Below are 57,671 nucleotides of genomic sequence, written 5' to 3'. Positions count from 1 at the left end.
TACCAGGCCGCGCCCAAGGTCTGCGACTTCAACCAGAACCGTCACCCGGTGGATATCCGAGAAACGCACGGGCACACCCAGCTCCGGGCTGCTCGCACCCCAGCGGCCAGGCCCGATCAACAGCACCCGGTCGTTGGGTTCGAGATGTCGGTTCCAGTCTCCGATCAGGCGGGCCACCGACTGCTTCTGCGATTGAGTGAGCGGTGCATAGGCCTCTGCATTCACCCAGATAACCCGGTTGAACGTCCAGTCCATGGTACCGCCCATAAAATGACCCCGGGTTTGAAACAGGACCTGTTTGTCGGGCACCGAACGCGGCCAGTCGACCGGTCGGTTGGCGCCCAGGGTACCCAGCGGGCGACACTGCACCAGGTTGATGTGGGGGGCGCCCTGATCGTCCAGTCTGAGCGTGAACTCGGTATCCACCGGCTGACCGTAGGCCTGTTCAAGCCGGTGCAGACAGCGTTGCAGGTGAGTGGTAAACCGGGTCTGGTTTAACAATGCCTGAAAGGTCAGACGCCAGACGGGGCTGTTCAGGCCCAGTTCCCGGGCGCGTTTACTGGCTTCACGGTCATCCTCGGCCAGGTGATCAAACGGCAGGTCGGTGGTCTCTGCTGCAAGTCGCTGTAACGGCACGGTAGTCAGGCCAGCGCCGGTGATATCCAGTACATCCACCTGATGTTGTGAATGCTGGTAGCGTTCTTCCCGGCTACGGTAGGGTTGTTTGGTGGGCTGATCCAGGGCGATCATGGCGGCGTGGTCACCGCTGATGCGATCTACCGCCCGGGTACCCAATCCCATCACCAGGCGAACCATGCCGGCGCCCGGGTCCATGCTGTCATCCCAGACGTAGGCGTTGCGCGACACCGCGACACCGGCGGCATCGGGCAAGTAGTAGTGATCGTGATAACAGCCGTTGACGCGCTGAATCAGCAAGGCCATCGACTCTTCCTGGTCGAGCAGGCCCCGTTGCTCCCGGTAATGCAGAGCTTCATCACTGAAGGCTGACGCATAGACGGTAAGAATGGCCTGTTCGAGCGCCGCCAGCCGGTCGTCCGGGCTGCCCTGGTTAACCAGAAACACGCTCTCGTATTTGCCGGCAAAGGCGTTGCCGAACCCGTCTTCCAGCACGCTGCTGGAGCGAACCATGATCGGGTATTGGCCGTAATAGTCGAGCAGCCGTTCCAGCTCCTGACGAATCTCGGCCGGAAAGTTGCCCTGCACAATGCCTGTACGCAAGGCGGGTGCATCCCGGCAGACCCCAGCAGAGGTGCGCTGTTGCATGATGTGCGGCCAGCAGTTGTTGTGCACCAGAAACGAATAAAACACATCGGCGCCCAGGTACCAGGAGTCGTGAGGGTCGAGGCTGTTGGCGGTCAGTTCGGGTTCTTCCCGGGCCAGTATCGCCCGGGCGAGCACCATGCCCACGGCCTTGCCACCAATGAAACCGCTGCCAATCAACCGCTGACGAATGCGGACCAGATCGGCCAGAGAGAGGTACGCTCGCGCCAGCGATAGCATGCGGGGCTGACGCGCGATCAGTACGGTCAGAATGCGTTCTTTGAGGGTGTCGTCCTCCCCGGCGTCGGCCACGAGGCGCTCGGCCTGAACAAAGAGCGTGTCCCAGTAGTCCAGCGCGAGGCGTTGACTGTCTGCGTTATGGTGTTGCGCTATCTCGGCCTGAAGCGCCGTGGCTGAGGCGCTGTCCCGTACGGGTTCGAAGCGGTCGTCTGCGTGCCAGAGGTGGGGTAGAAACAGGGTCGGGCGGTGGCGGTGCCAGACTTTCACCGGCTGCAGTTGGCGGGACGATTCGTGATGGTGGATATCGACCAGTACCTGGGTTGTCTCGCGGATGCGGGCTACGGTTGCGCGAGAGTGGCGCCGGGCATTCAGGGCGAAATAGGCAACGGTGTCCAGTTCATAGAGGTAAGGACACACCACCTGAAAAAAGTGACCCACCATGGTGTCGGTGGCCCAGGCGTCCAGCAGTTCCGAGAGGCTGTCGAACACATAAAACGCTCCGGGGCCATAATCGGTAATCAACTGCCAGACGCGTTGGGTAAACGACTCGAAGCCGCCTTCCGCCTCGACAGACACCACCCGGACACCGGGGCCGGCCTCAAGCAGCGGCGCTTGTTGCCCAAAACGCACGTAGATGATGTCACGCTGTTGCGTTACGGCGGCTTCGGCAAAAAGCGTGACCAAACGCCGGTAATCATCGAGGTCGCTGACCCGCCAGACGACGTTGTCGCCAATGCGCAGGTCATCGAGCAGACGGTCGAGTTGGCTTAGGCCGGTGGAAACCCTGGAGTGATCCGTCATTCAATCGCCTTATTCCTGAGCATAGAGTTCAAGTCCATCGTACGGTTGCGCTTTCAACGCCGCCAGGCGACTGGCCAGATCGCCACTGTGAATTTCCAGCTTGTGCCCGTCCGGGTCCAGAAAATAGAGCGAATCGCCTTCGCTTTTGTTGTCTTTCCAGGTAGTGGCGTTGTGCTGGCAAATGGCGTCTGCGCACGTTTCAAAGGCCACCGGGTCAACCGAGAAGGCCAGGTGCGTATAGTCAGCGCTTGGGCCGGGCTGGGTTTGGGCGTCGAGCGACAGGCAGATCCAGTCTTTACCCGCTTCAAGGTAAGCGCCTCTGGCCCACTTCGCGACCGGTTGTAACCCCACGACCGTCACGTAAAAATCGAACGACCGTTCAAGGTCGCTGACGGCCAGAGTTACGTGGTTGATACCGGTGATCATGCGAGGCTCCTGTGGCTAAACGGAAGAACGTTCAGGATAACTGAAAAATGAATCGAAGGTGTCTCAGAGGCTTCTCTATAATTATCTGCCACAAGGCCATTATCGTTCGGGAGAATACGAAACCTCTCAGGTTGCATTTAAATGGCGGGTCTTAGGGCGTTTATCCGACGGTCTGCTTGCCCGTTCTGGAATGGGGTTGCTATTGTCTTAAAGCGAGCCGAAGACGTTCTCGATAATTAACTCAGAGTAAATCAGCCCATGACACATCCAAACCAACCTCTGTTCTGGCGAGATTCACGCATGCCCCACGTGGAATTGCGCAAGGTCGATGATGGCCGCGAGGTGTGTTATGCGCCGCACAGTCATACTCAGTGGTCACTGGGTGCCATCACGGCGGGTGAGAGCACGTTTCATTACCGCGATGATCGTTACCACATTAGCGCCGGGAACCTGGTGCTGATGAATCCGGAGTGGGTGCATGCCTGCAATCCCATCGAAGACAAACCCTGGGCTTACCTTATGCTGTATGTGGATGCCGACTGGCTGACGCAGTTGCGATACGCAGCCGGGTTGCTCGAAACGCCGCGCTGGCAAGACATTCGCACTCCGGTTATTGCGGACGCCGTCTGGTATGAAGGCTATTGTCGAATGGCCAATTGCTTGCTGAATCCGGAGCGTGCCCTGCTGGATAAACAGACGGAAGTGGTTGAGTACCTATCGGCGTTGATGCATGAGTTGGCCGGTCAACCGGCCCTGCCTCTACCAACGGCACCAGCCCCCCTTCGGGAACTGGCCGCCTACCTGGACGATCACGCGGTGGAAGAGATTTCACTCGATGATCTGTGCGGTCGCTCGGGTTACAGCCCTGGCCACTTAATCCGTGCCTTCAAACAGCACCTAGGGTTAACGCCCCATGCCTATCTGATCAATCGCCGGATTCAACTGGGTCAGCACGAATTGAAAGGTGGAACCCCCATCGCCGAAGCCGCACTGAACGCCGGCTTTAACGATCAGCCGCATTTCCAACGCACTTTCAAGCGACTGGTCGCTGCTACCCCGAACCAGTATCGCCAGATTTCACTCAACCAGCAGGTAGATGCAGCTGGCGGCAAGTAATATCGCCAACGTTCGGTTGATGCCAATCAGTACTGCAGGGCGATGAACGCAACGGCGCAGAAAGGCACCGGCGTAAACCCAGCTCCCCAGCGATAACCAGCAAATCGGCAAATAAAGCAGGGCGAAGAGGAGAATCTGGTGCAGTTCGTCACCGCTGGTATAAGCCCCGATACCTGAGGCCGAGGCCAGCCAGGCCTTGGGGTTTAACCACTGCATCAACGCCCCCGTCATAAAGCCAGGCGCTTGGTTGTTAGCGCTCTCCGGCAGCCGCCCATCGTCCCGGAACAGTCGCAAACTCAGGTAGAGCAGGAAGGCGATACCCGCCCATCGCAACGCTTCCTGTAACCCGGGAACGATCGCCAGCATCGAATAGAGCCCCAGCCCCACGGCGATAAACAGCGCAATAAACCCCAGGGTGGCACCGGTGACGAACACCAGCCCCCGCCTGAGCGGGTAGCGGGTGCCGCTGGTCAGACACACCAGATTGACCGGTCCTGGTGAAATGGACGCGGCCAGAGCAAACGCCGACATTGGCAGAATCATGGAAAGGCTCATTGCTAGTCTCCTGGTTGGCAATGGCCGCAGTCTGCTATGGCGGTGAGTCAGGGTATTGCACAAAATTGAGGTGAGTCATTCCTGGGAAGAACTACCCATTTCTTAATGAGGAAAGGATGTTTGATTCTACTTACTCGTCAAATACCAACGACCGGTGAGCGGCAATGCCTGCCATGGTTCCCGAAGCTATGGCGAAGGTGCCGTTTTGCATCGGGTTCGATAGATTGCCCGTCACGTATAAGCCCTTTAATGAACTTTCCTTCATACCGTCCACTTTAACGACAGTGTTTGTCTGATTGGACACACATTCCCGTTGTAGACGGTAAAGGGTTGCTTCGTTCGGTTTTGGTTTCGTCAGTGTTTAAACCCAAACGGCACCTCGTACTCCTTTTTCAGCCGGGGCCAGCCGACTGGGCCTTTTATCTCCAGATATTTATTGATCAGAAACCGGGTTGCTACTCTTTCGCAGAGCAGACCGAGACCCTGGCCCGGGATGAGACGCTTGAGCGATACAGCTGAAGCTACCGCCTAAAGGCCACGGGTGGCCAGGTGCGAACGTTGTTGGCTGGCCCCGCTGTGGTTACAAAACTTAACGACGGCTGTCTTATCGGGAAGCCAGGTCTTCAAATATGGGGCTAAGTGTCTCGCTGCTGCTAACACCGGATATAACCCGGACGCGCCGTCCGCGGCTGTCGAACAAGACCAGCGTCACGTGCTCAACCCCTTGCCGACGGGCAAATGCCAGGCCTTCAACCGTGTCTATGTTGGCAACACGCCATTGAACATCGTCGTTGAAAGGGCGCAGAGCGGATTTGGAATTTCGTTGCAGCTGCTGACACAACCGACAGCCTGTATCCATGACCTGAACAATCGTCGGTGTGCCGTTGCCGATCACACTCAGGTCTCGCTCCTGGGCGGCCAGTTGCGAATAGAAAAACAGAGCCGCTCCCAGGGCTGCTAATACGACCAGACTGATGCTCCAGCGTTTCAGGCTGCGCAAACGTCGGGCTGGGCTGGTTTTTTTGGGCGCTGTGTTTTTTGAACTTTTTGAGGGTTTGCCGGAGTTTGACATACTGGGCTTGGGTACCTGAGTGTTGAAACTGTATTTTTCACTGCAGGTTAGCAAAGAATGAGACGCTTTGTTGGATTTGGGTTTAGCGTCACGCCGCGACACCTTAATGCGTGGTGGCTCTGTATAAAAAGTCAGGAAGGTCTGCGGACAACCTGCTAGAGTCGGGCAGGCATATTGCCAATACGAAGGAGTCATTCATGAACACCAAAAGAATTCCTCGCTGGATTACCGTCGTGACAATGGTCACCACGCTAGTGGTCGGCAGTTTGGGCTCGCATCTGGCCGTAGCCGATATTGTGGGGACCGAAACCCTGTTGCAGGAGCAAAATGGCAGGCTTACCCGGGATGACCTGCATTCTCTGATTGCTCGTGGGGATGTGCAGCAAAAGTTGATCGACTATGGCATCTCTGCCGATGAGGCCTCAGACCGCGTTGCCGCACTGACCGATACCGAGCTGCAACATTTGTCTCAGCACATTGATGACGAGCCAGCGGGTGGCAGCGTCACCCTGATCCTGCTGGTTATCATTCTGATCATTCTATTGCGCTGAACCGTGTTGCCGAGGCTAGTGGGCTGGTCGCTATTGGTAGCGGCCGGCTTCTTAACCGGTTGTGCCAGCGGGCCCCTACAGTATGAGCAGTTAAGCACCGATTCGGCCACAACGGGCTTGTCTGATCAGGTTCTGTTGGAGGATGTACCGTTTTTTCCCCAGCAAACCTATCAGTGCGGGCCGGCCACTCTGGCGATGCTGATGAGCAACCAGGGCAAGGCGGTGCAGCCTGAAGCGTTGGTCGATCAGGTATTTATTGAATCCCGTCAGGGCAGTTTGCAGGCGGAAATGCTGGCGGCTACCCGTCGCCAGGGCCTGCTTCCCTATGTGCACGACACCCGTTTTAGCACCTTGCTTGAGCAGGTCGATGCTGGCCATCCGGTGCTTGTTTTTCAAAATCTCGGCTTTGGCTTTTACCCGGTCTGGCACTATGCCGTTGTTGTTGGCTACGACCTGACCGAACAGGAAATGCTACTGCATTCGGGTACCTCAGCCGGGCTAGGTCGTACCTTTAGGCGGTTTGAACTGGAATGGCGCGGTGGTGATTATTGGGCGATGACCATGCACCGGCCAGGCGAGTTCCCTTCGAATCCGGAGCCTTCCGCCTACCTGGAAGCAACGGCCGGGCTTGAGCAAGCCGAACAGTATGAAGCGGCCGCATGGGCTTACCAGGCAGCCACGGAGCGCTGGCCAAAGCAACTGATCGCCTGGATGGGGCTGGGTAATGCCCGATACCGCCAGCAGAACTTTGAAGCGGCCGAGCACGCCTATGAAGCGGCTCTGAGCCTGAACCCCGACAGCGCTGCAGCGCACCACAACCTGGCCTGGGCGCTGATGCGTCAGCATAATTATGCCGCCGCCGCTGAACCCGCCAGAACGGCCAATCAACTGGCTGACGAGCAGGGCGACCGCTACCGAAGTGCCTGGCAGGCCTGGCAGGCAAACGATCGATAAACGGGCAACGCTTCAAGAGCCAACGGTGACCCCTGGGTTACATGTTGGCGAATTCCCACCTTCATAACCACGCCAAGCCATGTATCAGCGCAACGCCCGCGCAAATCAAGGACGACCAGATAATGAAGGACGTTCTGAGGCTGGGCACAAATCCCATCGCCAGTAACGGTAACAGCCCGCGAAGCGTATACACGCCGGTAATGAAGAGGCCGATCAATGTCATAAAAGGCAGCGGGCGGATGTACTCTCCCAACGCGAGGCAATAGGCTGCGGCGATCATCAAAGCAACAGCAATGCCCGATGTCATCACCGCAGGCCACGGATGTTTGTGCTCTGCCATCGTCGCCATTGCTTCACCGGCACCGAAAAAGCGATACCAGTTTGGCCCCCCGACAATGATGGCAATGTGAGTCAGACTCGCCGCACTGTTCAGTAGGGCTGCAAACAACCAGAGTGTCATGAGCGGCCTCCTAACTGGTTCAACACCATCTCGTTGAGTAATCGATCCATACTGACCCATTCTTCCTGGCTGACCAGATCGCCCAATACCTGACACCCGACAAAATGGGCATAAGCCAGTTTGGCAAGCACACTGGCCTGATCAGTTGAGCCGGTTTGCTCGCTGATCAATCGCGTCAGGTAATCGAGGCGGCGTTGATCGACCAGAGCCACAGCCTCAGCCACTGCGGGTTCTTCTCGCCCCCAGGAACGCAAGGCCATCTCCGGTTTCAGGTCTGACTGATGAATAATGGCGTTGAGTGCATCGCTGCGTGCGCCAGGGTCAGCGATATCTGCCAGTGATGTGATGATGTCTTCGGTGTCTTGTTTTAACCAGAAGGCCAGCAGTTCATCAATAAAGGCCTGTCGGTTCGCAAAGTAGTGATAAAACGAACCTTTAGTCACCTTTAGGTGCGCGCATAGCCGGTCAATCTTGATCTCATCCGGGCCATGAACGGCGAGCAGCTTTAAACCCCTGGCGAGCCAGTCTTCACGGCTGATTTTCATACAGCCGCCGGTGCTGGCTGTGCGGGTTCAGGCGACCCATAAACCACCAGTAAGCCCAGCAGAATGAATAGCCAGGCACCGGATACCGGTAACAGAAAGGCCACGATCCCCCCGGCGGCGGTCAGCCCCCATCCCAGCGTTTTTGGCAAGGCCTCAGTGGTAACGCGCAACCAGGCCTGCATCAACCCGCCAAGCAACATCCAGAAAAACCCGGTCACCAGGAACCAGAGAATAGCGCTGCGTGAAAAGTCGATTAGCCCGGCTGTTTCGATGCTGTTCCAGCCGCCATCGGCGACAATGCCGGCCAAAATGGACCATCCCATCAACACGCCAATGGTATTGTGTAGAACGCCTATCGCGATCAGTAGCCAGCCACTGTGCTTATAGAGTTTCATTTGCTGCTCCTCAGATTTATAAAACATACAATACCGTATGGTATGTAAAAAAGACACGAAGTTTTAGAGACCAACCAATCAGGAAACTTTGGGTGTACGGTGGCGGGTGATTGACCACATGGCCCTTTGACAGGCTTAGGATGAAAGCAGTGGCCGACGGCCTTGCCCGTCGGGCCTGGTATGGACTTTACAGTGCACTGGTATTGCGTATCAGCACAGCGGCCCTGAATCGTTGCTTGCCATAGCGGGTCATGGCATCCATTGCCTCAAGGGGGACCGGCATGAACTGGTTGTCGGTGGCCGACTGGTCTTCGTCTTCATCAATTTCAGGGTCGTTTAGGTAAGCATAGTGGTCGTCTTCGCCGACCCACCAGACCCAATGGGGAGCCTTGTTGCGATTGAGTCGCCAGGTGCTGATTAACACCAGTATTTGCCACCCGGCCTTGCGCAGATCACTGACCTGACTGGCCATCAGCACGCGCGGGTGCAAGCCGATGCCGCGGGCCCGGGCTTCTTCCATGAACTGCTCGTGAACCTCAATCATCACCTGACGCTTGTCTGCCACGCGCACGCTGTCGATGAACGGGGGGTCAAGGTGGCTTGCCCAGACTTCGGCCTCGAATCCACGCCGGTGTGCCGACAGTGCCAGACCCAGGGGTGACGTGCCGCCAAGACCGGTGGTCATGTACACGGTGGTGGCTTCGCGCCAGAGTTGAATCTCCTGCGCCCGGGTCATCGGCTGGGCCGGGTCCAGGTGGTTTAATGCCATCATCATGGCAGCTGGCCCGCAGGTAAAGGGCGTCGACTGGGCATAGTAAGGGCGTACCGGGTGTTGAGGCAGCTGGCTGTGCAGCCTTTTTTCCAACACAAACGCATCACCACCGTCGACGTAATAGCCACTGCGCCGGTGCAGTATTTTATAGCCCTGGGCCTGGTAAAGGGCGAGGGCGGCCGCGTTGCCATCGCGCACTTCCAGTCGCACGAAGCGACATTGGGTCTCGATGGCTTCGGTTTCCAGTGCCTGTAACAGTTGCTTGCCAAGGCCCATCCCTCGCGCTTCGGGCGATACGGCCAGCGAATATATTCGTGCCAGTACGGTACCCCTGCGATGCAACAGAAGGCCGTAGCCCAGCAGGGCGCCGGTATCGTTTTCTGCGATCAACAATCGATCCTGGGGTTGACGCAGGAAGCGCTGAAAGCTGCGACGACTGATCTGGTCGTAGTCGAAACATTGATTTTCGAGTGTAACGAGGGCACCGAGGTCGGCTGGACGGGCAAGCCGAATTAGCATAGAAGTGGTTCCTGGCGGGTGGATGAACGAACCGCTATAGACTAGGGTAAAAAAGCGGCCAGCAGAGGGTGGATTTCCATTAATTTACGGCTCAGAGTGCTTGCGTTTCTGGCAAGCTGGCGCACACTTTCATCGCCTGCGGGACCGGTGTGATCGTCACCCGTTTTCCCCGGCAAGACAGGATTGATAAAGGACTTTAGTGGGCCATTCGGAAAGCTCTGTCACTGTTCATGGTGCCCGCTAGCCCAGAGCTTCGTTGTCAAACCTTGCAATAGCGGTGCTACTTTTGCGGTTTTCCGTCGCGTTCTGATGAACTCGCTGGCGCCGTTCCTTAATAACAGAATTTCATGCATGGACCCCTTGTGACTACGTTAAAACTGGTAATTGACCGCGATTCTGACTGGAAAGCTTACTACCCTTCAGACGAGGTTACTTCTGCGCAGCGATATATCGACGAGTCGCTGCTGACACCGCACCGTATTATCAACCTGTGCCGAAATTATCAGTATCAGAGCCGGGGCTACTATGTCTCGCTGTTGGCTGAGGCGCGTGGTCACAAGGTGATTCCCTCGGTGAAAACGCTGACCGATCTGGCCCAGCCGGCGGTATATGGGGTTCTGGATCACAGCATTCAAAAACCGCTGAATACCCTGGCCGGTGCCGAGACGCGCTGGCGATGGAACATCTATTTTGGACAGTGTGAGTTTCCCGGTTTGGCAGAGGCGTCAAGACAGCTGTTCGAGCGATTCCCGGTGCCGATCCTGCAGGTCACGGTTCAGAAGAAAACCAACTGGCAACTGGCGTCCATCAAAGCGCTGGGTTTGCATTCGCTGACCGAGCCGGAAGAAGGGGTGTTTGCAGAAAGCCTGGAGCGGTTTTCCAAGAAAGTCTGGCGTGCCCCCCGTGCTCAGCGTCGCTACCGTTACGACCTGGCGATTCTGATCAACGATAAAGAAACGACACCGCCGAGTGATAAGGGTGCACTGAAAAAGTTTGAGCGCGCCGCGCATCGCCATGGCATGGATGTCGACTTTATTCAGCCGTCCGATTACTACCGCCTGGCGGAGTACGATGCTCTGTTTATTCGCGAGACGACAAACGTGAACCATCACACCTACCGGTTTTCGCGTAAAGCGGCCCACGAAGGCATGGTGGTGATGGACGACCCGGACAGCATTTTACGCTGCACCAATAAAATATACCTGGCTGACCTGATACGTACCCGGCATCTGCCGGCACCCAACAGCCGGGCCATTACCTCGACACAACACAGTGTACTGGCGGATCTGGAGGCCTCGCTCGGCTTCCCCATGGTGATCAAAATTCCGGATGGCTCGTTTTCCAAGGGCGTGGTCAAGGTGACGGATCAGGCGAGTTTGAAAAAGACGGCCGATGAGTTGCTGAAGCAAAGTGCCATCATTCTCGCTCAGGCTTATGTACCGACCGACTACGACTGGCGCATTGGCGTGCTGAATGGCCGGGCTATTTACGCTTGTCGTTATTTCATGGCCAAAGGGCACTGGCAGATCTACAACCACTCTGCCAAACCCAGCCAACAAAGCGGTGGCTTTGAAACCGTACCGACGCATGAAGCGCCGCGTGTTGTGTTGAAAGCCGCGCTGGATGTGGCCAGTGCATTTGGTGACGGCCTGTATGGCGTGGATTTAAAGCAACGCGGTGAAGACGTTTACATCATCGAGGTGAACGACAACCCCTCAATCGACAGCGGTGTTGAAGACGCCTGGTCTGGCGACGGGCTTTACGACACCATCATGAGCGAGTTTCGTCAGCGCCTTGATCGCCGGTGACCGAGGTTTCGCCCAAGCCTAAATAGCGAACCAGCACAGTTTGCAATTGCTGGTAGCGAAATGGCTTGGTAATGAAATCCGACATGCCAGCTTCCAGGCAGGTCTGGTGACTTTCGGTGGTGGCATTGGCAGTCAGCGCAACAATGGGCGTCGAGTCGCCCCGGGCGATGAGTTGGCGGGTGGCGTCTAGCCCGTCTAGCCCCGGCATTTGAACGTCCATCAGAATCAGGTCGAAACGCTCCCGGGCACAACGCTCCAGAACCTGGTGGCCATCATCGACCAGCGTGACGGTGACGCCTGCTTTTTCCAGCATACGCCGGGCGATGGTCTGGTTGACCGGGTTGTCTTCTGCAACAAGCACTGAACCGGATAGCAATTCGCGTGGTTGTCCGACAGAAGGGTGCAAACCCGAACGGACAGTAGGTGGGTCGATTCTGGGTAAGGTCAACATCAGTCTGAATTCACTGCCGCGCCCAAACTGGCTGTCGAGCTCGACACGACCGCCGAGCAATTGCGCCAGTTGTTGGCTGATCGCCAGCCCCAGCCCGGTACCCCCATAGCGGCGACTGGTTGAGGTATCGGCCTGATGAAAGGGCTGGAACAACAGCAATTGTTTTGACCGCGAAATGCCTATGCCTGTATCCCTTACCCGCAGGCAAACGCTGTACTCACCTTCCCGTTCGGTCAGATCCATGCTGACCTCCACCAACCCGCGTCCGGTGAACTTGATGGCGTTGCCGACCAGGTTCAGTAGAATCTGGCGGATCTTGGCATCGTCGGCATTAACCCAGACCGATGCCTGCGGGGGTGGGACGAAGGTCAGTCCAATGTTCTTGGCTCGCGCCTGGGCATAAAACACCCGGGTGGATGACTCGATCAATTCGACCAGGTCGAATGGTTGGTTATCCGGGTGCTGATGGCCAGAATCAAGCCGGCTGTAATCCAACACATCGTTAATTTGTGACAGTAACGCTTCGGATGATTGCTCCAGCGTACCGATCAGAGATTGGCGCTCTTCCTTACCGGGGGATTCGGCCAGCAATTGGATCGTGCCGATGATGCCGTTGAGCGGGGTGCGAATCTCATGGCTCATATTAGCCAGAAAATGCGCTTGAACCCGGTTGGCTTTTTCTGCCGCCAGGCGCAGGTTCCTGTTGCGGGTGAAGGCCCACAGCAACACCACCAGTAACCCGGCGCCAAGGGTGCCCAGAGTCAGTAGCACGGTGCGAATTTGCTGGTAAGCCTGTTGCACACGCTCACCGCGTGCATCGGCCTGGGACACAGCGTTTTCAGTCAGCCGGGATATGCGGTAGCGGAACGAGTCGATCCAGGTTTGGAGTACCGGCAAAAAGCGGAGGGCATATGCCGGCGACATCTCATAGATCAGGGCCTCGTCGGAGCGCAGCCGGTTGAGAATACTGGAGACCTGGTTGTGAACCTGAGTGTCATAGGTGCGGGTAAAATCACCCGTTTCGCCCTGCGTCAGCAGCGCTGCGCGACTCCAGAGAATTTCAGCGGAGACGGAGGCTTCTTCCTGATGTTGTTCGGATGGGCTTTCCAGGTAAAGCGTCAGGGCGCCTCGCAAGCGCTCCATTTCCAACTGCAACTGAGTAATGTGCCAGACACGGTCATCGCGTAATTCTTCACGGTAGACATTGATCTCGCCGGAAACACGCACAATCAGCACGCCCAGCCAAATCAGCATAACCACAAACGACACCACCCAGGCGGTGATGAAACCAGCGCGACTCAGCATGGTTCAGTCCAGTACGTCCAACGACTGCAGCTGCCAGACCGACCAGGACCGGACATTTCGCGTCAGTAAATCGGGATGTTCATCCCAGGGGAAGATGATCCAGAACGGGCCCTTGTCCTTGATCCGCATCAGTTCGCCATTCAAGTGTACGGCCAGAAAAGCCTGTGCTGCCAATACCTGATTAACCGGTAAGTTGATGGAATAATTATTCAATCCCCGGGCATTGATCCAACCTCCCTCAATACCCGCCTCAGAGAGCACCGAAGACAGTGGCGCTCCACGAAAGGTCAGTTCGCCATCGGTCCAGGGTGTTTCGGTAACCACTTCCTGGTCCGATAGCGCGAGAATGTCTTGCTGACTGAAGCGGTATTCCCCGTCTGGCCCGGTGATCAACAGAGGCTCAGCCCAGGCTGGTGCTGTTAGAGCAACCAGCATTGCCACCATCCTTAAAGCCTGGCGAATCGATTTCAGCACGGCGCGGTAGCTGGCGACCCGGGAAGCGGCATTTTCACAAAGACAAGGCTCTGATGACATGGAAGCTACTTAATTATGCGAGAGGTAGGATCAGAGCATAGAAAACCGGGACCAGCGTGTCGATAGGTAAAGTGTGTATGCGGCGCCTTTCTGGCTCTAACAGCCAGCTAAAGAGCATGATCTGTTAGGTAAACGGCCGATTGTACCCGTGACAGCACAGGTCGTATGTCAGATCATGGTGCGATAACCATCAAAATACGGCCCTCCTAACGGAGCTACTGACATTGTGGGGAATCTGATGAGCTACACCACGCTGGAGAAAACTTTCCATCGCCTGGCCCAACTGGGCCACGCCGAAGCCATGCTGAGTTGGGACCAGCATGTGATGATGCCACCCAAGGGCAACTCGGCACGCAGCAAGGCGATGGCCGAGCTGACAGTCCTGCGTACCGAAATCCTGCAGGATGAGCGCTTGGCCGATCGTTTTGGCGAAGCCGAGCAAGAAGGCGGGCTGAGTGACTGGCAGCAGGCCAATTTGCGCGAAATGAAACGCACCTGGCAACAAACCCGCGCCATACCCAAAGCACTGGTTGAGGCGCAGTCTCTGGCCAGCAGCGAATGCGAACACGCCTGGCGTACGCTGCGGCCCAACAACGACTGGGCCGGGTTTGAACCCCTGTTACAGAAAGTCTTCGACTTGGCCGGCGAAGCGGCAGCCGCCTACCAGGAGGCCCTGGGCGCGGATCGCGGTTATGCCAATGCCTACGACGCCCTGATGGACCAGTTTGACCCCGGTACCCGCATGAGTCGCATCGACCCGGTGTTCGACCGGCTGAAAGCCGAATTGCCGGACACCCTGAATCGCATTCTGGAGCGCCAGTCACAGCGGCCCGCACCGCAAAAACCGGAACAAGCCACCGCCATTTCACAACAGGATGGGTTGGCGCGCGCGTTAATGTCGACCCTGGGTTTCGATTTCGAGGCCGGCCGCCTCGACCAGACCGTCCACCCCTTCAGCGGCGGCGTACCGGCTGATAGCCGCATTACCACACGCTACGACGAAGCCAACGTCATCGAAGGGCTGATGGGGGTGATTCACGAAACCGGTCATTCACGCTACGAAACCGGCCTCCCCGTCGAGTGGACCAGTCAGCCGGTTGGCCAAGCCATGGGCATGGGCGTGCATGAAAGCCAGAGTCTGTTCTTCGAGATGCAACTGGGCCGCTCGCGAACTTTTATTGAAGCCATTGCGCCACTGGTTCAACAGCATCTGGGCCATGACCCGGCGTTCACCGCAGACAACCTGCATGCGCTGTACACCCGCGTTGAGCCGGGCCTTATCCGCGTGAATGCCGATGAAGTGACTTACCCGTCGCACGTTATTCTGCGCTACGAACTGGAGCGGGACATCATTCTTGGCAAGGCCAGCGTAAAAGACATCCCCGAGCGCTGGAACCAGGCCATGACCGACCTGCTCGGTCTGGACACCCGGGGCGACTACCGCAACGGCCCGATGCAGGACATCCACTGGCCCATGGGCGCCATCGGCTACTTCCCGTCCTACACCCTGGGTGCTCTGAATGCCGCTCAGTTACACGCCGCACTGCTGCGAGACGTTCCCGATGCCGCAGAACGAGTAGCCCGTCTCGACCTGGCGCCTATTTTCGACTGGCTGTCGCGTAACATCTGGCAGCAAGGCCGCTACCTGAGCTATGACGAGCTGATGACTCAGGCCACCGGCGAAGTGCTGAACCCGGATTACTTCCTGGATCATCTGCAAGAGCGGTATTTGGCGGCTTAACGTTGGGCTGTTTCTGAGACATGAGTTCGTGCTGGATACCGGGTATATCTATCTGGGGTCGGCGTGAATCCATCCGTGGAGCCTAGGCCGCATAATATGGATCCCTTCCATGGGATCCACCCTCCGGGCTCGCTGCGCTCATGCTAAAACGCTCCTGGCGTTTTAGTCCATGTTGCGGACTACCCCAGATAGGTATACCCGGCACCCAGCACTTAGTTGGGTGTCGCTGCTTCCTGCCATAAAACCAAGAAATACAACTTGCGCTAGGCGTGAATTGTTAGATTAGGTTGGGAAGGGATGTGTTTTAGACTTAGCATCGGCGACAAACCAAGTGCAGGCGGCCGGGTAGACCGTTGCGGGGTAGTCCGCAGCAGGGATGCTGCGGCCTAGGCTCCATGGATGGATGTACGCCGACCCCGCAACGGTCTACCCGGTGGCCTGCACGAGCCTTGGCCACCGAACAACAAGTAACCACTGTTTTGGCCATGGAAGCCACTGAATCAGTTAGCCATCCAACATCTGCAAAATACGCGCTTTGAGCATCTCGATAGCAACGCGGTTTTTGCCACCGCGGGGCACGATGATGTCGGCGAATTGCTTGGTCGGTTCGATGAATTCGAGAAACATCGGTCGCACGGTGCGTTTGTATTGTTCGATGATTGACTCGACCGTGCGGCCACGCTCGGCGATGTCGCGTTGCAGGCGGCGTAGCAGGCAAATATCGAGGGGAGTATCCATGAACACCTTGGCATCCAGACGTTTGCGGATGGCTTTGTCGTGCAGCAGCAGAATGCCTTCAATGATGACAATGCGGGCAGGCTTGAGTGGGAATGTCTCGTCGGAGCGGTTGTGCACGGTGTAATCGTAGATCGGAATTTCGACGTTCTGGCCAGCATGCAAGGCATCTATATGCTGAATCAGCAGATCATGGTCGAAGGCATTGGGGTGGTCGTAATTGATGGCGGTGCGTTCTTCGATGGTCAGGCTACCCTGTTCCCGGTAGTAGCTGTCTTCCTTGATGATTGCCAGCGCTTCATTGCCCAGTTCCTGTTTCAATTCCTGATAGATCGTGCCAGCGAGCAGGCTTTTTCCGGAGGCGGAGGCACCGGCGATGCCGATAAAAATGGGAGAGACAGACATGAAAGGCTTCCAGCTGATGACGGTAGATTGGCTGGGACAGTAGTGTAGCAAGCCATCCCGGCGTTGTCTTTGACCAAATGTTCAGGAAAAGCCAGTGTCTGCGGGTTTTGTAACTAAATTACAGAGCCCGTGATTCTCGACCGTACAGGGTCTACAATGGCGATCCCATTTTAACCGACACCCCTTAAGGAACTGCCATGTCTGTGATCAAAATGTCTGACCTCGATCTGGCCGGCAAGCGCGTACTCATCCGCCAGGACCTGAACGTGCCACTGGACGACCAGGGCCAGGTCACCTCGGATAACCGCATTACAGCCTCGCTGCCGACCATCAAGCTGGCGCTGGAACAGGGTGCCAAAGTGATGATCATGTCGCACCTGGGCCGACCCGAAGAAGGTCAGTTTGATGAAAAAGCATCGCTGGCGCCGGTCGCCGCCTATATGGGCAAATTGCTGGGTCAGGATATCCCGGTGATTCGCGACTGGGTAGAGGGTGTCGACACCGAAGCCTCGGTGGTCATGCTGGAAAACGTGCGCTTCAACAAAGGCGAGAAGAAAAACGACGACGAACTGTCGAAAAAAATGGCCGCCCTGTGTGACGTCTATGTGATGGACGCCTTTGGTACCGCACACCGCGCCCAGGCATCGACCCACGGCGTCGCCAAATACGCGCCGGTTGCCTGCGCCGGCCCCTTGCTCTCCGGTGAACTGGAAGCACTGGCCAAAGCCATGGATAACCCGGCCCGGCCGATGGTGGCCATTGTCGGCGGCGCCAAAGTATCCACCAAACTGACCGTATTGGAGAGCCTGTCGAAAGTCTGCGATCAGCTCATCGTCGGCGGTGGTATTTCCAACACCTTTGTTGCAGCACGCGGCTACAATGTGGGTAACTCCCTGCACGAGAAAGACTTGATTCCGCAGGCGAAAAAACTGATGGACGAACTCGACATCCCCGAGCCGATCGACGTGCGAGTCGGCAAAGAGTTCAGCCCGAAAGCCGAAGCCGTGGTCAAGCCGGTCGATCAGGTACAGGACGACGAAGAAATCATGGACCTGGGTCCGGAAACCGCCAAACGCTTTGCCGAGGTGATCAAAAACGCCAAAACCATTTTGTGGAATGGCCCCTGCGGTGTGTTTGAATTCGACAACTTCGCTCACGGCACGCGTGATATCGCCGAAGCCATAGCCGACTCTGGTGCGTTCTCGGTGCTGGGCGGCGGCGACGTGATCGCAGCGGTGCAGAAGTTTGGTATGGAAGACCGTTTCTCCTACATTTCTACGGGTGGCGGTGCGTTTCTTGAATTTGTGGAAGGTAAGGTGTTGCCTGCTGTTGAAATTCTTGAGCAGCGCGCCAAAGGTTGAAGAAAGATGGTACTCCGGTTTAGGTGAGGTTTAACCAAAACACTGAGTGGTGGCTGCCGGGTGAGTCTATCCGGGGAAGTTCGCAGCATGGATGCTGCGATCTAGGCCCCATGGACGGGTTCACGCCGACCCCGGATAGACTTACCCGGTGGCTACCACGGATTCGTGGCGCAAGCGGAGAGCAACCCAGGATGTCACGAGCCGAAGGCACAACAACAAGCGGTAGCCGCAGGAAGGTGGTGCCGTTCATCGTCAGCAGAGGATACGACTCATGTCTCAAAAAGTACTCGACGTAGTAAAACCCGGTGTTGTCACCGGTGACGACGTTCAGAAAATTTTTGCCATCGCCAAGGCCGAGAAGTTCGCATTGCCTGCGGTGAACTGCATCAATACCGATACGGTCAACGCCGTGCTGGAAACCGCAGCCAAAGTGAAGTCCCCCGTTATCATTCAGTTTTCCAATGGCGGCGCTGGTTTCTTTGCCGGTAAAGGCCTGAAACTGGATGGTCAGCAGACTCAGGTACTTGGCGGTATCGCCGGGGCCAAATACGTTCACGCCGTCGCGGAAACCTATGGTGTTCCGGTAATCCTGCACACCGACCACGCCGCCCGTAAGCTTCTGCCCTGGATCGACGGCATGCTCGACGAAGGTGAAAAATTCTACGCCGAAACCGGTAAGCCGTTGTTTTCGTCGCACATGATTGACCTGTCGGAAGACAGCCTCGAAGAAAACATCGCCACCTGTTCCGAGTACCTGACGCGCATGGCCAAACTGGACATGACACTGGAGATTGAACTGGGTGTCACCGGCGGTGAAGAAGACGGCGTCGATAACAGCCACCTGGATGCCTCCAACCTCTACACCAAACCCGAAGACGTCGCCTACGCCTACGAGAAACTGAACGCCATCAGCCCTCGGTTCACCATCGCCGCCTCATTTGGCAACGTGCATGGCGTCTACAAGCCCGGCAACGTCAAACTGACCCCGACCATTCTGCGCGACTCCCAGTCTCACTGCTCAGAGACGTTTGGTCTGGAAAAGAACGCTCTGGACTTTGTATTCCACGGCGGTTCGGGTTCAAGCGAAGCCGAGATCGAAGAATCGATCAGTTACGGTGTGATCAAAATGAACATCGACACCGATACCCAGTGGGCAAACTGGAATGGCATTCGTGAATACTACCAGGCCCACGAAGGCTACCTGCAAAGCCAGATCGGCAACCCCGAAGGCGAAGACAGCCCGAATAAAAAATATTATGACCCGCGTGTCTGGTTGCGCAAAGCTCAGGAGAGCCTGATCGCTCGACTGGAGAAAACCTTTGCCGACCTGAATGCCGTCGATCGGAACTGAGCTTTCCGCCCCGGTCGAACGGGGCGGGCATGGCCGCTCGTGACGATTCAGTCGTTTAGCGCGGCCGTCTGCTGGTGCAGCTCACGGTATTTCTTGAGCTTCGACTGATAGTAGAGCGCGCGTGAAGCGTCTGGCTGATGCGTCTGCACAATAGGCGGGGCCGGGCAGAACGACCGGATATTCTCCGGGCTATCGCCCTCGACGGCCAATCGTGCCAGCCGGGCTGCACCGAGGCCCGGCCCCACTTCTCCTCCTTCTCGAAAGTGCAGCGTCCGTTGCAGGACATCCGCGATCAGCTGTCGCCACAACGCCGAGCGCGCCCCGCCCCCGATCAGCGAAATGTCATTCAACGGCGTTCCGGCCGAGATCAGAGCCCGTTCGCCATCGGCCATGCTGAAAGCGACCCCTTCCAGAATGGCCCGGGTCATGTCCACGCGCCGCGTACGAGTGTTCAGACCAAAGAACTGAGCGCTGAGCAACGGGTTGTTGTGCGGCGTGCGTTCGCCACTGAGATAAGGCAGAAACAGCACACTGGTCTCGATTTCCGCACTGGCTTCCACTTCCTCAAGCAGCTTTGGGACCGTGGTATTACTGATGTTGGCGAACCAGTCGAGACAACTGGCCGCGCTGAGCATGACCGACATCTGATGCCAGCGCTCGGGCAGACAATGGCAAAATGCGTGGACGGTGAGCTCGGGCGCAGCATTGTGTTGCTCGCTGACCACAAAATAAACGCCCGACGTTCCCAGCGAAATAAAGCCCTGGCCGGGTTCGGTAACGCCGACACCCACCGCGCCGGCGGCATTGTCACCGGCACCGCCAGCCACCGTCACCGGGTTCAGGCCCAGATATAGGGCGGCCACGTCCGTTAGTCGGCCACTCGACTGACTGCCTTCGATCAACGCGGGCATTTGCTCCCTACTGAGACCACTGATGGCCAGTAACTGATCGTCCCAGTCGCGCTTGGCCGGATCGAGCCAGAGCGTGCCCGCCGCGTCGGACATCTCCGATACGCATTGGCCGGTTAACAGCAGACGAAGATAATCTTTGGGCAGCAACACCTTGTGGATACGGGCAAAGGCCTCGGGTTCATGGTGTCTGACCCACAACACCTTCGGCGCGGTAAAGCCGGGCATGGCCACATTGCCACTGCGCGCGCGGAAATCGGGTATCGCCGCTTCAAGCTCAGTGCACTCGGCACCGCTGCGACCGTCGTTCCACAGAATGCAGGGCCGGATCACCTGATGGTCGGCATCGATCAGAACAGCCCCATGCATGTGGCCCGACAAGCCAATGCCTTTTATCTGTTTCAAATCCTGCCGGCCCGCGAGTGTTGCCAGTGCAGCCTGAATGGCTTGCCACCATTGCCGTGGGTCTTGCTCGCTCCACAGCGGGTGAGGTGACTCTGTGGTGAGGCTGGCGCTGGCGGTATCTACCACATGACCGGTCTGGTCAATCAGAACCGCTTTTAATCCGGACGTACCGAGGTCGAGTCCCAGATACATTGGGTGCTCCTGAAATTAATTCATTAGTCGAAATATAATGACGGTGAGCCTGGATTGCGTCAATTGTTCATTGCACCCTCAGCACCCGGATCCACAAGCGGCAAGACCCATCAAGCCACTATGCCCGTGTGTGAATCATAACCAGCTGGCTTCCAGTCTCAGGCTCTGGCCTTCCAGATTAGTCTCCATCCAGTCTTCCAGATGGCGCGCTTCGGTTTCCACCTGACCCCGGTCGATGCCCAGAATAACCAGAGCGGCCTCACCGCGATCAACCTCCGTCCAGGGCGCCAGCGTCAGCGCCACATTGACCTGGTCGCGGCAGTAGCGTTTGAGCGGGCCGAACGCCCGCGCCAGGTCGGCGGTGTTGTTTACATCGGGGACATAGCGTTCTATTTCGATCAGTCGGATGTGCAAGGTCATGGGGTAAATCCTCCTGGTTAACGGATTATGAGCCGATGCTCAGTCCGGCGGGTTGTGTCGTTAAGCGTTGAAAAGGTTGTACACAGCGCGCTACAGGTCACTGCGTGTCGGCCGCTATAAAACTGCGACAAGGTGTTGATCCCTGCTGTGAATGTTCTAATCTGACCTGATTGCTTACGCATATCCCAGCCCACGTACTGAACGTATTCCGTAAAGGATTGTCCATGTTTGAAAACCTGAAGGCCATTGGCGTTACCGACACTGATCGAATTGAAAAATACACCCTACGAACCGAAGGCCGGTTCGATATTTTGAAGATTTACTACAAGCGTGACAAAGGTGAAATGTTTGCGCGCAGTGAAAAATTCAAGTATCCGAGGCAGGTGAAGCGGGTAAAGGTCGATAGTGGCACTCAAAAATACACCGACACGACCGAGATCGCACCGACTTTGCGCTACGTAGTGGAAGAGCTTGATGTGATTGCCAAGCGGGAAGTCAAAGAAGTCGATTTGAAGAAAAAGATTCTGAACGATCTGCATCATCTGGAAAAAGTGGTGCAAAGCAAGATCGAGGAAATCGAAGCCGATCTGAAGAGACTCTAACTGGTTGTTGAAAAAGGCTTCCTGCCTTTTTCAACACACGAAAAGCAAACAATGTGATTTTTAATTTTCTCATTGAATCAACAACTTACCAGTCATAGACCCACGGGCACGGCGTGTTTTGAACCTGGTAGGTTGTTGCTATTCAGTGAATCTCAGCAGCCTACAGTGGTTACAATCGGCTAAGTGCCACAACTGTGATGATACAGCTCAGTGTGTGGCTACACCTCAAAGCGTTTGACCAGCCGGTTCAGGTCATCTGCCAGGCTGGCCAGTTCCCGGCTCGAGCTTCGGGTCTGGTCGGCACCGGTCGCCGTGTTAGCGGCAAGATCGCGCAGATTCACCAGGTTCTTGTCGACCTCCTTGGCAACCTGAGCCTGTTGCTCTGCAGCACTGGCTGAGGATGTATTGCGATCATTGATGGTGTTGACCAGATCTGCGATGGCCGCGAGGGCCTCACCCGCTTCGTGACCGATGTTCAGCGTCTTGCGGGCGTCCTCATCGCTGGTGCGCAGGGTACCGGCAGCCTCTTCCGAGCTGGTTTCCACCGCCTGAATGATGGATTCAATCTCCCGGGTTGAGTCGGCGGTGCGGCTGGCCAGAGCTCTGACTTCGTCGGCGACAACCGCGAAACCTCTGCCCGCTTCTCCGGCCCGGGCCGCTTCAATAGCGGCGTTGAGGGCCAGTAAGTTGGTTTGCTCGGCAATGGCACGAATGACATCAAGCACTGAGGCTACGTCGGCCACTTTCTGCGACAGCGTGGTCATATTGCTGCTCGCGCCCTGAATACGACCGGCCAAATGTTCAATGGCCTGCACCGCTGATTGCACTTTTTCACGGCCAAACTGAGTTCGCTCATTGGCTTGCTGGGACTCACTGGCCGTTCCGGCGGCATTACTGGCCACCTCTTCAATGGCAGCAGTCAGCTCGTTAACGGCGGTAGCGGCCTGTTCCAGTTGATCGTTCTGTTGTTGCAACTCTTGCAGTGATTGCTCGGTAACCGCGTCGAGTGTGGTGGACGCATGACCGAGCCGGTCAGCCGATTCGGCGATCTGGCCCAGGGTATCGCGCAGGCTGTGCTGCATGGTTCGTAGTGCTTGCAGCAACAATGAGATTTCATCCTTGCCGTCGATAGTGATATTGGTGGTCAGCGTGCCGGCGGCGATGTCATTGGCGACGTGAATGGCCTGTTGCAAGGGCCGCGCGATGCTTCTCACCAGCGACCAGGCGATCAGCGCCAGCAGCAGGGCAACCGCACTGATGGCGCCAATGGTTACTGTGCGTGATGTCTGGTAGGCGAGATCCGCCTCCTGTTCCGCCGCAGCGATGCGCTGCTGCTGATAGTCGATTAGCTGCTGTAGATGGCCAAAGGCCTGTTCGGCAAGGGGCAGCATGGTCTCGGTACGCAGACGCAGTGCGTCAGCACCACGCCAGTTCGACGCCAGCTGTATGCCGTCGTTCAGAGTCTGCAAAAACTGGGTTTCCGCATCAACAAAGGCATTGAAAATCTGCTGGTTTTCATCGGCGGTAATGTTCTGCTGGTAGGCTTCCTTGGCTGTGTTCAATGCCGCGACTGACTGGTCGATGGTCTGCTGCAAGGTTTCCCGCTCTGATGCAGAGCTGGAAAAGATCATGGCCGTAGCGGGCACCTGAATATCGCTGAAGTATTTGAACAGCGTGTTGGCTGCGATCAGGTTGGGCAACCGATCCTGGGCGATGATCGACACCTGAGCATTGCTGGCGTCCAGTCGGTTCAGGCTGAGCGACCCTAATACGATGAACGCGAGTACGATGCCGACAAAGGTGGCCGTCAGCCGCTGGCGAATGGTAAAGCGTTTAAACACAGGTCGATACCTCGGCGTGTTAAGGGTGTTGTTTTGGCCCGGAAGGTCTGCCTATTGCATAAGAGAGCTTTCTAAACGTAAGTGTAGTATCGGCGGCTTGGGTCGGCCATTGAGTTTTTATTGTCGCGTGGTGGTAGACTGCCGCCGCTTAAGCGGTCGCTGAGATCGCTGTTAAACGTACCCGCCCCCTGAGGAAGCGCCCTGGTGTTGTCTCTATTGTTGTTTTCGTTACAGATTACCGGCCCCATCGCACTGGTTGTCGTGCTGGGTGCGGCCTTCAAACGCTGGGAATGGATTAACGATGCTTTTGTGCAAAGTGGCTCCAAGCTGGTGTTTAATGTAGCCCTGCCCAGTTTGTTGTTCCTGAATATCGTCGGTTCCCGTCCGGAGGCCATACCAGGGGGCGGCATTATCCTGCTGGCGGCCTTGTTCACACTGGGCTGGTTTGTGGTGTTGTCGTTGATTGCCCCCTGGCTGGTGGCGCACAAAGACGAGCGCGGCGTATTTGTGCAAGGCAGCTTTCGCGGCAATATGGGCATCATCGGTCTGGCTTTTGTGCTGAATGCTTTTGGCCAGGAGGCCGCTGTGCTGGCGTCTGTTTACCTGGCGTTTATTACATTGCTGTACAACGTGCTGTCGGTGATTACCCTAAGTCGGTGGTCACCGCGTCAGGTGGCTGGTCACCCGCTGGTCTCTGCGGTTAAAGACATTGCTCGTAATCCGCTGATCATTGCCATTGCGCTGGCCGGTGCCATTGTTGTGCTGGGCATACCGGTTCCGGACTGGGTGCTCGATACCGGTGACTATTTTGCCCGCATGACGTTGCCGCTGGCATTGATCTGCGTCGGCGCCAGTTTGAGCTGGGCTGGTTTTATAGAGGCCGGGCGAGTCACCACACTCACCTCTGTATTCAAGCTGGCGTTGATACCGCTCAGTGGTGTGCTGATCGCCTATGGTCTGGGCTACCGGGATATAGAGCTGGGCGTGTTCTACCTGATGGCCAGCACGCCCACTGCTGCGGCGAGCTATGTGATGGTGCGTGCGATGGGCGGGAACGCCAATCTGGCGGCCTCCATTATTGCCACAACGACGGTGATCAGCCTGGTGACGACCAGCCTGGGGCTGGTCGTATTGCGTGCACTGGGTTGGGTTTAATCGACCTGGTTTTGTACTCGGTCAAGTGAGGTTTGTAATCGGTCGATAACCTCGGCCGGTGTATCCTTGTTCATGGCCAGATACATATCGACGGTGCGAATGATCCAGGCTGGCTCGATATTCGGAAAACCGGCCTCTTCTGCCAGGTTATAGGCGTTAACGTCCGAGGCAATCCATACATCGATCTGGTCTTGTGCCAGGCGTTGGGCATTCAGGCTGTCGTTGGGAAGAGTAGACACCTCTATGCCCTGGTCTTGCAGGAACAGGGTGGTGGCTGAATTGGCGTATCCGCCGACCCGCAATGAGCGCAGATCATCAATGTCGTTGACCTCGATAGTACTGCCCTCGTATCGAAAGATGGTCCAATTGTATTGGGCGATGGGCCCTACCCACTGAAAAATGTCCTCGCGTTGCGCCGTTCTGGCGGTAGAGAAAATCCCGTAGTAAGGGCGCTCCAGAGTTCGCCCGTAACCGACACCCCAGTTGCGCAGGCGCATGCGATACTCATAGCCGGCGTCGGCAAGCAGTGCCTTGACGACCTCAGTAGAGGTGCCACCGATGTCGTCGCGCCTGTGCTCGTAATCGCGACCACTTAGGCTGTAGTTATAGTTGCCATAATTTTCGGTATAGATGTACAACTGAGTATCATCGTTTTCGGCAAAGGCTGGCAGGTTTATCAGGCAGGTCAGTAACAATACGAGTAGGGCTTTAAGCGAGGTAACGCTGACGTTCATTGCAGTGACTCTCAGGTGATTCCGGGTAGAGTGCCGGACGTTTTGGGGTCAGGCTATCCATGGGGTGGTGATCATGAGCGGTTCCCTGGCTCAGGCCGTGCAATAAAAAGTAACATCCGTACAGCACAACAACGCCTGCCCAGGCATTGCCGGGGGTTTTGTGCTTATAAAAGAGACTGACGATGCTGGTTAAAACATCGGAATAGAGATGAAAAGTCAGGCAAATCAGAACGGACTCGCCTGTGTTACTGAAGAACCCGGCAAAGTGCCGGGTTCATTCATTCTCATTAGTGACCGAGAATTTGACTCAGGAACAACTTGGTCCGGTCGTTCTGCGGATTGTTGAAGAACTCGTGTGGTTCGTTTTCTTCAACAATCTGGCCAGCGTCCATGAAAATGACCCGGTCGGCTACCTGTTTGGCAAAACCCATTTCGTGGGTGACGCACAGCATGGTCATGCCTTCTTCGGCCAGCTCGATCATGACGTCCAGCACTTCCTTGATCATCTCCGGGTCGAGCGCCGAGGTCGGTTCATCAAACAACATCACTTTCGGGTTCATGCACAATGAGCGGGCAATGGCCACACGCTGTTGCTGACCACCAGAGAGCTGACCCGGGTACTTGTTGGCCTGTTCGGCAATCTTAACCCGCTCCAGAAACTTCATGGCCGTTGCTTCGGCTTCCCGTTTGGGTTGCTTGAGCACAAACATCGGTGCCAGTGTCAGGTTATCGAGCACAGTCAGGTGTGGAAACAGATTGAAGTGCTGGAAAACCATGCACACATCTTTGCGGATAACCTCGATGTTTTTGACGTTATCGCCCAGCTCGATGCCATTAACGGTGATGTCACCTTCCTGATGTTCTTCCAGGCGGTTCAGGCAACGAATCAGCGTCGATTTGCCCGAGCCCGAAGGGCCGCAAATGACGATGCGCTCGCCCTGTTTAACATCCAGATTAATATCAGTCAGTACGTGAAAATCACCGTACCACTTGTTCATCTTGTTGACCTGAATAACGGATTCACGGTCGGCCAGTTGGCGTTGTTCAGTCATGTGCTGGACTCCTAGTGTGAGGTGCTCTTCTTCAGGTCATTGTCGAGATACGCACTGTAACGCGACATAAAGAAGCAGAAGCAAAAGTAAATAAGAGCAATGAAGAGATAGGCTTCAATAAACTGTTGGCGCCACATTGGGTCGTTTACCGCTGCGCGGGTTGCGGCCAGCAAGTCAAACAGACCAATGATCACGACCAGTGACGTATCTTTAAACAAAGAGATAAAGGTACTCATGGTCGGCGGGATAACCAGCCGCAAGGCTTGTGGCAAAATTATCTTGAAGGTCTTTTGCCAGTAATTCAGTCCAAGTGAATCGGCTGCTTCATACTGCCCTTTGGGAATCGCTTGCATGCCACCCCGAAAGACTTCGGCCAAATACGCTGCCTGGAAGAAGATGATGCCAATCTGTGCCCGCAACAGAACATCGATGCTCACCCCTTCCGGGAGAAACAGCGGAAACATGACCGACGCCATAAACAGCACCGAGATCAGCGGCACACCCCGAAAGACCTCAATGATGACAATACAGACCACCTTGATCAGAGGCATTTCGGATCGACGCCCCAGTGCCAGCAATAAGGCCAGTGGCGCAGCAAAGGCAATACCGACAACGGCCAGTACCAGCGTTAGCGTCAAACCACCCCATTGAGCTGTGCGCACGGGTGGCAGACCCAATACGCCGCCTCTCAGGACAAAATAAACAGCAATGAAACCGACAATCCAGGCAACGGCCAGCCAGGGTGACCAGAAGCGGCGGTTCATGCTTAACAACATGCCGGAGGTCAGCATGACCATGGCCAGCAGCGGACGCCAGTGTTGGTCGGCCGGAAAGGTGCCAAACAACAGGAAGCGCCACATATCATGAACGTAGGCCCAGCATGCACCGGTAGCCGCTTCGCACGCTTCTTTGGCAGCCCCGAAACTGGCGTTTACAACGGCCCAGGACACCAGGACTTCAAGGACACTCCAGATAATGTAAACACACAGCAGAGTGATGACCGTGTTGAGCGGTGTCGAAAAGAGATTCTCTTTCATCCAGCGCAAGCTTCGGTTCAACACCGGTCCACTGATGGGACGAGCTCTATTAGTAGTCTCAGTCATATCAACGCTCCACCAGCGACATGCGCTTGTTGTACCAGTTCATAAAGAAAGAAACGAGCAAGCTGATGCTGAGATAAACCGTCATGAAAATAGCCACGCCTTCAACCGCCTGCCCCGTCTGGTTCATGGTGGTGTTGGACACGGAAACCAGGTCCGGATAACCAATCGCCACGGCCAGCGAACTGTTTTTGGTCAGGTTGAGATATTGGTTGGTCAGGGGTGGAATGATGACTCGCAGCGCTTGCGGCAAAACGATAAGCCGCATGATCCAGGTGGACCGCAGACCGAGCGATGTTGCCGCTTCGGTTTGACCGTAAGGTACAGATTGAATACCGCTTCTGACCACTTCGGCGATGTAGGTCGTTGTGTACAGTGTCAGACCCAACAACAGTGCGGTAAATTCCGGGCTCATGCGTGCGCCGCCCTGGAAGTTGAAGCCCTGAATGGCAGGAACGTTCAATTCCATCGGTGCGCCAAAGACGAGCCAGACCAGGAAAGGAACGACGACAATAATGCCAAGGCCAACACTCAGATGCGGAAAAATATGACCCGTTGCTTCAAGTCGCTTCAGGCTCCATTTGCGCAAAGCAATGGCGCCAATGATACCGACGATAAATCCCGCTCCAACCCAGCTCCAGGCAGGGTGATCAGCCATGACCGGAATGTACAAACCCCGATTGGACAAAAATACCCCTTCAATGGGGTTCAGTGCAGAGCGAATATTGGGTAAGCCGCGGTTGATAAGCGCGTACCAGAAGATCAGCTGCAGCAGCACTGGAATGTTGCGAAAGGTCTCGATGTAGGTAACACCCATAAACCGCAACAGCCAGTTTTTCGAAACAGTGGCAATGCCGATAATGGTGCCCAGTATTGTGGCGAGTACGATGCCGATGCTGGCCACTTTAAGGGTGTTGGTAATGCCAACGAGCAATGCTTGGCCATAAGAGCTTGCAGGCGAGTAGGCGATAATGCTTTCACTGATACCAAAAGCGGCCTCGCGTTCCAGAAAGCCAAAGCCGGTAGCAATGTCCTGAGCTTCGAGGTTGGCCATGGTGTTACTCACCAGGTACCAGCCGAGCAGAAAGACACCACCAAATACCAGAATCTGATAGACGACAGAACGAAACGTTTTGTCATAAATAAGGGTCAGAATCGGGCTAACGTCGCTTTTTTTTGAGTGTTTGGGGCTCATACCCGACGTCTCCAAAGGGAATGCAAATCAGAATAATGCAATGAGCGAATAATAAGCGGCCCTGGTAGACAGGGCCGCGGCGTTAACAGGAAGTCAGCAATCTTGCATTGCCGGGCTTCTGATTAACGTACTGGCTGTGCGTACATCAGGCCACCGTCAGTCCACAGCGCGTTAATGCCACGCTCAAGACCCAGCAGTTCGGTTACGTTAGTCTGGTAAGACTCGCCGTAGTTACCGACCTGGTCGATGATGTTGTAAGCCCAGTCTTCTTCCAGACCCAGTGCTTCGCCCAGACCCGGTGTAGCACCGAGGAGACGCTGGATGCCAGGGTTGGTGCTGGTATCGCGCATTTCGTCAACGTTTGAAGACGTTACACCGTATTCTTCAGCTTCGATCATGGCGTTCAGTGTCCAGCGGACAATGTCCATGAATTCGTCATCGCCGTGGCGAACAGCTGGGCCCAGCGGCTCTTTGGAGATGATTTCTGGCAGAATGATGTAGTCAGCCGGGTTTTCAGCAGAGACGTTACGGGCAGAGGCCAGACCTGAGGCATCTGTTGTGTAAACGTCGCAACGACCCGCGAAGAAGGCAGCTGTTACTTCAGAGGTGTTTTCGATAACAACCGGCTCGAAATCCATGCCTTTGGCGCGGAAGTAATCGGCGAGGTTCAATTCTGTTGTCGTACCGGGTTCAACACAGATAGCTGCACCGCTCAGTTCCAGAGCGCTACTAACACCCAGATCTTTGCGTACCATGAAGCCCTGGCCGTCGTAGTAGTTTACACCGGCAAAGTTCAAGCCCAGAGACGTATCACGGGTCAGCGTCCAGGTGGTGTTACGCGACAGGATGTCGACTTCACCAGACTGCAGAGCGGTAAAGCGCTGGTTTGCGGTCAGAGCAGTAAAGCGAACGGCTTCTGAGTCGCCCAGCATGGCGGCGGCAACTGCGCGGCATACGTCGACGTCAAGGCCGGCCCACTCGCCGCCAGTTGCATTTGAAAAGCCTGCCAGAGAGGTGTTTACACCGCACTGAACGTAGCCTTTGTCCATGACGGCATCAACGGTTTCACCGGCTTGCACGCCAGCGGCCAGGACAGACAGTGACAACGCCGCTACGGCGCTAGTGCTGGTCAGTTTCTTAAGCATTTTACTCTCCATTATTTCATTGCTTTTATTATCGGCTTGAACAAGCCTGCTGGCCGGTCCAAGCACTGATGACCACCCAGACTGAAATCTGTGTGGATTCTCGTTTTCGGCTCGTGGCCAAAAACAAACGTGATGCAGACACTCTGGTGTCTGCAGTCTGTAAGGAGGATCGAGCGACGACCTGGGCCGACGTGGTTTTTATTAGGGTTCGATGTTCTTAACAGTTTGCAAGGATGGGGCCAGTTTGTATCGATACACTCTATCCTGCTGATTTTAAAAGGATTTTTGAGGATTCGTTGAGCAGATTGCCTTTGTTTCGACTATAACCAGAGGAATAGTCGTCGGCCCCGGTGCGGGCTTTATTCTGCACTGCCTCAAGGCGGTGCGCGCCGTCGATGCGAAAAAGCGCACTGAGGCGGTGCTTTACATAGGTCGGGGGGCAGTCAAGGGCCTGTCAGTGCATTGTCAGGGTGTATCTATAACCATTGGAATAACTATAACCAAAGGAATAGTCTGGCGAGGTTTTGTGTGCCATGTCACATTGCTGATGAGGAGGGGTCTTCGCCCTGGTCGAGTCAGGTTTCGAGTTCGCGTTGTCGCTTTAATCGCTTGCTCAGCGCAGGCTGCGATATGCCCAAAATGCGCGCGGCAATCGACTGGTTGTGGTCGGCACGGTGCATGGCCTCGGCGATCAGCAAGTCGTCGATTTCAGCGAGCGTGGGTAAGCGGTTGTCGGGCGCGAAATGGACCAGGGTGTCGTCGTGACTGCTGCTGTCCAGGCCCTGTGCCTGACTGAACAGGTGCAGATCTTGCCGGGTCATGGCGCCACTGTGGTGTCGGCTGACGGAATCGAAAGCAATGGCCCTAAGTTCGCGCACGTTACCCGGGAACTCGTAGGCTTGCAGGGCAGCCCAGAGATCCGGGCTGAACTCGGGCAGGGGTTTGCCCATATCGTCAGCGGCCTGTTCGGCGAAGAAGGTAAACAGCAGGCGCACGTCCTCCCGTCGGGCACGCAGGGGCGGTATCAGCACCTGGTGGGTGCAGAGCCGGTAATAGAGGTCACGGCGGAAAGCGCCTTCACGCTGGCGCTCGGCCAGGTCCTGATGGGTGGCGACAAAAATCCGGGCTTGCAGGCGTTTGGGCCGATCCGCCCCCATGGGATAAAACTCGCCTTCCTGCAACAACCGCAATAGCTTGACCTGGCTGCTGGGGCTCAGGTCTCCTATTTCATCCAGAAACAGCGTGCCCCCTGAGGCTTCTTCAACCAGGCCCCGTCGTTCCTGGTCGGCGCCGGTGAAGGCGCCCTTGCGGTGCCCGAACAACGTATCATTGAAGATGTGATCATCGAGTCCGGCGACGTTGACTGTGACCAGCTTGCCCTGGCGACCACTGAGGGTGTGTACGGCTCGGGCAATGAGTTCTTTGCCGGTACCACTTTCGCCGCAGATCATCACCGGTTGTGAACTTTTCGCGACCGATTCAAGATATTGGAATACAGATGCCATGCTGCGGCTTTGAGTCAGTATGTTGGCAAATGCTTCTGGCGAGTCAAGACGACGACTGAGTACCCGGTGACGCAACTCCTGGTTTTCCCGTTTGATTTCCTGCAATTGAATGGCGCGTTTGATGCCCTCAAGAAGACGCGCCGACTCGGTGGTTTTTACATAGAAATCAAAGGCCCCCAGTCGCAGGCATTCCACAGCGGTCTCGACCTGGTTTAACCCGCTGATGACAACCACAGCAACGTCGGGAAAGGCTTCCGCCATCTCGATCAGCAAATCTTTGCCGGATTTGTGGGGCATGTTCAAATCAAGCAGAACCACCCCGATCGCATGGTGCTCCAGGTAGTGCATGGCCTCGCGACTGTCCTGGCAATAGTGGAGGTTGGTGATACCGCCCTTGCGCTCCAGCATCAAACCCAGACTGCGATGATAGGAGGGTTCATCGTCGATCAGCAAAACACCAAATTCAGGGTAGAGACTGCGTTTCTTGTTTTTATTGTCTGTCATTGAGGTTCGACCATCTTCCACGGAAAGGTGACGTCTACCCGGGTGCCTTCACCGGGGCGTGAATGAAACTTCATGGTGCCATCGTAGGCCTTAATGATACCGGCCGAGACCGACAAGCCAAGCCCGGTGCCGCCCTGTTCGCGCTTGGTGGTGAAAAAGGGGTCGGTCAGGTTGGGCATTGCGTCCGGTTCAATGCCGCAACCTTCATCGTGTACCGATAGCACAATGCGTTGGCGAATGTGGTCGATGCGGGTCTCGACCTTCACGCCATGCTGATCGTCAGGCAATGACTGGCAGGCATTGATGATCAGGTTAATAACGACTTGTTCGATGCGCTGCGGGTGCCCCAGCATCGATGGCAGGTAAGGATCGAGAATCAGACTGAAGCGGTTGGTGTAGCCACGAATGGTCACGTCGAGCAGTCGTACGGCGGTCGAGACCACGTCGTTAAGATTCATCGGTTCTATCGAATCGGTTGCTTCCTGGCGGGCGAAGTCGCGCAGGTCGTTTACGATGCGCTTGATGCGTTGAGCACCTTCGTTCATCTCATTGATGATGTAGGGGATTTCCTGGCGGATGCGGCGATAATCGAGCCCGGCGATGTCAAATCCGTCGCGCTGCTCGTACAGACCGTCCAGATGAGGCAAGGCGTCCTCCCAGGCATCTTTCAGCATGGGCAGGTTGAGCAGGATCAGCCCGCTCGGGTTGTTGATTTCGTGAGCAACACCAGACACCAGTGTCCCAAGTGAACTCATCTTGTCGGCCTGAATCAGTTGCTGTTGCTGTTTCTTGACCTCCTGAGTCCGTCGTTCAACCTGACGCTGGAGGGTGCGAATCCAGACGGATACCAGCGCCAGACCCAGTAACAAGACGGCACTGCTGATGGCGGCAATGATTCCCCACAGGCGCCAATTGGTGGTTCCTTGTCGTTCCAGCGACCCCAGCCATGTGTCGTAAATGTCCTGTTGCCGGCCGGTATTGCGCAGAATGGCCAGCCCCTCGGAAAACAACGTCAGGATCTCCTCATTGCCCTTGCTCACGGCGTAGCCATAAGGTTGTGGACGCAAGGGTCGCCAGACAACGCCAATATTCGACAATTTGTTTTCCTGGCTGTAATAGAGGCTGGGCAGAGTGGCACCCAGGGCGTAGTCGTAGTTACCGGCGGCGAGCTGGCGCAGTGCATCGGAATGAGCGCGTACGGTTACGATCTCGACCCCGAAATCATTCTCACGCAGGAAGTCGTGCACAATGCCTTCGTGCTGAACCACAACTGACTTGCCACGCAGGTCATCGTAGCTGGCGGGTTCAGGGTCACCCTTGCGCGCAAAAAAGGAGTAGTTAACCATGACTGAGGGGGCACTGAAGGAAAAATCCTTTTCCCGTTCGGCTGAGGCGACCATGCCCTGCAGCACGTCCATCTCGCCGTTCTCGAGTTTTTCGCGCATGGTTGACCAGCTGTCCAGCGTAATCTCGATGTCGATGCCCATGACTTCTGCGATGGCCCGGGTCATGTCGACGTTGTAACCGGCGATATTGCCGTCTTCGTCAACAAACTCATAGGGCGGATAACTGTCGTCACCGCCGACCTGAATGACCTGATTCACCGGTTCTGCCACAGCAGGACCTGCCAGGCCAATGCTTAGAAAGGTCAGCAAGAGCAGAATAGGAATCAGGGTAGATCTCGGATACGACATTCAACCACCTAACTGTAGCCCGGCGCAGGGTGTTGATCAAAACACAGCCACCCTCAGGTACCGTATTCCGGCCCCAGCTCTTCGTGAAAACGCTCAACCTGCTGGGCCACATCTTCATGCATGCCGCGGTAGCGGGCAATGTGGAACAGTGCGTCGCCTTCGTAAACCAGCGCCAACTGAGTCAGGCCAACCAGAACACCGGCGCGGGAGGCGATAACTTCCGAGGCTTCCATGGTGCTTGGGTTCATGATGCGCGCCAGCACCTGCTCCTTTTTGACGTAGGTGCCGGGTTTGACCAGGCATTGAAATACGCCGGAATCGCTGGCCCGCTCCCAGTAGGAATTGTCGGCAATGGTCTGCTCTTTGCGAATCTTCGGTGTGCCATTGAGCATACCCAGGTGCATCAGCACATTGATAATGCCCCGGGTTCCGGCCTTGATGCTGATTTCATCGAGCCGTAACGCCTCGCCTGCTTCATAAACGATCACCGGAATGTTGTTCTGCCCGGCTGACTCGCGCAAAGAGCCTTCACGCAATTCGCTGTTAAGAATCAGCGGCACGCCAAAGGCACGAGCCATACCTTCGACGGTCTCATTGTCCAGCTCTGCCCGGATCTGAGGCACGTTGAAGCGGTGAATGGCCCCGGTGTGCAAGTCGATGCCAAAGTCCGAGCGCAACACCACTTCCTGCATCAATACCTCGGCGACACGGGCTGCCAGTGATCCCTTTGCTGAACCCGGGAACACCCGGTTCAGGTCGCGTCGGTCGGGTAAGTAACGTGAGCCCATACCGAAACCGTGCACATTAACCACCGGCACGACGATGACGGTGCCCACCAAGCCACTGAGTTTGCGGCTGCGCATGAAGCGACGGATGATTTCGAGGCCGTTCAACTCGTCGCCGTGCATGGCAGCGGTGATGAACATAGTGGGCCCCGGCTTGCGGCTGCGTCGCACAAAGCAGTGCATGATGGCGTCGGAATTACCGGGTGCGCCGGGTAGCGACAGAGGCACATTGTGCCATTGCCCCGACGCCAGTTTGGCGGGGTTAATCTGTGTCACAATTAGCCTTCTACTCGTTTGGGTTTTTCGCCAATTTCTTTGATCAGATGCTCGATGACCATACCGGCGACGTCTTTACCGGTGGCCATTTCAATGCCTTCAAGGCCGGGCGAGGAATTAACCTCCATCACCACCGGGCCGTGATTGGAGCGCAGGATATCGACCCCCGCCACCTGCAACCCCATGATTTTGGCCGCGCGCACCGCAGTTTTGCGTTCTTCGGGGGTGATTTTTACCACCGCAGCCGAGCCACCCCGGTGCAGGTTGGAGCGGAACTCACCCGGAGCGGCCTGTCGTTTAATAGCGGCGACGACTTTATCGCCAACCACGAAGCAACGAATGTCGGCACCGCCGGCTTCCTTGATGTACTCCTGCACCAGGATGTTGGTGTCGAGCCCGAGAAAGGCTTCGATCACGGATTCTGCGGCTTGTCGGGTTTCGCACAAAACCACGCCGATGCCCTGGGTGCCTTCCAGCAACTTCACCACCAGGGGAGCGCCGCCGACCATCTGAATCAGATCGGGCACTTCATCCGGGCTGTGGGCGAACCCGGTGATGGGCAGGCCGATGCCCTTGCGTGCCAGCATTTGCATGGAACGCAATTTGTCCCGCGAGCGGGAGATCGACAAAGAAGAATTCAAGGTATGAGTCCCCATCATTTCGAACTGACGGACCACCGCGGTGCCATAAAAGGTAATGGATGAGCCGATGCGCGGAATAATGGCGTCCATGTCTTCCAGGGGTTCGCCCATATAATGGATAGACGGGCGGTGCGCCACGATGCTCATATAGCAGCGTAGTGTATCGACAATGCGAATCTCATGGCCGCGCTTTTCGGCGGCCTCGACCAGTCGCTGCGATGAGTAGTTAGAGGGCTCGCGTGAAAGCACCGCCAGTTTCATGGATAACTCCCAAAAGTAGTCCGGTATTGTCTGGTGTTGCGCAGGGGAATGGCAAATCAGAGTGTAGCAGTAGCGGGTTTTGGTTCAGGTCCCGGTCCGGTGTGCATCATCCCCTTAATTATTGGTCTTGCCAAGCTCGGTTGCCGTTCAGGCAGGCCTTGTGACTAGTCTAGCGCGTTTACACGCTGTCTGTGCAGGTTGGCAGGGCCGGGAGTGATCTTTTTTGCTAAGGTTAGGCGTAGCTACCAATCACCAGACCCGCTGTGCGGACTGAGTTTTTCTGTCCGATCACCCATGACAAGGGAAGCATTACCCATGGCCACCCGCGAAGATACGTTGCTTGAACACGTCGATTACTGGCTCAGTGAGCTGGCAGAGGATCGTGAGCCCGCAGACGATTGGCTTGAAGGGCTGTCGGAAGCCGACATTGCCTTCGCACTGGAGTGCTTGCCCTTTGAGCAACGACTGACTATCTGGCAGGCCGTTCCCCCGGAAATACGGGGGGCGGTGCTGGTAGAGCTGCACGATGAGCACCGGCGTTCGCTGTTAAAAGCAGCGCCACCGGATGCCCTGTTGCAATGGCTGGGCAAAACCCATCCGGAAGACTTGCTGGAACTGATGGACGATTTGCCGGGTCAGTTGGGTCGCAAAGTGCTGCACCGAATGGACAGCGAAGACCGCGAGCAATTAAAAAATGCCCTGACTTACGATGACGATCAGGTCGGTCGCTGGCTCAGCTTTAAAGTCATCACGGCGGAGGCCTCAACACCGGGTCGGTTGTTTCGCAAGGCACTGCGGGAAACCGGCATACCGGAAATGACCGATGTGATTGTCCTGCTCGACGAAGACGGACGTTTCCAGGGATGTTTGTCACTGGATGCTGCCATGCAGGCGCCGAGCACGGCCCCTCTGAGTGACTTTACCGATGATGAACTGACGCCCCTGAACCCGGCGTCTTCGTTGCACGAGGCCGCCCAGCGATTGCGAGCGGCCGACCGGGCCATGTTGCCGGTGGTGGATGAAACCGGCACCGTCATGGGCCGCTTCACATCACGCGACGCACTCGACGTCATGCTGGAAGAAAAAGAACGGCAGATGATGCAACTGAGCAGCGGCCTGGATGAAGAGGATTTGTTTTCGCCGGTGCGTCGATCAGTACCCAAACGCGGTCTTTGGCTGGGCATCAACCTGATCACTGCCTTGCTCGCCGCTTGGGTGATCGGCTTGTTTGAACTGGCGTTGTCGCAATGGGTGGCACTGGCCGTGATGATGCCTGTTGTTGCCAGCATGGGCGGAATTGCTGGCAGTCAGACACTGGGTCTGGCCATTCGCGGCCTGGCGACCGGGCAGTTGGGCGCGGCCAACGTGCGTAACCTGATTCGCAAGGAGCTGATTCTTGGCACCATCAACGCGTTTTTCTGGTCAATCGCCATCGGCTTGATCGCCGCCTGGTGGTTCGACAGTTGGATGCTGATGTGGATCATCGCGTTCGCCATTCTGGTCAACATCATCGCCGCGTCGCTGGCGGGCGTGATCGTACCCTGGGTACTGTCGCGCATGAAAATTGATCCGGCGATTGCCGGCTCAGTCGTGCTGACCACGGTAACCGATGTCGTCGGCTTCTTCGCGTTTCTGGGAACGGCAACCATTGCGTTGAGTTTGGCTGGGTAGTCTATTGCCGGGAATCCGTGCAGGAGTCCGGTTAAGCTTATCTGGGGTCGGCGTGAATCCATCCGTGGAGCCTAGACCGCAGCATCCATGCTGCGGACTACCCCAGATAAGCTGAACCGGCCATCCGCACTCGGCTTGGGGTTAAACTCACAGCATATAAATCTGAGATACAACACATATTGCTAAAGCGCCCATCAAAGAAGACTGAGTCTTCCAAAACTAATTACTCAAGTTTTGGAATTCGCTGAGGTGGCAAGCGGCGGGTACACCCGGTAGCCGACGCAGACCAACACCTCTCAGGCAACCCGAACGTCGAAACTTGAGTAACTATTGGCTTCATTGCTCGAGCGCATTGCACATCCTGTCGATCGCCCGTCGCACTTCGGGTAAGTTTCGCTCTTCCTGATGGGTCACGAGCCATCGGTCGTGACCTAATTCTGCAATCGTGCTGCCCGTACGGCTTAACTGAGTTTGAGCGTCTCCGATAAAGGTTGGTAACACGGCAATGCCTTTACCTGCGAGAGCAAGGTCGAGGCTGTTGCGCGGGACGTTGACTTCGCAAATGGCATCGTTGCCGACGGTGCGATCAAGCCAGCGCGCCGATGGTGTGTCGGCGATAACTTTGATCCACAGTTCCGGTGCCCCTTCAGCGATGTATGGGGCGAACTCAACACGGCTCAACTTGCGGCAAGCCAGAGCTTCTTCTGTAGGTCGACGGTTGCGGATGCCTATCACCACTTCACGGTGAGAGATGTCCAGTACCTTCTCATCTGAGATAAAGCGCAAGCGAAGGTCGGGTGGAGTTCCGATCAGTTCATCGATGTGCTGGATCAACGCGAGCGTGGTCCAGGTGCCGGCTGATACTTTGACCAGGGGGCGAATGCCTTGTTCTGGTGGGGTGGTTATGCGGTGGATGCTGGATTCTGTCTCAGCTAATGAGGCCAGCAGAGCCTTGCCATCAGCCGTCAGTTCGTAACCTCTGTCATGCCTTACAAATAGCTCACGCCCCATGCCACTTTCAAGCATGTGCATACGCCGCCCAAGCGTTGCGGCACTGCGCTGCGTCGCCTTTGCCGCCGCTGACAGCCCGCCTTCTCGTGCTACAGCGAGAAATAACTGCAGATCGTTCCAGTCTATATCCTTTTCATTCATGAAAAGACCTCTCCATTTCGTTTCATTCCATGCAAGCAGTTTGTCTTGTACTTTAAGTGCATGTCAATAACCGCTTTGGCCGGTTTTTGAATATTAAAAGGTTTGAATCAGCGCCAGTGACCTGGGAATAAAGGAGGTCGATGTGAAAAAACAAAGCCACGAAACTGAGCAACGCTTGCCCCTGGGGTTCGGCGAAGTGCCGTTTCCCAAAGGGCGAAAAACAGATGCCCTGCGCAAGGAAGACGCTTACATGGAAAAATATGGCGATGACCGGTGCAGCGCCTGCGGCTTTATTGAAAAAGCATTTTGGGAAAGTGGACTGTTCTTTATTGGTGTGGTTCGTAGAATTTTGAACTCAAGGAACGCTAGAGTTCGACGCCGCGTTCAGATTCGAAGGAAGAAGGCTTTATAAATGAGTAGTTGAGAATTTCTTGTGGTTTTTAGTTTTGAGGTTTGCACATTATTAGCGCCGGCTGCCTGTGATATCTCTGCGGGGTAGTCCGCAGCATGGATGCTGCGGCCTAGGCTCCATGGAAGGATTAACGCCGACCCCGCAGAGATATCACAGGCAGCCGGGGCGGGCCATGGCCACCTATATAACCCGAACTCCGAAACTTGAGGTGTTAACCCGTCTCGCGAACTTGCAGATGCGTTGGTAATACCCGGCTTTCATAGCGCTCCGGGTTTAATACCATCATGGCGGCCAGGCGGCCTTTCTCGATGCTGGGTTGGTAGACGGTGGTGATGGTGGGGTGCATTTGGCGAGCTTCGGGGATGTCGTCGAAGCCGACGATGCGTACATCTTCGGGCACGCTCAAGCCCATGTCGCGAGCGACACTTAATGCGGCCAGTGCCAACTGGTCCGACATGCACAGCATGGCGGTGGGGCGCGGTGTCATCGCCAGTGCTTCCCGGGCGGCTTTTACGCCATCGGCCCAGGTGCTTTCATGGGTGTTCCAGACGCGATCGTCGCCGAGGGTATAGTGGTGAGCCAATGCAGAATCCCGATACGCTTCAAGGCGCTGGCGTGAGATCGACATACTTGCCTCGAACAGTTCCTGGCTGTTTATGCGCCCCACTTCATCAGATTTGGTCAGTCGTAAGCCAATAACCACGACGTCCCCCCGGGTCTCACTAAACACGTGGTCGGCGGCCTGCTTGGCGCCACCGTAGTTGTCGACGTTTAAAGAGAGATGATTTTCAAGCGTGAAATCGACCGTGACTACCGGTTTGTGCTGGCGAACCAGACGGTCAAGCACGCTGAGATCGCGCGGAGGGCCATAGACAATGTACCGATCCGGAATCGATTCCATCGATTGCTCATGGTAGAACTCATCCCGGCCGGGCATCAGCAATAAGTTGGCGCGGGCATCATCAAGCACTTCTGATACACCTTGCAGGAACTCAGTCGCACAGCTGTCGCGAAAGTTGTACGACAAGCGCTCAGCCAGCATAACCCCAACAATGCCGGTTGCTCCGGTCCGCAAGCTGCGCGCGGCCGCATTGGGTCCGTGATAACCCAGGCGTTTGCATTCGAGCAAAATATGATCGCGTAAGCTGGCCGATAATTGGTCGGGTCGGTTGAAGGCATTGGATATAGTGGCCGTGGAAACATTCAGTTCCTGGGCAACCGCTTTTAATGTCATCCGTCGCGACGCACTACTGGATGGTGCGGGCTTGCTCACTGTGCTGTTACCTACCGTTTTTATTGTTGGTTGTGACCGAAAGCTGTAGGTCTGCTCGTGGAACCTTGGTGCTGCTATTGCACGTTGCTGCGGTTCAACAGCTTGTTCGAAAGCGCAGGGAGTTTAACGGCCTGCACGGTGGAAGGCCAGCCATCAACGGCTATGGGGAATACCCACTGCGTTGAGGGCTAGCGCTTGACGCTTTTTCTGTGCCAGACGCGCTCTTTACTGTACCCAGGCTGCGACGCTGTACGGCGCAACGTTCTGGCCATCGGGTTGCTCGAAGCCCGGTACTGAAACAGCTTGTCCGGTGACCGAAACCGGTAACGCGTTTGCGGTCATGTTAATGGCCACGTTGATGGTTTCCTGGCCATTGGTCCGACGGAAGTACAGCAACTGCGGGTCGCTGTCGAGCCATACGAAATCGCCGTTTTGCAATGCCGGGTGCTCTTTTCGCCAGGCAAAGATTTGCCGGGTGAAGTTCAGGGTCGAATCGTCCAGTCGGGTTTGTTCGGAAACCGCCAGTTGACGATGAATGGGCTCAACTGGCAACCAGCTATGGCCGCCACTGGTGAAACCGCCCATGGCTTCGTTGATCCAGGGCATCGGTGTGCGGCAGCCGTCCCGGCCTTTGAATTCCGGCCAGAACTCGATACCGAACGGGTCTTGCAGTTGTTCGAAACCGACATCCGCTTCAGGCAGCCCCAGTTCTTCACCCTGATACAAACACGGGCTGCCCCGCAGGGTTGCGAGCAGGCTCAATGCCGTTCGAACAAAGCCAGCCGGATCTTTTGCATCTTGCCCCCACCGTGTTGCACTGCGAACCACATCGTGGTTACTCAATGCGAAGCAAGGCCAGCCATCACCGAGGTTGTCTTCCACTTTCTGAATGGTTTTACGAATGTAGTCCGGGTCGTGCGCGTCGTTCAATAACTCAAAGGTGTACGCCATGTGCAGCTTGTCGCCACCTGAGGTGTACTGGGCCATGTATTTCATGCCCTGGGGTGCGCCAATTTCGCCCACCGTGGTGGTGCCGGGGTAGTCGTTCATGACGCTGCGCAGTCGTTGTAAAAAAGCCAGGTTATCGTCGCGGCACATCTGGTTGACGTGATACTGACGGCAAAACGGATTCTTCGGATCGACACCCACAAAGACTTTTTCCGGGCTGTCGGCGAGGCCATTGTCGGTCAGGCTGGCATCGTGGAAATACATGTTCACAACATCCAGACGGAAACCGTCGACCCCCAGGTCGAGCCAGAAACGAGCAGTATCCAGAATCGCATCCTGAACTTCCCGGTTGTGGAAATTCAAATCGGGTTGGCTGGAGAGGAAATTGTGCATGAAATACTGACCGCGACGGGTATCCCATTGCCAGGCTGATCCGCCAAACAGCGACAACCAGTTGTTGGGCGGTGTGCCATCGGCTTTGGCATCGGCCCAGACATACCAGTCGGCCTTATCGTTGGTGCGGTCTTCCCGGCTGTCCTGAAACCATTCATGCTGGTCTGAGGTGTGGCTGTACACCTGGTCGATCAATACTTTCAAACCGCGTTGATGCGCTTCATCGATCAAATGCTTGAAGTCGTGTAATGAACCGAACATGGGGTCGACGTTCCGGTAATCGGAAACGTCGTAGCCAAAGTCCTTCATCGGAGAGGTGAAGAAGGGTGACAACCAGATCGCATCGACATTCAGCTGCGCGATGTAATCGAGTTTGGAAATGATGCCGGGGATATCCCCGATACCATCGCCGTTGCTGTCGAAATAGCTGCGCGGATAAATCTGATAGATTACACCACCGCGCCACCAGTTCAGTTCAGTATTGGACAAGACTTTACTCCTCTATTTGACCGAGCCAGCCAGTAGGCCGCGGACAAAGTAACGTTGCATTGATACAAAAACGACTAACGGAACCAGCATGGTAATAAAGGCACCACTGGTCAGAATTTCCCAGTTATCGCCGCGTGACCCGAGCAATTCAACCAACTGCGCAGTCATCACGGTTTTACCTTCGCCCTGTCCCAGAAATACCAACGCAACCAACAGATCATTCCATACCCAAAGGAACTGGAAGATGGCAAAAGACGCCAGGGCGGGTATCGACAGGGGCAGTACGATGGTGCGAAAAACTTCGAAGTGACTGGCACCGTCCATTCGGGCCGACTCCATCACTTCTTTCGGCAATCCGGCCATGTAGTTGCGCAACAGGTAAACTGCCAGCGGCAAACCGAACCCGGTATGCGCCAGCCAGACTCCGCCGTAGGATTTTGCCTCCCAGCCGAAGATACCCGACAGGCCGGTGTACATTCTCAGCACCGGGATCAGTGAGATCTGCAGTGGAACAACCAGCAAGCCGACGATACCGGCCAATATCCATAGCCGGCCGGGAAAATTCATCCAGGCCAGGGCGTAGGCAGCAAAGGCAGCAATCAGTATTGGAATGAAGGTGGCGGGCAAGGTGACCGTTAGGGTGTTGATAAAGGCGCGACCCACCCCTTCTGACGACAGCACTTCCTCGTAGTTGTTCAGCGTAAAGGTTGGCGGAACTTGCGAGACATAAAACACACGTTCGCCCCGGCTGAGTTCGAAGGGTTGGTCGGATTCCCAGCGGAACTGGCCGTCTTTGGTCAGCGTCATTCGCGTGCCGTTGTCCATAGTGACGGTTTCGCCTGCCTGATTAGCGGTCAGATCGGTGGGTCGCGAACCCCAGGTGTCCAGTACCCGGGCGTCTACTTCAAACAGACGGTCCTCGATCACGAAGACATCGCCGGATTGTGATTGAGCGTCAGCGGTTGGTGTCCGGTAAACCTCGTTGCGTTCGGCCGGAGCCAGGGCCGTCCACCAGCCTGAAGTGGTTAGCGAGTCTTTGTCACGAACGGAACTGATGAGCAGGCCCAGTGTCGGCAGGGTCCACAGCAGTACAAGCAAAAAAACAGTTGCGTGTTTGGCAAGGGTGGCCAAAGGCATTTTGTTGGTATGGTGCATTTTGGCCTCCTTATTGGTTTTCCATGCGGGCACGGCGGATGTTGTAGATCATCACCGGAGTTACCGCGAGCATAATGACAATAGCAACCGCACTGCCGCGACCAATATCACCGGAGCGGAAAAGCTGGTCGTACATGAAGTTTGCTAAAACCTGGGTTTCCCACTGACCATTGGTCATGGCAAACACAATATCGAATATCTTGAGTACCAGAATGGTAATCGTGGTCCACACGACGACGATGGTGCCGAAGATCTGAGGAATCACGATTTTGAAAAAGATCTGGAAGTTATTGGCGCCTTCCATGATGGAGGCTTCAAGCGTGTCTTCCGGTACGCCACGTATCGCCGCACCGAGAATCACCATGGCAAAACCCGTTTGAATCCAGATCAGAATGACCATCAGCAGGATATTGTTCCACGGCTGCAGTGAGATCCACGCTTGGGGTTCACCACCCAGCGCCATCACAACGGCATTTAACAGGCCAATTTCTTCACCCGATCCTTTGTAGTCGTAGATGAATTTCCAGATAACCGAGGCGCCTACGAACGATATGGCCATCGGTAAAAACACCAGAGTACGGGCAATCTGCCCCCACCACAGTCGGTCGGTCATGTACGCGATGACGAGGCCAAATGCTGTCGACATCGTCGGTACTATGATCAACCAGAGAATATTGTTGCGAATCGCAATTTGAAAACCGTCGTTGCCAAACGCCCAGGCGTAGTTGGCAAAGCCTACGAAACCGTCGGCATTGCGGTCTTGCATTGAATAGATCAGTGATGCAAAAACGGGATACACCAGATAAACAACAAGCACCAGCACAGCCGGGCCGACGAATATCCAGGGGCGAATGCCTTCACGTATCTTGTCACGCCGCTGGCGGTCGAGATCGGCCGTCAGGGATTCACTGGATAGAAATCGATCCAGTATATAGTTCGAACCAATAAAAAAGAGCGCGCTGAGACCGATTGCCAAAGCGATGACAAACGAGGCCGTAATGATTTGCGAAATCACGGGGGATACTCCTGACCTAGACCGGTAAAAAACTCGCCCCGGGGTTGGGGCGAGTTGTCCTTAGTGCAGTTCCCGATGACTTATCGGGCAGCATCCCAGGCGTCCTGGATTGATCCGGCGACGTCTTCAGCTGAGTCACCGCCGACAAAATCGACCATACCCGTCCAGAAGGCACCGGCGCCGATCGCACCCGGCATCAGGTCAGAACCGTCGAAACGGAACGTCGTGGCGTTCTGCAGAATTTCGCCCTGGCGACGCAGTGTGTCGTTGGCGTACAGATCGTTGTTGACGTTGTTATGGGGCGTCAGGAAGCCACCGTTGGCCATCCAGATTTCGTGCGCCAGCGGGGTAGTCAGGTACTCAAGCAGTGCCTGAGCGGCTTCGTTTTCTTCCGGCATGGTCACAATGGTGCCTGCGCCCAGAACCGGTGAACCGAGGTCTTTTTCAGCAAAAGCCGGGAAGTAGAAGAAGTCGATGTCTTCACCTACTACGGTACCTTCGGGGAAGAAAGCCGGGATGAAGCTCGCCTGACGGTGCATGAAGCAGCCAGGAGGAATGCTGAACAGGCCATTCGGGCTGTCGCGGAAGTCGGTCGTGCCGACAGAGGCTACGCCACCCTGGACGTAGTCCGGGTTCTTGGCAAAGCTGCCGAAGGTGTCGATCGCTTCAACCACACGCGGGTCGTCGAAGGGAATGCTGTTGTCGACCCAGCCATCATAGACTTCAGGTGCGTGCAGACGCAGCATGATGTCTTCGACCCAGTCAGTTGCCGGCCAGCCAGTGGCTGCACCGGAACCCAGACCGATACACCAGGGGCTAACGCCGTCGTCGACCATTTGGTCAGACAGGGCGATCAACTCTTCCATGGACTCCGGTACGTCGTAGCCGTAGTCGGAGAAGTTATCCGGGGAGTACCAGACCAGGCTCTTCAGGTCGACCCGGAAGAAAACGCCATAAAAGTCGTCCTGCCCGTTTTCGTTCGGGTAGGTGCTCAGGTCAACCCAGGATTGGCCAGCGGCATAGTTGTCCAATACGTTCTGGCGAGTTTCGTCATCCAGCGGCTGCAACAAACCGCGGCTGGCCATGTCTTTGGCCAGACCTGGCTGAGGAAAGATAGCCAGGTTGGGAGCAGAGCCGGCTTGCAGGTCAATGACGATCTGCTGTTCAAAGCTGTCGGAACCGGAGTACCGAACATCGGCACCGGTGGCGGCTTCAAAATGGCTGACAATGCCATTGAAAATGGCGTTTTCAGGTGCCAGCCAGGGGCCTGCGACGGTCACGGTCTGTCCGGACAGGTCCATGGCTTCAAAGGGAGCCAGACTGTCCCAGTTGTAGCCACTGGTACCCTTGGTCGGGTTAACTTCAGCGGCAACACCAGCAGACATGACGGCGGCGGATACTGCGACGACGAGTGATTTTTTTACTAAGGAGGTTTTCATTATTTTGCCCTTTCGTGCTGTTTTATTATTGGTTTGATTCGTACTTGCTGTTGCTGATCTTCTTGCCTCAGCGATTACTGAACAGTGTCAGTTGTTACTGAAATCAACGGTCTAATCAGTCAATCCGAGTCGAAACCCGCATTGGGTTTACAAAGCACTGCCTAAGCTTAATCGTTTAAGACGCGTTGTCATCTGCTTTTTTAGAACAATTTCTTATGAACAAAGGACTTAACTACTACTTAACTTTCAGTTAACGTCTTAATCGTTATAGCCTAGACGTGCTCTGGTGCATTTCCAGTCTAACTTCTGGAAATTAACACCGCCTGAACCCGCCGTTATTGACCTGAATCATGTCTACAGAACAAACAACAATGCTCCGGTTTGATCGGTGATTCGGGCTGTACGGGCCAGACAATCGATGGCCAGCTTCAGTTGGGTGGCACCATTGCGCCAGGTGAGGCTGAGTTCATTATAGGAGCACGCCAGCGAGAACACGCCATCAAACGCGGCGTGCTCGTTACGCAATCGGATTAAATTCAGCAGTTGTTGTACAACCGGTCTCTCCAGCGCGTTCTCAATATCACGGTCGGTGTAGTAAGCCCGGTTGATGTCGCGTCCAACGCCCGTTTCGGCGAGTAGAGCCATATCATTGGCGCCGGCTAACAAGCCGGTGTAGTAAACCTGAGGCACCCCGGGTGCGAAGAATTGTATTGCCCGGGCGATCAGGTATTCGTTGTCGCGTTCACCCAGTGCTGCGTAATAGGTGCAATTAACCTGATACAGATCGAGATTCGACGCCGCAGCGCCCGTTGCCAGGCGGCTTTGGTCGTTCGAGCGCTGATGAATCGTCTCTACTAACTGGTCTATGGCCTCCGGTGCCAGCAGCCCGGGCTTGTCGCCATCGGCTCCGACGTCGAGTACACCAATGCCATCGTGGGTATCCAGTACGGTGATGCAGTTGCGCGGTGATTGCCCGAGCCAGTTGGCCAGGGGGGCAGCATCGCCGGTAAACAGCAGGTGCAGAATTAACGGGGGCAGCGCAAAGTCGTAGACGCGCCCAACCCGGTTGGCGATGTCTATTTGCGTCTGATAGTGGCTGTGAATCTCAACCAGAGTCTCGATCCCTCGCTCAGCGGCCTTGTCCGACAGTTGCTGAATGAAGCCATAGGTCTCCGGCAACATGAAGCAGCGGGTGCCGGGCCGTTTGATCGCATAACCTGCAGCGTCCAGCCGAATCATTGATACGCCTGACTGTCCGAAGCGATCAAGAATACTGGTGAGATACGTTTTGCCGACCTCAGTTTCGACGTTGATGTCCAGTTGCTGCGGTGTGAATGTGGTCCATATCAGGTGTTTGGTTCCGCCCAGAATGTAAGGCGTCCACGGCAGGCTGGGACGAGGCCGATAAATGGCCGTGATTTCTTCTTCACGGGCACCGTCAGGGAAAACGCTCTGGTAGGTCAGGAACAGAGGATACCAGGGGCTTTCTTGTCCATGAGCGACGACATCAGCAAACTGGGGTGAGTGGCTGGAGACGTGATTGACAATCAGGTCGGCCATCACGTCAGTGTCGCGGCTCAGTTGGTGTATGTCATCCCAGTTGCCGAGACGCGGATCGACGGTCAGGTGGTCGTCGGGGTCGAAACCAGCATCCGCACCGTCGATGGGCGTGTAGAAAGGCAACAAGTGCACACCGCCAAACACATCGGCAAGTTGGGTGGTGAGCAACTGGTGCAGGGCGTTTATATCACTACCGCCCAGGCGGTCGACGTAGGTAATTAACTGAACCTGATTTTTCATGCACGGTCTCTGCAACGGATCAACAGGGGAAGGGACGATAATCATCTTAAACGATTAAGTAAAGTGAAAGCGTCTCCTTGAATGGTCATTGGTGAGTCTGCGGACAGAATGACGGGTGCGGACTAAAGTTCTAACACCAGTAGCAGTCATACTGCGGGCAAATCTTGCGAGGTAGTTGGATGTTAACTTGGTTCTTGCCGAACACTCAGGGTGATCAGGTCCGTGAAAAGGCGGTGGTGGTTTTTTGCCTGCTCGCCTTGTTGGTGGGCGTTTACTCACTTTTAAAGTGGCGCACTTTCGATGTGGCAGCCCTGCAACTGACCGCTGTTATACTGATGGCACTGGTGCTGCCTGTTCCATTTCTCGTGCGCCAGGGTTTTTCGGTGGTGCTCGGTGGCAACCTGGCCATTCTTGGTATGGCGGTTCACGCCCTGTATTCCGCCTATCTGTTTGGTGGCATCGATTCGCAATACTTGCTGTGGATGGTCACGCTGATCGTGCTGGCTTACATGATGACCAATCCGCGGTGGGGGTCCGTTTGGTCGGCCGCAATGCTGCTGATGGCGGTGTTCTTTGTTCGCCTCAAGCTGACCGGTCACGAATTTCCCGAGCCACCGCTGACCGGCAGTGACCTAAACCGGGACATCGTGGTCGGGTACCTGTTGCCGGTGGTGATGATTTGGGTTGGGCAATCCTACATGCAGCGCATCACTCTCAGCGCCGTAGCCGATGCACGTGCGGCGGAAGCGGCCGTGAGCGAACAGAAAGCCAGTTTGGAGCAGGCCAGTGACCACATGAACCATGTGGTCGTTCAGACGCGCGACGTATCCAGTCGTTTGGCGGATGCAACATCGTCGCTTGGCCGAGTTCAATCGGAAATTGGCAATCAGTCTGCAGCGTTGAACGAGGCCGCCGGACGTCAGCATGAATTTGCTTCCGGCCTTTCCGACAGTCTGGGCAGAGTTCAGGCGGCTGTCTCGGTCAGCGAGCAGGCACTGAGTCAGGTCGGCCAGTCGCTCAACGCCACCGAATCCGAAAGTGAACAGACGCGCCAGTTGGCCGAACAGTTACTGACCCTGATGAACACTATCAAAGCCAGCAATGACAATATTGAACGTGCTTCCCAGGTCATCATCGACATTGCCAGCCAGACCAATCTGCTGGCACTGAACGCAGCCATTGAAGCGGCCCGCGCCGGTGAGCACGGGCGCGGCTTTGCGGTGGTAGCCGACGAAGTGCGTACTCTGTCGACCCGAAGCGATCAGTCGGCCAATGAAATTCATAGCCTGCTGACCGACAGCGCGAAACAGATTAGCCAGGGCCTGACACAAGCAAACGACAGCCAGCAACGGGTTGGGGCGGTTGCCGAACAGGTGACGGCCATGCGCACAGCCTTTACCGAACTGGAAAGCCAGGTGGGAGCCGTTTCGACGGAAATGCAGCAGTTGGCCCAGGGTGGCAACGAACTCAGCGATGTCAGCAGCACAACACTCAGAACGGTGCACAACCTGAGCGAACGCCTGAGCGCCCTGGCCGACGTGGCAGGCTTGGTGCAGCGATCTGCCGATGAGTTACGTCTTGCCACCCAGTCATAACGTCAGGGCATCCATATCAGTTCGATCAACGTTGTCTCCGGATGCGTGAATTGTGCCGCCAATTCAACCAGTTGGTTGGGCGCCGCGGGTGGCTCTGAATCGAAGGTCAGTGCCGCTATCGGGTCTTGCCCGAAGAGAGGCGCGTAAGCCAGGGCTTCCGCTTGTTGTTCCGCTGCGTTGATGTATTGCTGAAAGTCCTGCTCCATGGTTTCGTGCCATTGTGTGATCTGGCTTTCTGTTGCCGGGGTTTCGGCCAGTGACTGCAATCGGGCTTTTACCTCGGTTACTACTGCCTCGACATTTTCAGGGTCCGTTGCCAATTCGACAATCAGTGTAAATTCAGTTTGGGAAACTGTGGCACCATCAATGACTGAATTAATCGAGTATACACGGCCCTTGTTCTCGCGAATGTCTTCAAACAGAGCATTGTTGATCCAGTCTTCGAGCAGGCTCAGCGTCTTAAATGAGGTCTCTGGCGTTTCAGACTTGGGCAGGCTGTACCTGAGTATGGCTGTAGCGGTCTGCTCTCCACTGTCAGTAACGGTGTGTGACGCAGAAGCCTGCGGTGACGGGTAGGGACGTACAGTGGCCCAGTCAGCTGACTGCCGGGGCAGGGTTGCAACGGCTTCCAATACGGAGGCCCTTGCAAGCTCCTTGCTGATGTCGCCAACAATGCTTATACGATAGTTTTGCGTGCCCGCGTAGTAGGTATCGTAGAATGCCTGTATGTCCTCTGTATCGATGCGTTCAAGTTCATCCGTCGTTAAGGTTCGAAGCGCAACATCGCTGTTAAAGAGTGCTTCCTCTACCAGGCTGTACCAGGGTTCGTGAGGGTGGCCTTTCCACTGCTCCAAGTGTTCCCGGTTTTGGTTGCGTATGTGTCGCCAGGCCGCTTCATCCACCTGCGCCTCGGTCAGGGCAACGTGCAACAGTCGCATCATGATCGGGAATTGTTGGCTGGGGCCGGAGCCATACATGCCCCGGTCGAAAAATGAAAAGGTGGGAACCTGGGTGATGGCCCTCGCATTGAGCCACTCGCTGAGCTGGGCACCGTTCATATCGCGCAGACCGCTGGTGCCCAGCGCTGGCAATGCCAATCGGGCGACCGCTGTCTCAGCGGGCGACAACGCATTCAACCCCTGTAAACCATGCAGTTCATAGTAGACCTTACCGGGTGCCTGATCGCTGTGCCGGTAATACACGGTCATGCCATTGTCGAGTGTCCAGCGGGTAACTTCTTCGGGCAGGTTTTCTTCATTAACGATGGCGCCGGCAGTTGCCGGGTTAATGGTCCAGAGTGTTTCCCCCTGCGCTGCTTTGGCTTGAACGTGTGGTAAAACGTCTACATTGGCAAGCCAGGTGTCAATGTCGTCCGTTGTAGGCGCCGGTGAACGATAGGGGTGTACCAGTGTCACTTTCGGGTCTGTGTTGAAAAGGGCCGTGAAAGCCGCCTGAACACTTTGGGGTGTTAACTCATCGAGTCGGTCTTCATACAAGGTAATACGTTCAGGCTGCCCCAGCAATGGCCATCCATTGAGAATGTGATCGTAGATCACCCCGGCCAGGTGACCTGCAGCGTCTTGTTGAGAACGTTCATGTTCCAGCACACTGTTGCGCCAGTCATCGAGTTCAGACTGACTGATACCCGAGGTGATGATGCGCTGACGTTCGCCTTCGATGATCCGGATGGCCTGTTCGAAATCATCGCTCGACAGTTGGGCTGAGAGGCTGATGCCCAGTGTATCGGGCGAGATGGTTTCCCAGTAATAGTCTGCGTTGACAACAGCACCTTCGGTTTCAGGCAACCGGGCCTGCACACGGTCGTACCAGATATCCAGTGCGGCATTCCAGTGTTGCATGGCAAGAACGTCGTCGGGCGTTTGGGCGGCCTGATAGTCGGCATAGTAATCAAAACCAATATAGCCACTGGCGGCATAGGGGTCAGTTAAAATCAGCCGGTCTTCCATGGCCGCTGGGTTAATCAGGTAAGTCCCGGGCTCCGGGCTCCGCCGGGTGTCTTCAGGAAAATACTGCGAAACCAGTCCAGACACCAGGTCTTCGTCGACGTCGCCGGCGATAACGATAGCCATGTTGTTGGCCCGATACCAACGCTGGTAGAAGGTTTTCAAGCCATCCGCCGTTGCTGCCCCAACGCTTTGTCGCGTACCAATGGGCATGCGCTCGGCCAGTCGGCTGCCAGAGAGGTAGTTGTCCTGCATACGAGCGTCAACCCGGTCGGCTTCAGTTTCTGACAGCCGCCACTCTTCAACAATAACTGCCTTCTCTTTTTGAACTTCCTGTTCGCTGAACTCTATGTGATACGCCCACTCAGCCAATAGCTGAATAGCGGCTTCTAGCCGCTCCGGGTCAACCGAATTCAGATAGAGTTCATAGCTGGTGTGGTCGAAAGTAGTGTAGGCATTCGAATGGTTACCCAGGCTCATGCCCAGATATTCCAACTGATCCCGAACCGCTTCGCCGGGAAAAGCGGTGGTTCCATTAAACGCCATGTGTTCAACGAAATGTGCATAGCCAAGCTCAGAGTCTTCCTCCTGCAGGCTACCGGCTTTTACTAAAAGTCTGATGTACGCTTCGTTGTTGGAGTGGCTGTTGCTGTTCGGCCAGATGTAGAGTTCGGGTCGGCCCGGTTCACTGTTAACGACTGGCTCAGGTGTTTTGGCTGTAAGAGCACAACCTGCCAGTGTTATCACTGCTAGTAATAACAATGCTATCCCTGATTTTTTTATGTACATTCTGTTCAATGCTCCTTCGTTGGGTAGCGCTGGTTTATTGACTGTGTAGGACGGTTTGTATCTGCCCGTTCTTTGGCGATACCGTATACCATTAAATAGAACGGGGCTGTAAACAGGTGGTGAACTTCTTGCCAGGCATGCTTGAAGTCTGCTTCAAGTTTAATGCTGTCACCATAGAAAAGTCGGTTGACGTTTAGCCAAAGTGTATTGACGTCTTCAGGTGATTGTATGGATGGGTTGTGAAGGGCCAGTTCAAACCGATGTAGCATTCGATGTCGATGGTTTATTTCGATCCGTCGGCTTTCTCTGTATGCGTTTAAAACAGGCGAAAAGTCCGGGTGGTCAATCGTCAGTCTGTCGATCAGTACGGTCTCAAAGTCCAATGCCCAGGTTTCACTGTCGACAGCATTAAGGGGGTGACTGGCGCGGTATGAATTTCTGTGCAGGTGCTGATGCACAGCGTGCCCCAGCTCATGTGCCAGGCTGACTACCGAGGGCAAGCTGCTGTTGAATTGCAATTGTACATAGCTCCCAAAGGGCGTATCCAGACATAGATCAGGCTGATCAGTCCCGTCTACTAATCGCAGTCGGCCTTGTGCCACTATACGGTCTATTTCAAAGGCGCAATTGGGATGACATTGGGAAAAGGAATGTCTTAAAACGTGCAGAGCCTCTGTCAGTGAATAGGTAAAGCTGGCGTATCGGCTTTCCTCAAGGTCACGGATGTGGAATAAGCTTGGTCGGTTTATAGATGTACAGCTGGCCAATTGTCTGAAATAGGCCTGGCTTTCCTCCTGGTGTACCGATGTAAAATCAGCCTCTTCTTTGCTTAACCGATTTTCATATAATCGATGAGCAAGGGCTTTTAGGTCAGGGTCAATAAACGCTCGTTGGGATAGAGCGTTAAACGCTTTGTTCTGATTCGTCGTGTAATAATCCGCAATGGTGGTGTAGTACTCTTGTGGCTCTGGAGCAGGGGCCAGAGCAGAGATGCTGTCGTACCACTCACGAATTATGGTTGGAACATGCTCGAGTCTGCGCTCTATGGCGCTCATGTAGCCTTCGATTACCTGACTGTACGTTTTGCATTGGCGGCTATGCCAATCCCGTATTTCATTATCCGTTCTAACGCTGTCACCTAGTGTAAGTTCAATAACGTTACAGGCACCCTGTATGGAATCCAGTATCCGGTCAATCTCCATTACGCCATTGTGTAGCCGTGTTATCTGAGTGGCATCCACCGGGAAGCGCTCAAGAGCCCGCCTGGCGCTTTCTATCTTGTGTTCGAGCTGCACGCGCTGCCAATGGTCCTCGAAACGCGAAAGAACGTTTATGGCCAGAGACAGATCCCATTGCGCAAAGGTAGGCGATGCTGGCTGGCGTTCGGGTGCTTGCATCGTCTTCAGTGCCTCAGAAAATAGCTAACTGAAAAGGTGGGTGAATCGAGGCAATAGACAGCGTGGAACCAGCCTGCCGGTTGCACCAGAAGTTCACCGGGGTTTAACACTACCTCTATTCCCCGGGCTTTGGCGTAATGAGGGTAGCGTTGATAGTCTGGCGCTTCCGGTTTGACCCAACACGGTTGATAGTTGTTGTATGCCTTCATAGGGTACAGATAGGGTGCCTGATTGGGCGCGTACATGATGAGCTTTTTGCGCCCCATAATCTGGTACAGAAAACCGTCCATAGGGTCGTGGTGAAGGCTGCTCGCCGGTACGTTCACCGGCACCGACCCCAGCCAGATTTGCGGTTCGATGTAGTCGTCTTGTGTGAAGTGGTTGGGTATGAAGTCCTTATGCATCGGTTCCGGCAGAAAGCAGCCTTCAGTATAGGCCTTGGTGTGCCCCTCGATGATCCGGTCGTTCTCCAAGTCCGCTGACCGGACTCGCTGAATAAACGCGGCTACGGTCTCTTTCTGGTCGGCAGAGCGAACGCGTAACGGAACGTCACCGTAGTCAGCCTCCAACCGCTCCAGAGACCAGTGGTGATGGGGTGCGCGCATGTCCAGAGCGGTGATGATCATAGGCTGACTGGCGGCGATGGATTCAAGAATGTCCAGTTCCGGCGGGTTTGAAACACGGGGGATGTCGGTCAGGGCATAGGCTGGGGTATCGAGTTGTTCCGCTTGTTCGAGCCGCGCCCGCGTGTCCTCTGTTGGCCTCAGCAGTGACTTGGCAACGTGGTTGATCAGGTCCAGGTGGCCATCGAGATCTATCGTTCCCATGATCTCCGGGTCTCGGAAATCAACCTCGGTAATATTGTTGACGATGTACTCTGCTGTGTTCAAAGGCAGAGTCAGGGTGGCATCGGTGTGTTCGAGCCAGTCGTGTTGGATGGTGAGTTTCGCCGGTGAAAAACTGATAGCCAGCGGATAGGCCTGCCGGTTGCCGGGGATGTTGAATTGCACGCAACCGGAAATGGCATCCGGGTTTTCGAAACCATGTCGAATGAAATCGGCCAATGCGGTAATAGCAGCAGGGCAGTCCTTTGAGGGCGGGGTGTGTGCCAACGTCATTGTTTTCTCCTGTCCTTGGTAGCGGAAATTGGGTGTGTTTATGGCAGCCGATTGGGCCAGTTCCATTGACGGTTGTAAGCCAGTTCGATCAACCCCGTTGCCAACTCGACCTGAATAGCCAACGTGGACAATTGTCGATCCAGCAAATCCTGTTGGCGGTTCTGAACATCGGAATAGCTGGCCAGGCCTTCCTGGTAGCGAATGAGTTCCTGGTCCAGAGCGCGCTGACTGAGCTCAAGGCCCTGGTCATGCAAGTCAAGTTCGCTTAGGCGGGCTCTCGTATTCTGCGTGAGCCGGGTGGTGTTCCATTGCAGTTGGGCCAGTTGATCTTCCGCATTCCAGCGAGCGATGGTGGCTTGAGCGCTTTGCCGTGCTCGTTGCTCGCGGGTCGGACCATCGAACAGGGCGTAGCTGAAGCGCAGCCCCCAGGCCTGACTGTCTGTGTCGGGCAGGACGTCGCGGTAATTCTTTTCGTACCGGTAATAGACACTTAGGTCTGGCCAGCGGTCGCGGCGGCTAGCTTGTGCTGTGCGCTGGGCGGTCTGCAGTTGCAATTGCCGCTGACGATATGCGGGGTGATTTGAAGCGCCAGGGTCGGCGTTTAAAACCGGCATTACCTGATCAAGCAATGATGCTGCTGATGTTAGCGGGGTCACCTCTATATGGGTGTCTGGAACCCAGGACAGGGTCAGCGCTCGTTGGCTTTGTTGGAGCACCCGTTGAGCATCGGTCACTGACTGTTCCTGGCTAAGGGCATCCAGTTGGGCCAGGTCCCGGTCTATGGGCAGGCTTCTTCCTTCATTTGCCAGGGTCGCGGTCAGTTCAGCCACATACCGGCTTAGTTCCAGTTTTTGCTGCTCTATCAGGTATCGGTCATGAGCTTCCTGAACAGCCGTAAAATCGAGCATGGCATCTCTGAGCACCGTAAGACGGCTCAACTCGCCCTCGGCTAGATACGCTTGCCACTCTGTTTGTGCCCGCAACCGTGGCAGGTTGTTGTAATACGGCGTGTTGTGCTTAAGTAGCGGCTGGTCGATCTCAACACTGATGTTATGTGCCTGTAATTCCTCCTCCGGGATGCCCTGACTGACCTTACCCAATTGGCGCCCGTACTGATGTTCCAGGCCGAGTGTCACGTCGGTTCCAATCCAGGAAGTCCAGGTGGTGTCCAGCCCGGTTGTCATGCCGCCCTCGAAGGTCCGGGTGGCTGGTGTCGCCCGGGTGGCATCTGACTGATCAGCCACTTCCTCATAAGCCGTTCGGGCGGTAATGGCTGGCCAGTAGTGGCGGTAACCTTCCCTTAGGTTGAGTGACTCGGCTCGGGCGAGCGCGCTGTGCTCTTGCTGCGTCAGGTGGTATTGCATGGTCGCCTCCAAATAGCCGTGCAGATCCAGCGTCTGAACGTTCTGCGCCTGGGAAGGCGAGGCTGCGAGGGCGATACACACCATCCATGGTCTGCTGATTTTCACGATCTTATACTCCATCACGATGGTTCACTCAACGCGGTGCTCAGGTGCTTGGTGAAGGGGTCGAATAAATAGTTGATCAGGCGGCGTTCACCAGCTTTGATCTCCACGCTCAACTGCAAGCCGGGGCGCAAAAAGGTTTCCGGATTGGTTATGTCCATCCGGGTGATGTTGCCCGTCATTCGATAGACGCGTTGGCCGGAGCCGTCCTCGACGGACTCCGACGATCGGGATACAAACCCCACGGTGCCATGCAGCCGGCCGTGGTCTTCCGGGTTACTGCCCAAAGAGCTAGCGCGGAATTCCATACCCGGCTCAACCCAGATGGCGTAGTTGGAAGGAATTCTGATGTCGATCTCGAGATCGTCGCTGTCAAAGAGGGGCCGCAACTCAACCAGGGGAGCGCCGGCATCCATGACTTCGTGCCGACCTCGGGCCATCACCTGGTCGACTACAGCGGGAAAGGGGGCTCTTACTGTCATGTCTTCACGCTGACGCTGCTGGCTCGACAACCGGCTTTGGGTTTGCCGGTATTGATCCAACTGGTCATGCAAGCGCAGCATACGCTCCAGAATGAAATCGTTTTTGAGTTTTTCCCGTTCGACCAGCAATGTATCGCGCTCGCTGCCGGCACTGTCCCGTTCTGAGTGCAGTGATTCCAGGCGGGCTTGAAGTTCCAACAAAGACCGCTGCCTGGCGTCGACTGAGCTTTGGCTTTCAATGCCCTGATTGTACAGGCGTTGCAACCGCTCCAGTTCGGCTTGCTCCATCGACATGGAGGCGTCCATTAACGTGATCTGACGGGTCAGAGCAGCCAAGCGGCCCTCAAGTCCCAGTGCAGATTGATCCAGCGCTGCCAGTGAGTGCCGCAGTGAACCCTCTAGATAACCCTGATAGTCCTGACCGGGTATCGGATTGGGCACTGATTCAAGCTTGCTGCCCAGACGTGTTTGAGACTCTGGCGTCAACCAGGCACGAATTTGATAAAAATCGGTCCAGACAGCCCGGGACAGTGTTGCCAGTTCTTGCTGCAAGCGCTCTATCTCAAGGTCCATCAATTCAGTGTCGAAACTAACCAGCGCAGCGCCCTGAGTAACAGTCATACCTTCGGTTACCATAATGGCTTTAATGTAGCCAGCCTGGGGGCTGCGCACTTCAAACAACTTGGCGCGGGCTTCCAAAACACCCTGGGCGGGAACGATCTTGTCTACCTTGAAAACAATGGCGCCGGTTAACGCCGCCACTACCACCAATAGAATCAGCGTCGTCATAACTTTCAGGTCGATGGGCACATTGAACCGCTTGCTGTATTCTGGGTTATCGCTCAGCTGGTTCAGTGTGTGAATTTCCCTGAAACTATACTGCACCGGATACCTCCCGCGTCGGCAGGTCAGTCAGGTTTTCAGTGCGAAGCGCAAGTCGATCCAGGGCGGTATCCCGTTTCAACATGGCATCCCACATTGCTTTATAGCTGTTGTCGCTGGCAAGCAATTCCTCGTGTGTACCGACGGCCTCGATTTCGCCGTGCTGCATAACAACGATACGGTCGCAATAAGACAAAGTGTTCAAGCGATGCGCAATGATAATGCCGGTCTTGCTCTGGCAGGCGTTATAGATGGTGTCTTTAATTTTGGCTCTTCGTAAAACTCTGTGGAACCCTATGGCAGCATATCCAGCTTCCCACAGTGAAACAGTATGCTCGTTCTAAAGCCTTCGAAAGAACGATAACCTCGAGCATTGGACTTTACCGTCTGAATCTTTGAGTTTAATCCCTCGGCGACGGCATTGCTGATCCGGTGATC

Annotated in this window: 50 protein-coding genes (1 of these 50 running past the window's edge); 12 read left to right on the top strand and 38 right to left on the bottom strand. The window is 55.6% G+C overall.

Annotation, left to right across the window (positions count from 1 at the left end; translation table 11 throughout):
* Both G565_RS0111795 and fos read right to left on the bottom strand, forming a co-directional pair.
* On the bottom strand, positions 1 to 2,322 hold the 5' portion of the coding sequence (locus G565_RS0111795; protein WP_028671107.1) for a PEP/pyruvate-binding domain-containing protein. The gene continues 267 nt to the left of window position 1, outside the view; the window shows 2,322 of its 2,589 coding nt (coding positions 1-2,322); it begins with the start codon at positions 2,320 to 2,322; the stop codon falls past the left edge of the window.
* Between the two features lie 9 nt (positions 2,323 to 2,331).
* Entirely contained in the window at positions 2,332 to 2,748 is a 417-nt protein-coding gene (fos, locus tag G565_RS0111790) for a fosfomycin resistance glutathione transferase (protein WP_028671106.1), read from the bottom strand.
* Positions 2,749 to 3,006: 258 nt separating this feature from the next.
* On the opposite strand from fos, the gene G565_RS0111785 reads away from it, so the two are divergent.
* On the top strand, positions 3,007 to 3,864 hold the full coding sequence (locus tag G565_RS0111785; protein WP_028671105.1) for an AraC family transcriptional regulator: 858 nt from the start codon (positions 3,007 to 3,009) through the stop codon (positions 3,862 to 3,864).
* On the opposite strand, the gene G565_RS0111780 is transcribed toward G565_RS0111785, so the two are convergent.
* The 3 genes from G565_RS0111780 to G565_RS0111765 all read right to left on the bottom strand — a co-directional run bounded on the left by G565_RS0111780 (position 3,826) and on the right by G565_RS0111765 (position 5,491).
* Positions 3,826 to 4,419 (bottom strand): LysE family translocator, encoded by a 594-nt coding sequence (locus tag G565_RS0111780; protein WP_028671104.1) that lies wholly within the window; start codon positions 4,417 to 4,419, stop codon positions 3,826 to 3,828. The two genes, G565_RS0111785 and G565_RS0111780, sit on opposite strands and share 39 nt — an antisense overlap.
* Positions 4,420 to 4,549: 130 nt before the next feature.
* Positions 4,550 to 4,684, bottom strand: a complete 135-nt coding sequence (locus G565_RS27605) for a hypothetical protein (RefSeq protein ID WP_281168922.1) — start codon at positions 4,682 to 4,684, stop codon at positions 4,550 to 4,552.
* Positions 4,685 to 5,023: 339 nt separating this feature from the next.
* Positions 5,024 to 5,491, bottom strand: a complete 468-nt coding sequence (locus tag G565_RS0111765; RefSeq protein WP_028671103.1) for a thioredoxin domain-containing protein — start codon at positions 5,489 to 5,491, stop codon at positions 5,024 to 5,026.
* Positions 5,492 to 5,688: 197 nt separating this feature from the next.
* Here G565_RS0111765 and G565_RS23940 point away from each other — a divergent pair, with 197 nt between their 5' ends.
* Positions 5,689 to 6,042: a PA2779 family protein gene (locus tag G565_RS23940; protein WP_051207815.1), complete on the top strand. Its 354-nt coding sequence runs from the start codon at positions 5,689 to 5,691 to the stop codon at positions 6,040 to 6,042.
* A gap of 117 nt (positions 6,043 to 6,159) precedes the next feature.
* Complete coding sequence (locus G565_RS23935; protein WP_169579644.1) at positions 6,160 to 6,996, top strand: PA2778 family cysteine peptidase; 837 nt, start codon at positions 6,160 to 6,162, stop codon at positions 6,994 to 6,996.
* A gap of 61 nt (positions 6,997 to 7,057) precedes the next feature.
* On the opposite strand, the gene G565_RS0111750 is transcribed toward G565_RS23935, so the two are convergent.
* The 4 genes from G565_RS0111750 to G565_RS0111735 form a co-directional block, all read right to left on the bottom strand.
* Complete coding sequence (locus tag G565_RS0111750) at positions 7,058 to 7,456, bottom strand: hypothetical protein (RefSeq protein ID WP_028671102.1); 399 nt, start codon at positions 7,454 to 7,456, stop codon at positions 7,058 to 7,060.
* The gene (locus G565_RS23930; protein ID WP_051207811.1) at positions 7,453 to 8,001 is read right to left on the bottom strand and encodes a TetR/AcrR family transcriptional regulator; all 549 of its coding nucleotides are present in this window, start codon (positions 7,999 to 8,001) and stop codon (positions 7,453 to 7,455) included. Before G565_RS23930 ends, G565_RS0111750 begins: the two co-directional genes overlap by 4 nt.
* Positions 7,998 to 8,396: a DUF6463 family protein gene (locus G565_RS0111740; protein ID WP_028671101.1), complete on the bottom strand. Its 399-nt coding sequence runs from the start codon at positions 8,394 to 8,396 to the stop codon at positions 7,998 to 8,000. Before G565_RS0111740 ends, G565_RS23930 begins: the two co-directional genes overlap by 4 nt.
* Before the next feature lie 187 nt (positions 8,397 to 8,583).
* The gene (locus tag G565_RS0111735; RefSeq protein WP_028671100.1) at positions 8,584 to 9,687 is read right to left on the bottom strand and encodes a GNAT family N-acetyltransferase/peptidase C39 family protein; all 1,104 of its coding nucleotides are present in this window, start codon (positions 9,685 to 9,687) and stop codon (positions 8,584 to 8,586) included.
* Positions 9,688 to 10,049: 362 nt separating this feature from the next.
* Here G565_RS0111735 and G565_RS0111730 point away from each other — a divergent pair, with 362 nt between their 5' ends.
* Positions 10,050 to 11,495, top strand: a complete 1,446-nt coding sequence (locus G565_RS0111730; protein WP_028671099.1) for a RimK family protein — start codon at positions 10,050 to 10,052, stop codon at positions 11,493 to 11,495.
* On the opposite strand, the gene G565_RS26020 is transcribed toward G565_RS0111730, so the two are convergent.
* Positions 11,458 to 13,251 (bottom strand): response regulator, encoded by a 1,794-nt coding sequence (locus tag G565_RS26020; protein WP_051207809.1) that lies wholly within the window; start codon positions 13,249 to 13,251, stop codon positions 11,458 to 11,460. The two genes, G565_RS0111730 and G565_RS26020, sit on opposite strands and share 38 nt — an antisense overlap.
* Before the next feature lie 3 nt (positions 13,252 to 13,254).
* Positions 13,255 to 13,785, bottom strand: a complete 531-nt coding sequence (locus tag G565_RS0111720) for a putative pterin-binding protein (RefSeq protein ID WP_084649356.1) — start codon at positions 13,783 to 13,785, stop codon at positions 13,255 to 13,257.
* A 238-nt stretch (positions 13,786 to 14,023) separates the two neighbouring features.
* Between G565_RS0111720 and G565_RS0111715 the strand changes: the two genes are divergently transcribed.
* Positions 14,024 to 15,526, top strand: coding sequence for a carboxypeptidase M32 (locus G565_RS0111715; RefSeq protein ID WP_028671097.1), 1,503 nt, complete (start codon positions 14,024 to 14,026; stop codon positions 15,524 to 15,526).
* Positions 15,527 to 16,030: 504 nt separating this feature from the next.
* On the opposite strand, the gene udk is transcribed toward G565_RS0111715, so the two are convergent.
* Entirely contained in the window at positions 16,031 to 16,666 is a 636-nt protein-coding gene (udk, locus tag G565_RS0111710; protein WP_028671096.1) for a uridine kinase, read from the bottom strand.
* 197 nt (positions 16,667 to 16,863) lie between these two features.
* Here udk and G565_RS0111705 point away from each other — a divergent pair, with 197 nt between their 5' ends.
* Both G565_RS0111705 and fbaA read left to right on the top strand, forming a co-directional pair.
* A complete protein-coding gene (locus G565_RS0111705) occupies positions 16,864 to 18,027 on the top strand; it encodes a phosphoglycerate kinase (protein ID WP_028671095.1) in 1,164 nt (387 codons plus the stop codon).
* Between the two features lie 271 nt (positions 18,028 to 18,298).
* The gene (fbaA, locus tag G565_RS0111700; protein ID WP_028671094.1) at positions 18,299 to 19,378 is read left to right on the top strand and encodes a class II fructose-bisphosphate aldolase; all 1,080 of its coding nucleotides are present in this window, start codon (positions 18,299 to 18,301) and stop codon (positions 19,376 to 19,378) included.
* 47 nt (positions 19,379 to 19,425) lie between these two features.
* Here fbaA and xylB read toward each other — a convergent pair whose 3' ends face one another.
* Together xylB and G565_RS0111690 are read right to left on the bottom strand one after the other, a co-directional pair.
* On the bottom strand, positions 19,426 to 20,883 hold the full coding sequence (gene xylB, locus G565_RS0111695) for a xylulokinase (RefSeq protein WP_028671093.1): 1,458 nt from the start codon (positions 20,881 to 20,883) through the stop codon (positions 19,426 to 19,428).
* 135 nt (positions 20,884 to 21,018) lie between these two features.
* On the bottom strand, positions 21,019 to 21,303 hold the full coding sequence (locus G565_RS0111690) for a hypothetical protein (RefSeq protein WP_028671092.1): 285 nt from the start codon (positions 21,301 to 21,303) through the stop codon (positions 21,019 to 21,021).
* A 224-nt stretch (positions 21,304 to 21,527) separates the two neighbouring features.
* On the opposite strand from G565_RS0111690, the gene G565_RS0111685 reads away from it, so the two are divergent.
* Positions 21,528 to 21,905 carry a DUF3461 family protein gene (locus tag G565_RS0111685; RefSeq protein ID WP_028671091.1) on the top strand — a complete coding sequence of 126 codons (378 nt, stop codon included), beginning with the start codon at positions 21,528 to 21,530 and terminating at the stop codon, positions 21,903 to 21,905.
* Positions 21,906 to 22,123: 218 nt separating this feature from the next.
* On the opposite strand, the gene G565_RS0111680 is transcribed toward G565_RS0111685, so the two are convergent.
* Positions 22,124 to 23,746 (bottom strand): methyl-accepting chemotaxis protein, encoded by a 1,623-nt coding sequence (locus G565_RS0111680; protein WP_051207807.1) that lies wholly within the window; start codon positions 23,744 to 23,746, stop codon positions 22,124 to 22,126.
* Positions 23,747 to 23,950: 204 nt separating this feature from the next.
* Here G565_RS0111680 and G565_RS0111675 point away from each other — a divergent pair, with 204 nt between their 5' ends.
* The gene (locus G565_RS0111675; protein ID WP_211227167.1) at positions 23,951 to 24,901 is read left to right on the top strand and encodes an AEC family transporter; all 951 of its coding nucleotides are present in this window, start codon (positions 23,951 to 23,953) and stop codon (positions 24,899 to 24,901) included.
* Here G565_RS0111675 and G565_RS0111670 read toward each other — a convergent pair.
* The 9 genes from G565_RS0111670 to rimK form a co-directional block, all read right to left on the bottom strand.
* The gene (locus G565_RS0111670) at positions 24,898 to 25,635 is read right to left on the bottom strand and encodes a substrate-binding periplasmic protein (protein WP_037338972.1); all 738 of its coding nucleotides are present in this window, start codon (positions 25,633 to 25,635) and stop codon (positions 24,898 to 24,900) included. The two genes, G565_RS0111675 and G565_RS0111670, sit on opposite strands and share 4 nt — an antisense overlap.
* Positions 25,636 to 25,922: 287 nt before the next feature.
* Entirely contained in the window at positions 25,923 to 26,687 is a 765-nt protein-coding gene (locus G565_RS0111665; protein ID WP_028671087.1) for an amino acid ABC transporter ATP-binding protein, read from the bottom strand.
* 11 nt (positions 26,688 to 26,698) lie between these two features.
* Positions 26,699 to 27,790, bottom strand: a complete 1,092-nt coding sequence (locus tag G565_RS0111660; RefSeq protein ID WP_028671086.1) for an amino acid ABC transporter permease — start codon at positions 27,788 to 27,790, stop codon at positions 26,699 to 26,701.
* A gap of 1 nt (position 27,791) precedes the next feature.
* Complete coding sequence (locus tag G565_RS0111655) at positions 27,792 to 28,982, bottom strand: amino acid ABC transporter permease (RefSeq protein ID WP_028671085.1); 1,191 nt, start codon at positions 28,980 to 28,982, stop codon at positions 27,792 to 27,794.
* A gap of 122 nt (positions 28,983 to 29,104) precedes the next feature.
* On the bottom strand, positions 29,105 to 30,127 hold the full coding sequence (locus G565_RS0111650; protein WP_157600062.1) for an amino acid ABC transporter substrate-binding protein: 1,023 nt from the start codon (positions 30,125 to 30,127) through the stop codon (positions 29,105 to 29,107).
* A gap of 575 nt (positions 30,128 to 30,702) precedes the next feature.
* Entirely contained in the window at positions 30,703 to 32,136 is a 1,434-nt protein-coding gene (locus G565_RS0111645; RefSeq protein WP_028671083.1) for a sigma-54-dependent transcriptional regulator, read from the bottom strand.
* The gene (locus G565_RS0111640) at positions 32,133 to 33,830 is read right to left on the bottom strand and encodes a transporter substrate-binding domain-containing protein (protein WP_028671082.1); all 1,698 of its coding nucleotides are present in this window, start codon (positions 33,828 to 33,830) and stop codon (positions 32,133 to 32,135) included. Before G565_RS0111640 ends, G565_RS0111645 begins: the two co-directional genes overlap by 4 nt.
* Before the next feature lie 53 nt (positions 33,831 to 33,883).
* Positions 33,884 to 34,891 (bottom strand): succinylglutamate desuccinylase/aspartoacylase family protein, encoded by a 1,008-nt coding sequence (locus G565_RS0111635; RefSeq protein ID WP_051207805.1) that lies wholly within the window; start codon positions 34,889 to 34,891, stop codon positions 33,884 to 33,886.
* A 2-nt stretch (positions 34,892 to 34,893) separates the two neighbouring features.
* Entirely contained in the window at positions 34,894 to 35,793 is a 900-nt protein-coding gene (gene rimK, locus G565_RS0111630) for a 30S ribosomal protein S6--L-glutamate ligase (RefSeq protein WP_028671080.1), read from the bottom strand.
* Positions 35,794 to 36,108: 315 nt separating this feature from the next.
* Between rimK and G565_RS23920 the strand changes: the two genes are divergently transcribed.
* Positions 36,109 to 37,464, top strand: coding sequence for a magnesium transporter (locus G565_RS23920; RefSeq protein WP_037338968.1), 1,356 nt, complete (start codon positions 36,109 to 36,111; stop codon positions 37,462 to 37,464).
* Between the two features lie 336 nt (positions 37,465 to 37,800).
* Here the strand turns inward: G565_RS23920 and G565_RS0111620 are convergent, their stop codons facing one another.
* The gene (locus G565_RS0111620) at positions 37,801 to 38,616 is read right to left on the bottom strand and encodes a LysR family transcriptional regulator (RefSeq protein WP_028671079.1); all 816 of its coding nucleotides are present in this window, start codon (positions 38,614 to 38,616) and stop codon (positions 37,801 to 37,803) included.
* Between the two features lie 142 nt (positions 38,617 to 38,758).
* Here G565_RS0111620 and G565_RS0111615 point away from each other — a divergent pair, with 142 nt between their 5' ends.
* The gene (locus G565_RS0111615) at positions 38,759 to 39,028 is read left to right on the top strand and encodes a hypothetical protein (RefSeq protein WP_028671078.1); all 270 of its coding nucleotides are present in this window, start codon (positions 38,759 to 38,761) and stop codon (positions 39,026 to 39,028) included.
* Positions 39,029 to 39,239: 211 nt separating this feature from the next.
* On the opposite strand, the gene G565_RS0111610 is transcribed toward G565_RS0111615, so the two are convergent.
* The 6 genes from G565_RS0111610 to gtfA all read right to left on the bottom strand — a co-directional run bounded on the left by G565_RS0111610 (position 39,240) and on the right by gtfA (position 47,540).
* Positions 39,240 to 40,301, bottom strand: a complete 1,062-nt coding sequence (locus tag G565_RS0111610) for a LacI family DNA-binding transcriptional regulator (protein ID WP_245584170.1) — start codon at positions 40,299 to 40,301, stop codon at positions 39,240 to 39,242.
* Between the two features lie 225 nt (positions 40,302 to 40,526).
* On the bottom strand, positions 40,527 to 42,131 hold the full coding sequence (locus G565_RS0111605) for an alpha-amylase family glycosyl hydrolase (protein ID WP_028671076.1): 1,605 nt from the start codon (positions 42,129 to 42,131) through the stop codon (positions 40,527 to 40,529).
* A gap of 12 nt (positions 42,132 to 42,143) precedes the next feature.
* Positions 42,144 to 43,286 carry a carbohydrate ABC transporter permease gene (locus tag G565_RS0111600; protein WP_028671075.1) on the bottom strand — a complete coding sequence of 381 codons (1,143 nt, stop codon included), beginning with the start codon at positions 43,284 to 43,286 and terminating at the stop codon, positions 42,144 to 42,146.
* 10 nt (positions 43,287 to 43,296) lie between these two features.
* Complete coding sequence (locus G565_RS0111595) at positions 43,297 to 44,301, bottom strand: ABC transporter permease subunit (protein ID WP_028671074.1); 1,005 nt, start codon at positions 44,299 to 44,301, stop codon at positions 43,297 to 43,299.
* Positions 44,302 to 44,381: 80 nt separating this feature from the next.
* Positions 44,382 to 45,740, bottom strand: a complete 1,359-nt coding sequence (locus G565_RS0111590) for an ABC transporter substrate-binding protein (protein ID WP_028671073.1) — start codon at positions 45,738 to 45,740, stop codon at positions 44,382 to 44,384.
* A gap of 354 nt (positions 45,741 to 46,094) precedes the next feature.
* Positions 46,095 to 47,540, bottom strand: coding sequence for a sucrose phosphorylase (gene gtfA / locus G565_RS0111585; RefSeq protein ID WP_028671072.1), 1,446 nt, complete (start codon positions 47,538 to 47,540; stop codon positions 46,095 to 46,097).
* Positions 47,541 to 47,719: 179 nt separating this feature from the next.
* Between gtfA and G565_RS0111580 the strand changes: the two genes are divergently transcribed.
* Positions 47,720 to 49,135 carry a methyl-accepting chemotaxis protein gene (locus G565_RS0111580; protein ID WP_028671071.1) on the top strand — a complete coding sequence of 472 codons (1,416 nt, stop codon included), beginning with the start codon at positions 47,720 to 47,722 and terminating at the stop codon, positions 49,133 to 49,135.
* Between the two features lie 2 nt (positions 49,136 to 49,137).
* Here the strand turns inward: G565_RS0111580 and G565_RS0111575 are convergent, their stop codons facing one another.
* From G565_RS0111575 to G565_RS23915, 7 genes are all read right to left on the bottom strand, one after another.
* Positions 49,138 to 51,861 (bottom strand): M16 family metallopeptidase, encoded by a 2,724-nt coding sequence (locus tag G565_RS0111575; RefSeq protein WP_169579643.1) that lies wholly within the window; start codon positions 51,859 to 51,861, stop codon positions 49,138 to 49,140.
* Between the two features lie 32 nt (positions 51,862 to 51,893).
* Entirely contained in the window at positions 51,894 to 53,285 is a 1,392-nt protein-coding gene (locus G565_RS0111570; protein WP_028671069.1) for a M3 family metallopeptidase, read from the bottom strand.
* A 5-nt stretch (positions 53,286 to 53,290) separates the two neighbouring features.
* Positions 53,291 to 54,403, bottom strand: coding sequence for a cupin-like domain-containing protein (locus G565_RS0111565; RefSeq protein ID WP_028671068.1), 1,113 nt, complete (start codon positions 54,401 to 54,403; stop codon positions 53,291 to 53,293).
* A 38-nt stretch (positions 54,404 to 54,441) separates the two neighbouring features.
* Entirely contained in the window at positions 54,442 to 55,872 is a 1,431-nt protein-coding gene (locus G565_RS0111560) for a TolC family protein (protein ID WP_169579642.1), read from the bottom strand.
* Between the two features lie 14 nt (positions 55,873 to 55,886).
* Complete coding sequence (locus G565_RS0111555; RefSeq protein WP_028671066.1) at positions 55,887 to 57,236, bottom strand: HlyD family secretion protein; 1,350 nt, start codon at positions 57,234 to 57,236, stop codon at positions 55,887 to 55,889.
* Entirely contained in the window at positions 57,226 to 57,438 is a 213-nt protein-coding gene (locus G565_RS26770) for a hypothetical protein (RefSeq protein WP_157600060.1), read from the bottom strand. The genes G565_RS0111555 and G565_RS26770 overlap by 11 nt, the downstream gene beginning before the upstream one ends.
* An 89-nt stretch (positions 57,439 to 57,527) precedes the next feature.
* Positions 57,528 to 57,671: ISL3 family transposase (locus tag G565_RS23915; protein ID WP_037338961.1), on the bottom strand; the 144-nt coding region annotated here is incomplete at its 5' end.

The organism is Saccharospirillum impatiens DSM 12546 (assembly GCF_000423605.1).
In the GTDB taxonomy this organism is placed as follows: Bacteria; Pseudomonadota; Gammaproteobacteria; order Pseudomonadales; family Natronospirillaceae; genus Saccharospirillum; species Saccharospirillum impatiens.
This window is presented reverse-complemented; position numbering and strand designations above follow the sequence as displayed.

Bases quoted from the DNA above. Each gene is read 5' to 3' on its own strand.
- fos (WP_028671106.1), bottom strand. From the start codon at position 2,748: ATGATCACCGGTATCAACCACGTAACTCTGGCCGTCAGCGACCTTGAA.
- G565_RS0111785 (WP_028671105.1), top strand. From the start codon at position 3,007: ATGACACATCCAAACCAACCTCTGTTCTGGCGAGATTCACGCATGCCC.
- G565_RS0111780 (WP_028671104.1), bottom strand. From the start codon at position 4,419: ATGAGCCTTTCCATGATTCTGCCAATGTCGGCGTTTGCTCTGGCCGCG.
- G565_RS27605 (WP_281168922.1), bottom strand. From the start codon at position 4,684: ATGAAGGAAAGTTCATTAAAGGGCTTATACGTGACGGGCAATCTATCG.
- G565_RS0111765 (WP_028671103.1), bottom strand. From the start codon at position 5,491: ATGTCAAACTCCGGCAAACCCTCAAAAAGTTCAAAAAACACAGCGCCC.
- G565_RS23940 (WP_051207815.1), top strand. From the start codon at position 5,689: ATGAACACCAAAAGAATTCCTCGCTGGATTACCGTCGTGACAATGGTC.
- G565_RS0111750 (WP_028671102.1), bottom strand. From the start codon at position 7,456: ATGACACTCTGGTTGTTTGCAGCCCTACTGAACAGTGCGGCGAGTCTG.
- G565_RS23930 (WP_051207811.1), bottom strand. From the start codon at position 8,001: ATGAAAATCAGCCGTGAAGACTGGCTCGCCAGGGGTTTAAAGCTGCTC.
- G565_RS0111740 (WP_028671101.1), bottom strand. From the start codon at position 8,396: ATGAAACTCTATAAGCACAGTGGCTGGCTACTGATCGCGATAGGCGTT.
- G565_RS0111735 (WP_028671100.1), bottom strand. From the start codon at position 9,687: ATGCTAATTCGGCTTGCCCGTCCAGCCGACCTCGGTGCCCTCGTTACA.
- G565_RS26020 (WP_051207809.1), bottom strand. From the start codon at position 13,251: ATGCTGAGTCGCGCTGGTTTCATCACCGCCTGGGTGGTGTCGTTTGTG.
- G565_RS0111720 (WP_084649356.1), bottom strand. From the start codon at position 13,785: ATGTCATCAGAGCCTTGTCTTTGTGAAAATGCCGCTTCCCGGGTCGCC.
- G565_RS0111715 (WP_028671097.1), top strand. From the start codon at position 14,024: ATGAGCTACACCACGCTGGAGAAAACTTTCCATCGCCTGGCCCAACTG.
- udk (WP_028671096.1), bottom strand. From the start codon at position 16,666: ATGTCTGTCTCTCCCATTTTTATCGGCATCGCCGGTGCCTCCGCCTCC.
- G565_RS0111705 (WP_028671095.1), top strand. From the start codon at position 16,864: ATGTCTGTGATCAAAATGTCTGACCTCGATCTGGCCGGCAAGCGCGTA.
- fbaA (WP_028671094.1), top strand. From the start codon at position 18,299: ATGTCTCAAAAAGTACTCGACGTAGTAAAACCCGGTGTTGTCACCGGT.
- xylB (WP_028671093.1), bottom strand. From the start codon at position 20,883: ATGTATCTGGGACTCGACCTCGGTACGTCCGGATTAAAAGCGGTTCTG.
- G565_RS0111690 (WP_028671092.1), bottom strand. From the start codon at position 21,303: ATGACCTTGCACATCCGACTGATCGAAATAGAACGCTATGTCCCCGAT.
- G565_RS0111685 (WP_028671091.1), top strand. From the start codon at position 21,528: ATGTTTGAAAACCTGAAGGCCATTGGCGTTACCGACACTGATCGAATT.
- G565_RS0111670 (WP_037338972.1), bottom strand. From the start codon at position 25,635: ATGAACGTCAGCGTTACCTCGCTTAAAGCCCTACTCGTATTGTTACTG.
- G565_RS0111665 (WP_028671087.1), bottom strand. From the start codon at position 26,687: ATGACTGAACAACGCCAACTGGCCGACCGTGAATCCGTTATTCAGGTC.
- G565_RS0111660 (WP_028671086.1), bottom strand. From the start codon at position 27,790: ATGACTGAGACTACTAATAGAGCTCGTCCCATCAGTGGACCGGTGTTG.
- G565_RS0111655 (WP_028671085.1), bottom strand. From the start codon at position 28,982: ATGAGCCCCAAACACTCAAAAAAAAGCGACGTTAGCCCGATTCTGACC.
- G565_RS0111650 (WP_157600062.1), bottom strand. From the start codon at position 30,127: ATGCTTAAGAAACTGACCAGCACTAGCGCCGTAGCGGCGTTGTCACTG.
- G565_RS0111645 (WP_028671083.1), bottom strand. From the start codon at position 32,136: ATGACAGACAATAAAAACAAGAAACGCAGTCTCTACCCTGAATTTGGT.
- G565_RS0111640 (WP_028671082.1), bottom strand. From the start codon at position 33,830: ATGTCGTATCCGAGATCTACCCTGATTCCTATTCTGCTCTTGCTGACC.
- rimK (WP_028671080.1), bottom strand. From the start codon at position 35,793: ATGAAACTGGCGGTGCTTTCACGCGAGCCCTCTAACTACTCATCGCAG.
- G565_RS23920 (WP_037338968.1), top strand. From the start codon at position 36,109: ATGGCCACCCGCGAAGATACGTTGCTTGAACACGTCGATTACTGGCTC.
- G565_RS0111620 (WP_028671079.1), bottom strand. From the start codon at position 38,616: ATGAATGAAAAGGATATAGACTGGAACGATCTGCAGTTATTTCTCGCT.
- G565_RS0111600 (WP_028671075.1), bottom strand. From the start codon at position 43,286: ATGCACCATACCAACAAAATGCCTTTGGCCACCCTTGCCAAACACGCA.
- G565_RS0111590 (WP_028671073.1), bottom strand. From the start codon at position 45,740: ATGAAAACCTCCTTAGTAAAAAAATCACTCGTCGTCGCAGTATCCGCC.
- gtfA (WP_028671072.1), bottom strand. From the start codon at position 47,540: ATGAAAAATCAGGTTCAGTTAATTACCTACGTCGACCGCCTGGGCGGT.
- G565_RS0111580 (WP_028671071.1), top strand. From the start codon at position 47,720: ATGTTAACTTGGTTCTTGCCGAACACTCAGGGTGATCAGGTCCGTGAA.
- G565_RS0111570 (WP_028671069.1), bottom strand. From the start codon at position 53,285: ATGCAAGCACCCGAACGCCAGCCAGCATCGCCTACCTTTGCGCAATGG.
- G565_RS0111565 (WP_028671068.1), bottom strand. From the start codon at position 54,403: ATGACGTTGGCACACACCCCGCCCTCAAAGGACTGCCCTGCTGCTATT.